The sequence below is a fragment of the Pseudomonas medicaginis genome, assembly GCF_965119365.1.
Lineage (GTDB): Bacteria > Pseudomonadota > Gammaproteobacteria > Pseudomonadales > Pseudomonadaceae > Aquipseudomonas.
The window spans coordinates 5,997,796-6,055,466 of the sequence record NZ_OZ221631.1 but is presented as its reverse complement, the minus strand read 5'-3'; the positions used below and the strand labels follow the sequence as shown (position 1 = coordinate 6,055,466).

Sequence of the window (57,671 nt, the reverse complement as noted above, 5' to 3'; positions counted from 1 at the left end):
TGAGCGTGGCGGGGTGGTGCATGTGCACTTTCCGCGGTTCGGGTTTCGGATCGAGGCTCGCTGAGCGACGAATGACCTGTGGGAGCGAGCTTGCTCGCGATGGCGGCGACACATCCAGCATTGATGCAAGCTGACCCACCGCTATCGCGAGCAAGCTCGCTCCCACAGGGGATTTGCGATGATGACTAGCTGGCAGACAACGCCTTGAGAATATTCTCCGGCTCATACCCGCGAATCAACGTGCCGTTCACATCGAGGATCGGAATCCCGCGACCGCCCAGCGCCTCGTAGGCCCTGCGCGCCTCGGTGTCCTTCTCGATATCGAACTCGCGAAACGGCACGCCTTTCTCATCCAGGAAACGCCGGGTGGCTTTGCAGTAGCCGCACCAGTCGGTGGCATACAACACGACCCGGGCGTTGGCCCGAACCTGTTCCGGCACCCGTTGCGACGGGTTGAATACCCACTCGATCTTGCCCCAGTGCTGGTACGCCACCACCACCAGCAAGACCAGCAGACATTTCTTCAGTACCCCGCCGAGCATCAGTTGCGCCGCTTGAGCTGATCCGTCAGTGACGTCGGCAACCCCTTGATGATCAGCGTGCCGGCTTCTTCGTCATATTCGATCTTGGAGCCCAGCAAGTGCGCTTCGAAGCTGATAGACAAGCCTTCGGCGCGGCCGGTGAAGCGGCGGAACTGGTTGAGGGTGCGTTTATCCGCCGGGATTTCCGGCGACAACCCATAGTCCTTGTTGCGAATGTGGTCGTAGAAGGCTTTCGGGCGCTCTTCGTCGATCAACTCGGAGAGTTCTTCCAGGCCCATGGGCTCGCCGAGCTTGGCCTGGCTGCTGGCGTAGTCCACCAGGGTCTTGGTCTTTTCCCGGGCGTCGTCTTCCGGCAGGTCTTCGCTTTCGACGAAGTCGCTGAAGGCCTTGAGCAGGGTGCGGGTCTCGCCGGGGCCGTCGACGCCTTCCTGGCAACCGATGAAGTCACGGAAGTACTCCGAGACCTTCTTGCCGTTCTTGCCCTTGATGAACGAGATGTACTGCTTCGATTGCTTGTTGTTCTGCCATTCCGACACGTTGATCCGGGCCGCCAGGTGCAATTGGCCCAGGTCCAGGTGGCGGGACGGGGTCACGTCCAGTTCATCGGTCACCGCCACGCCTTCGCTGTGGTGCAGCAGGGCGATGGCCAGGTAGTCGGTCATGCCCTGCTGGTAATGTGCGAACAACACGTGGCCGCCCACCGACAGGTTGGACTCTTCCATCAGCTTTTGCAGGTGTTCCACCGCCACGCGACTGAATGCGGTGAAATCCTTGCCGCCGTCCAGGTATTCCTTCAGCCAGCCGCTGAACGGATGCGCCCCGGACTCGGCATGGAAAAAACCCCAGGCCTTGCCTTGCTTGGCGTTATAGCTTTCGTTGAGGTCGGCGAGCATGTTCTCGATGGCGGTGGACTCTGCCAGTTCGGAGTCGCGGGCATGGAGCACAGCAGGGGTGCCGTCGGGTTTTTTGTCGATCAGGTGGACGATGCAATGACGGATCGGCATGGATTTCTCGGCTGATGAAAGAGAGGAGGGCGTGCTCCCCGAAAAGGGCTCAGTGTACCGCAATCACTGGTTTTGAAACCCTGCAAAGGCCCTTTCAGAGCCGTCCGACAGCCTATATGCATTTTTTTAACGTTTTAGCGCAAGAAAGCTGACCAAATGGGTAGCTAGAGGCGGATATTTCAGAGGCGTTGTGCTAGTTTTGCCCGGTCTTACGCGAAGTCACTGCGTTAAGCGTGCATTCAGCATCTGTCAGGTCGAACCAAACCCGGTTTTTGGCATCTATTACCCCGATCCGTCGTGGTGATTGCCGAGGGTGCCTGATCCAGAGAGATCCGGCTCGATGGCTGACACTGCACTCTGCAATCCATATGAATTTGATAGGGAAGGAACACTACATGGCTCTTACTAAAGACCAACTGATCTCTGATTTGGCTGAATCTGTAGACGCACCAAAAGCTACCGTGCGTGCTCTGCTGGACCAACTGGGCCAAGTCGTTGCCGATCAGCTGGAAAATGGCGGCGAAATCACCCTGCCAGGCGTTGGCAAGCTGAAAGTCACCGAGCGTCCTGCCCGTACCGGCCGTAACCCTTCGACTGGCGCTGCCATCGAAATCGCTGCCAAGAAAGTGATCAAGCTGGTTGTGGCCAAAGGCCTGACCGACGCGGTCAACAAGTAAGACCGCTGTAAAAAAAACCGTGCCTCGGAGCGATCCGGGCACGGTTTTTTATTGCCTTGGAAAAAGTATGTGGGAGCAAGGCTTGCTCCCAATCAGCCTTTGCGAACCCAGCGGGCTTGGCGCCAGGCTTGTTGCTGGGCCTCGGTCTGGAAGGTCCAGGCCACGAAACGACTCTGCTTCTGGCCCTGGGACATTTCCACCACCTGGCTGTGCAGCGCCCCGGCCTTTTTCAGCGCGGTTTGAATCGTCGGCAGGTTCGACGCCTTCGACACCAGGGTGCTGAACCACAGCACTTGCCCGGCCACTTGGGCACTCTCGCCGATCAGTTGCGTCACGAACCGGGCTTCTCCGCCCTCGCACCACAACTCCGCAGCCTGCCCGCCGAAATTCAGCACTGGCAGCTTACGCTTCGGATCGGCCTTGCCCAGTGCCCGCCACTTGCGCTGGCTGCCCTTGGTGGCTTCCTCCAGGGACGCATGGAACGGCGGGTTGCACATCGTCAGGTCGAACCGTTCACCATCCTCCAGCAGGCCCAGGAGGATCTGCTTGCGGTTGGCTTGCTGGCGCAACTGGATGGACTTGTTCAAACCATTGGATTGGACGATGGCCTTGGCCGAGGCGATGGCTGTCGGGTCGATCTCCGAACCGAGGAAGTGCCAGCGGTAGTCACTGTAGCCGATCAACGGATAGACGCAGTTGGCGCCGGTGCCGACGTCCAGCACCTTGACGGCCGCTCCGCGGGGGATTTCACCTTCGTTGTGGCTGGCGAGCAAATCGGCGAGAAAGTGCACATAGTCCGCACGCCCTGGCACCGGCGGGCACAGGTAGTCGGCCGGGATATCCCAGTGGGCGATGCCGTAGAAAGATTTGAGCAGCGCCCGGTTGAACACCCGCACGGCTTCGGGGCTGGCAAAGTCGATACTTTCCTTGCCGTAGGGATTGATGATCACGAACTTTGCCAGTTCGGGTGTGCTCTTGATCAACGCCGGGAAATCATAGCGGCCCTGATGGCGGTTGCGAGGATGCAGGCTGGCCTTCTCCCGTGGCGCCACGGCCTTGGCCTCGGTGGCGGGTTTTGGCTTCTGGCGGGCTGGTTTGGGTGTACGGGGGGCGGTCATGGGCGAGTCGATTCGGGGATGGCTCAAAAAGTGGCGGGCATTGTCCCATTATTCAAATGTGGGAGCGAGCTTGCTCGCGATGGCGGCGACACATCCAGTATCGATGCAAGCTGACCCACCGCTATCGCGAGCAAGCTCGCTCCCACAGGGGGCTCAGCATGAGTAAGAAAGTGCCAGGCATAAAAAAGGAGGTCCGATAGGACCTCCCTTTTCATTGCGAACCGCCGTTACAGGCTGGAGATCCGTCCATGTTGTTCGGCCAGCTTGCCCAAGGCCTGTTCGGCCTCGGCCAGTTTGGCCCGTTCCTTCTCGATGACTTCGGCCGGTGCCTTGTCAACGAAGCCGGCGTTGGACAGCTTGCCGCCGACCCGCTGCACTTCGCCCTTCAGGCGCAGGATTTCCTTGTCCAGGCGCGCCAGTTCGGCGGCCTTGTCGATCAGGCCGGCCATCGGCACCAGCACTTCCATCTCGCCGACCAGGGCGGTGGCCGACAGTGGCGCTTCTTCGCCGGCGGCCAGGACCGTCACCGATTCGAGCTTCGCCAGTTTCTTGAGCAGCGCCTCGTTTTCATTGAGGCGGCGCAGGTCTTCGGTGCTGGCGTTCTTCAGGAACAAGGCCAGTGGCTTGCCCGGGCCGATGTTCATTTCGGCGCGGATGTTACGCAGGCCCAGCATGAAGGTCTTGAGCCATTCGATGTCGTCTTCGGCCGCTGGATCGATGCGGGTCTCGTTGGCCACCGGCCACGGTTGCAGCATGATCGTCTTGCCTTGGATACCCGCCAGCGGTGCGATGCGCTGCCAGATTTCCTCGGTGATGAACGGCATGAACGGATGTGCCAGGCGCAGGGCCACTTCCAGTACGCGCACCAGGGTGCGGCGGGTGCCGCGCTGGCGTTCGGCTGGGGCGTTTTCATCCCACAGCACCGGCTTGGAGAGTTCCAGATACCAGTCGCAATACTGGTTCCAGATGAACTCGTACAAGGCCTGCGCGGCCAGGTCGAAGCGGAACTGGTCCAACTGGCGGGTCACTTCGGCTTCGGTGCGCTGCAACTGGGAAATGATCCAGCGATCGGCCAGGGTCAGCTCAAAGGCTTCGCCGTTCTGACCGCAGTCTTCCCCCTTATCCAGCACGTAGCGCGCGGCGTTCCAGATCTTGTTGCAGAAGTTGCGATAGCCTTCGACGCGGCCCATGTCGAACTTGATGTCGCGACCGGTGGACGCCAGCGAGCAAAAGGTGAAACGCAGGGCATCGGTGCCGTAGCTGGCGATGCCCTCGGCGAATTCTTCGCGGGTGGCTTTTTCGATCTTCTTCGCCAGTTTCGGCTGCATCAGACCGGAGGTGCGTTTCTGCACCAGGGTTTCCAGGTCGATGCCGTCGATGATGTCCAGCGGGTCCAGGACGTTGCCCTTGGACTTGGACATCTTCTGGCCCTGGCCGTCGCGTACCAAGCCGTGGACGTAGACCGTCTTGAACGGCACTTGCGGGGTGCCGTCCTCGTTCTTCACCAGGTGCATGGTCAGCATGATCATCCGGGCGACCCAGAAGAAAATGATGTCGAAGCCGGTGACCAGCACGTCGGTGGAGTGGAATTTCTTCAGGAACTCGGTCTGCTGCGGCCAGCCCAGGGTCGAGAACGTCCACAGGCCCGAGCTGAACCAGGTGTCGAGGACGTCGTTGTCCTGTTGCAGCGCCACGTCCGGGCCGAGGTTGTGCTTGGCGCGGACTTCGGCTTCATCGCGGCCGACATAGACCTTGCCCGACTCGTCGTACCAGGCCGGGATGCGATGGCCCCACCACAGCTGGCGGCTGATGCACCAATCCTGGATGTCACGCATCCAGGAGAAGTACATGTTTTCGTATTGCTTGGGCACGAACTGGATGCGGCCGTCTTCCACGGCGGCAATCGCAGGTTCAGCCAGCGGTTTGGTGGACACGTACCACTGGTCGGTCAGCCACGGCTCGATGATGGTACCGGAGCGGTCGCCTTTCGGGACTTTCAGGGCGTGATCGTCGACGCTGACCAGCAGGCCGGCGGCCTCGAATGCCGCGACGATCTGCTTGCGCGCTTCGAAGCGCTCCAGGCCGGCGTATTCGGCCGGGATCTGGCCGTCGACGCTTTCGTTCAGCGTGCCGTCGAGGTTGAACGCCTGGGCGGCCGGCAACACGTTGGCGTTCTTGTCGAAGATGTTCAGCAGCGGCAGGTTGTGGCGCTTGCCGACTTCATAGTCGTTGAAATCGTGGGCCGGGGTGATTTTCACGCAACCGGTGCCGAATTCAGGGTCGCAGTAATCGTCGCCGATGATCGGGATGCGCCGGCCAACCAGGGGCAACTCGACGAACTTGCCGATCAGTGCCTGATAGCGCTCGTCGTTCGGGTTCACCGCCACGGCCGAGTCGCCCAGCATGGTTTCCGGACGCGTGGTGGCGACGATCAGGTAATCCTTGCCTTCGGCAGTCTTGGCACCGTCGGCCAACGGGTACTTCAGGTTCCACAGGAAACCTTTCTCGTCGTGGTTCTCCACTTCGAGGTCGGAAATGGCCGTGTGCAACTTGGTGTCCCAGTTGACCAGGCGCTTGCCGCGATAGATCAGCCCGTCTTCGTGCAGGCGCACGAAGGCTTCCTTCACTGCTTCCGAGAGGCCGTCGTCCATGGTGAAGCGCTCGCGGCTCCAGTCCACGGACGAGCCGAGGCGCCGGATCTGGCGGCTGATGTTGCCACCGGACTCGTCTTTCCATTCCCAGACCTTCTCGAGGAACTTCTCGCGACCCAGGTCATGGCGATTCTGGCCCTGGGCTTCGAGGCGACGTTCAACCAGCATCTGCGTGGCGATACCGGCATGGTCGGTGCCCGGCTGCCACAAGGTGTTGCGGCCTTGCATGCGACGAAAACGGATCAGGGCGTCCATGATCGCGTTATTGAAGCCGTGGCCCATGTGCAGGCTGCCGGTGACGTTCGGCGGCGGGATCATGATGGTGTAGGAATCGCCCGCGCCTTGCGGAGCGAAATAATTCTCGGACTCCCAGGTGTTGTACCAGGAAGTTTCAATGGCGTGCGGCTGGTAGGTCTTATCCATGCGCGGCGGGACCCTATTGGCATTTATTCAGGAAAAGCCGGGAAGTATAGCGGGCGGGGCTGGTGCAAGCCACAAGCTGCGAGCGAGAAGCCGGATGGAGGAGCGCAGTTGAACCCTGTGGGAGCGAGCTTGCTCGCGATGGGGCCGGCACATTCAATACCTATGCAGGCTGAGCCACCGCTATCGCGAGCAAGCTCGCTCCCACAGGGAAGTGCAATCAGTCAGGCGTCGGAGGTTACTCGTACTGGCTCAGCAACCGTTCCATCCGCGCATCCAGCCGGCGCTTGATCTCTGTTTCGATGTGCGGGGCGAAGTCGTCGATGACGTCTTGCATGATCAACTGCGCGGCGGCGCGCAATTCGCGGTCCAGGTGCAGCAGGGCGTCGGGGCCCTTCACTTCGGCCTTGGCGACGGGCTTGGGTTCCGGCTGGCCGTTGATCGGATCGAACAGCAGCGGAATCTGCTCGTCATGCACCGGCTCGTGCACGACGGTGTCGGTCAGCAGCGGTGGTTGCAGGTTGTCGTCGCCGAGCAGTTGGCGGATCGACTCGAGGTCATCCAGCAGGTGCGCGGGCTTTTGTGGCGATTTTGGAGTGTCCATCGTAGGGCTCAGAGTCGCTGTAAACGGTGGTCTTGCAGAGGATAGCCCTGTTCGCGGTAGAAACGGAAACTCTCCCGCGCGGCTTGTCGGATGGTCGCGTCCTCCACTACCACTTCCGCCACGCGGGCGAAGCGTTGGGCAAAGGCCGGTACTTTCAGGTCGAGGTTGACCAGCAGGTCATGGTGCTGACCGCAGTCATTTCCCAGTCCCAGCACGATCAGCCCTTCGGGTTCGCTTTCGGCCGGGCCGTGGGGCACGAAACTCTCGCCCTTGAACGCCCACAGGCGAGTGTCCAGGTCATCGCGCTGGGCGGCATCGCTGCAATGCAGGTAGATGCGGTGCCCCATGCGCCAGGCCTTTTCAGTCAGTTTGCAGGCGAAATCCAGCCGCGCCGACGGGTCGGCGCTGGGCAGGATATAGAAATCGACTTTGGTCATTGCGGTTCCTGAGCCGCCGATGACGCCGCCCGAGGACGACGCCAACGACGGTCATTGGTGTCAGGCCTTGGCGCGGTCCAGCAGGTACTGGGTCAGCAGGGGCACCGGACGACCGGTGGCGCCCTTGTCCTTGCCGCCGCTGGTCCAGGCCGTGCCGGCGATGTCCAGGTGCGCCCAGTTCAGGTTCTTGGTGAAGCGCGACAGGAAACAGGCCGCGGTGATGGTCCCGGCTTTGGGACCGCCGATGTTGGCGATGTCGGCGAACGGGCTGTCCAGTTGTTCCTGGTACTCGTCGAACAGCGGCAACTGCCAGGCGCGGTCGTCGGCTTGTTGGCCGGCGCTGAGCAGTTGGCCGATCAGCTCGTCGTTGTTGCCCAGCAGGCCCGAGGTGTGGGAGCCCAGGGCGACGATGCAGGCGCCGGTCAGGGTTGCGATGTCGATCACCGCTTGCGGCTTGAAGCGCTCGGAGTAGGTGAGGGCGTCGCACAACACCAGGCGGCCTTCGGCGTCGGTGTTGAGGATTTCCACGGTCTGGCCGCTCATGGTGGTGACGATGTCACCCGGGCGCGAGGCCGTGCCGCTAGGCATGTTCTCGGCGCAGGCCAGGATGCACACCAGGTTGATCGGCAGTTGCAGTTCGAGCACGGCGCGCAGGGTGCCGAACACGCTGGCGGCGCCGCCCATGTCGTACTTCATTTCATCCATGCCGGCGCCCGGCTTGAGGCTGATGCCGCCGGTGTCGAAGGTGATGCCCTTGCCGACCAGTGCGTACGGCTTCTCGGACTTCTTGCCGCCGTTGTATTGCATGACGATCAGGCGTGGCGGCTGGGCGCTGCCCTGGCCGACCGAGTAGAACGAGCCCATGCCCAGGTCCTTGATCTTCTTCTCGTCGAAGACCTCGACTTTCAGGCCCTTGAATTCCTTGCCCAAGGCCTTGGCCTGCTCACCCATGAACGTCGGGTGGCAGATGTTCGGCGGCAGGTTGCCCAGATCGCGGGTGAAGGCCATGCCGTTGGCAATCGCGGTGGCGTGGGTCACGGCGCGCTGGACTTCAGCCTGGGCGGCCTTGATGGTCAGCAGGGTGATTTTCTTCAGGGCGCGGGGTTCGGCTTTCTGGCTCTTGAACTGGTCGAACTGGTATTCGCCGTCCACCAGGGTTTCGGCCAGCAGGCGGTTCTTGCCGTAGCTGTCGCGGCCCTTGACCACCAACTCGTCCAACGCCAAGGCGGCATCGGTGCCGCCCAGGCCTTTAAGAGTGGCCAACACGCCGGCGATGATTTTACGAAATGGACGGTCGCCCAGTTCGGCGTCCTTGCCCACGCCCACCAGCAGCACGCGATCGGCCTTGAGGTTGGGCAGGCTGTGCAGCAGCAGGCTCTGGCCGACCTTGCCGGCGAGGTCGCCGCGCTTGAGCACGGCGCTGATGGCACCGCCGCTCAGGCTGTCGAGTTGGGTAGCGGCGACGCCGAGCTTGCGGTTTTCACCGACGGCAACCACCAGCGTGGCGGTTTTCAACGTTTCTGGGCTGACGCTTTTTACAACCAGTTCCATGTCCGGATCCCTGAGTGAATGGTCAAGATGCCAGGTGTCGCACGATGGCGCGCCGGGCGAGCTGCTTCTATATAGGTGAAAGCGCCGGTGTGTGCCGGCGACAAAGGCCGCAGTTTGAACCCCGGCGGCCGAGCCTGACAACCCTCGGCGCGCCTAACTTTTCGGCTTTGAGCACCGGCTTAAAGCGTGCGAAGTGACAGGCGCCTCCAATCACAGGATAATGCGGCTCTTTTTTCGGCGGCTCGCGTTGGCGGGCCGGCTCGATATGTTTGCTTGTTTGGCCGCCTTAAGGGTTTGTATGAAAAGTCGCCGAGCGGCGATCAGGCAAGGCGAAAACAGGCGAGGAAGCGGAGTTGACTGGCTGTCAATGAACATTCCGAGCCTGTTTTCAACGCAGCATGATCGTCGCGCAGGCACTTTTCATACAAAACCCAGCCTGACAACCCTGGAGTGTCTGGTGTGATCGTCTTCCGTTATCTATCCCGCGAAGTCCTGCTGACCCTGAGCGCCGTCAGTGCCGTGCTGCTGGTCATCATCATGAGCGGGCGCTTCATTAAATACCTCGCCCAGGCGGCGTCCGGCGCCCTGGATCCGGGCTCCCTGTTCCTGATCATGGGGTTCCGCCTGCCCGGCTTCCTGCAGTTGATCCTGCCCCTGGGGTTGTTCCTCGGCATTTTGCTGGCCTACGGGCGCTTGTACCTGGACAGCGAAATGACGGTGCTGTCGGCCACCGGCATGAGCCAGCAACGCCTGTTTCGCATGACCCTGTTCCCGGCCACATTGGTGGCGCTGGTGGTGGCCTGGCTGAGCCTGAGCCTGTCGCCCCAGGGCGCCAACCAATTCCAACTGCTGATCAACCAGCAGGACGCCTTGACCGAATTCGACACCCTGGTGCCGGGGCGCTTCCAGGCGCTGCGCGACGGTACGCGGGTGACCTACACCGAACAGCTCTCGGATGACCGGATCAACCTGGGCGGCGTCTTCATTACGCAGAAGAACCTGTCGGCGGACACCAAGAAGGACCGCGGCATTTCCGTGCTGGTGGCCGAGAAGGGCCGCCAGGAACTCAGCCCCGACGGCAACCGCTACCTGATCCTGGAAAACGGCTATCGCTACGACGGCAAACCGGGGCAGGCCGATTACCGGGCCATCCGGTACGACACCTATGGCGTGCTGTTGCCCAAGCCCGAGGTCAGCGAGGAAGTCACCGACCGCGACGCGATGCCGACCGCCAGCCTGCTGGGCAACAAGGACATTCGTGCCCGCACCGAGCTGCAATGGCGCCTGTCGTTGCCGCTGCTGGTGTTCATCGTGACCCTCATGGCGGTGCCGCTGGCGCGGGTCAACCCGCGCCAGGGCCGTTTCCTCAAGTTGCTACCGGCGATTCTCCTGTATATGGCTTACCTGACCATCCTGATTTCCGCTCGCAGCGCCCTGGAAAAGGGCAAGATCCCGCCAACGCTGGGCTTGTGGTGGGTGCATGGCATCTTCCTGGCCATCGGCCTGGGGCTGCTCTATTGGGAGCCGCTGCGCCTGAAGCTGGCCAGTCGTCGCAGCACGCTGGAGGTGGCCCGTGGTTAAACTCGACCGCTACATCGGCAGCAGCGTGTTCATGGCGATCCTCGCGGTACTGGGGATTATCCTTGGCCTGGCGACCCTGTTTGCCTTCATCGATGAAATGAGCGATGTCAGCGATACCTATACGCTGATGGATGTGGCGAGCTACGTCCTGCTGACCGCGCCGCGGCGCCTGTATGACATGCTGCCGATGGCGGCGCTGATCGGCTGCCTGATCGGCCTGGGCAGCCTGGCCAGCAACAGCGAGCTGACCATCATGCGCGCCGCCGGCGTGTCCATTGGTCGGATCGTCTGGGCGGTGATGAAGCCGATGCTGGTGTTGATGCTGGTGGGCCTGCTGATCGGCGAATACGTCGCCCCGGCCACCGAAAATACCGCCCAGGCCAACCGCTCCCTGGCCCAGGGCGGCGGTGATGCGCAAAGTGCCAAGCACGGCCTGTGGCATCGCCAGGGCGACGAGTTCATCCATATCAACTCGGTCCAGCCCAATGGCATCCTCTACGGGGTGACCCGCTATCGTTTCGACGAGCAACGGCACATGCTGTCGTCGAGCTTCGCCAAGCGCGCGAATTTCGCCGAGGACCACTGGCAGTTGAGCGGTGTCAGTACCACCTTGTTCCATGACAAGCGCACCGAGGTGGTTGCCGCCCCGCAGGAGCGTTGGGACGTGTCGATCAGCCCGCAGCTGCTCAGCACCGTGGTGATGGCGCCTGAATCCCTGTCGATTACCGGCTTGTGGGGGTATATCCACTATCTGGCGGACCAGGGCTTGAATAACGGCCGCTATTGGCTGGCTTTTTGGGTCAAGGTGTTGCAACCGTTGGTCACCGCCGCCCTGGTGTTGATGGCGATTTCCTTCATTTTCGGTCCGCTGCGTTCGGTGACCCTTGGCCAGCGGGTGTTTACCGGTGTACTGGTGGGCTTCACTTTCCGCATTGCCCAGGATCTGCTGGGGCCGTCGAGCCTGGTGTTCGGTTTCTCGCCGCTGTTCGCGGTGCTGGTGCCGGCAGGCGTGTGTGCGCTGGCCGGGCTCTGGCTGCTGCGCCGGGCTGGTTGACCCCAATTCTTGTGGCGGGCAGGCTTCTGTGGCGAGGGGATTTATCCCCGTTGGACTGCGCAGCAGTCCCCAGCATCCTCTCTGGCGCATCGCCATGGCTGATAGGTCGAGGGCTGCTTCGCAGCCCAGCGGGGATAAATCCCCTCGCCACAATGGCGTCTGTATCAGGTACAATTCCCGGCTATTTTTCGGCGGGCCATGCCTGCAGCCTTTTTGAGTGTTGATCCGTGAGTGATTTGAGTCATATCCGCAATTTCTCCATCATCGCCCACATTGACCATGGCAAGTCGACGCTGGCTGATCGCTTCATCCAGATGTGCGGCGGCCTGGCCGAGCGTGAAATGGAGGCCCAGGTCCTGGACTCCATGGACCTCGAGCGTGAACGCGGGATCACCATCAAGGCCCACAGCGTTACCCTTTATTACAAGGCCCGCGACGGCGTCACCTATCAACTGAACTTCATCGATACCCCCGGCCACGTCGACTTCACCTATGAAGTCAGCCGGTCGCTGGCGGCCTGTGAAGGTGCGTTGCTGGTGGTCGATGCCGGCCAGGGCGTTGAAGCCCAGTCGGTTGCCAACTGCTACACGGCCATCGAGCAGGGCCTGGAAGTCATGCCGGTGCTGAACAAGATCGACCTGCCCCAGGCCGATCCGGACCGCGTGAAGGAAGAGATCGAGAAAATCATCGGCATCGACGCCACCGACGCGGTCACCTGCAGTGCCAAGACCGGCCTGGGCGTGGACGAAGTGCTCGAGCGCCTGGTGACGACCATCCCCGCGCCAACCGGCAACATCGAAGATCCGCTGCAAGCGTTGATCATCGACTCCTGGTTCGACAACTACCTGGGCGTGGTCTCGCTGGTTCGCGTGCGCCATGGCCGCGTGAAGAAGGGCGACAAGATCCTGGTCAAGTCCACCGGCAAGATCCACCTGGTGGACAGCGTCGGTGTCTTCAACCCGAAACACACCGCCACCGTCGACCTGAAGGCCGGGGAAGTGGGCTTCATCATCGCCGGCATCAAGGACATCCACGGGGCGCCGGTCGGCGACACCCTGACCTTGAGCTCCACGCCCGACGTCGATGTACTGCCCGGTTTCAAACGTATCCAGCCGCAGGTCTATGCCGGTCTGTTCCCGGTCAGCTCCGACGACTTCGAGGATTTCCGCGAAGCCCTGCAAAAGCTGACCCTGAACGACTCGTCCCTGCAATACACCCCGGAAAGCTCCGACGCCCTGGGCTTCGGCTTCCGCTGCGGGTTCCTGGGCATGTTGCACATGGAAATCATCCAGGAGCGCCTGGAGCGCGAGTACGACCTGGACCTGATCACCACTGCGCCGACGGTTATCTTCGAGCTGCTGCTCAAGAACGGCGAAACCCTCTACGTCGACAACCCGTCCAAGCTGCCGGACCTGTCGGCCATCGAGGACATGCGCGAACCGATCGTGCGGGCCAACATCCTGGTACCCCAGGAGCACCTGGGTAACGTCATCACCCTGTGCATCGAGAAGCGCGGCGTGCAGCACGACATGCTGTTCCTCGGCTCGCAGGTCCAGGTGACCTACGACCTGCCGATGAACGAAGTGGTGCTGGATTTCTTCGACCGCCTCAAATCCACCAGTCGCGGCTATGCTTCGCTGGACTATCATTTCGATCGTTACCAATCGGCTAATCTGGTGAAGCTGGATGTGCTGATCAACGGTGAGAAGGTCGATGCCCTGGCATTGATCGTGCACCGTGACAACGCGCACTACAAAGGTCGTGCATTGACCGAGAAGATGAAGGAACTGATTCCGCGGCAGATGTTCGATGTGGCAATCCAGGCCGCCATTGGCGGGCAGATTGTGGCGCGTACAACCGTCAAGGCGCTCAGAAAGAACGTATTGGCCAAATGCTACGGCGGCGACGTCAGCCGTAAGCGCAAGCTGTTGGAAAAGCAGAAGGCCGGTAAAAAACGCATGAAGCAGGTCGGTAACGTGGAAATTCCACAAGAAGCCTTCCTTGCGGTGCTCAGGTTGGATAGTTAGGTCCTATGTCGCTAAATTTCCCGCTGTTGCTGGTTATCGCCGTGTTTGTCTGCGGCCTGTTGGCGTTGCTTGATCTGTTGTTCCTGGCGCCTCGGCGCCGGGCGGCCATCGCCTCTTATCAGGGCAGCGTCAGCCAGCCTGATGGTGTGGTGATCGAAAAGCTCAACAAGGAACCGCTGCTGGTCGAATACGGCAAGTCGTTCTTCCCGGTGCTGTTCATCGTGCTGGTGCTGCGTTCGTTCCTGGTGGAACCGTTCCAGATCCCGTCGGGTTCGATGAAACCGACCCTGGACGTGGGCGATTTCATCCTGGTGAACAAGTTTTCCTACGGGATCCGCCTGCCGGTGATCGACAGGAAAGTCATCGAGGTGGGTGACCCGCAACGCGGCGATGTCATGGTGTTCCGCTTCCCGAGCGACCCGAGCGTCAACTACATCAAGCGTGTGGTCGGCCTGCCGGGTGACACGATCCGCTACACCGCCGACAAGCGTCTGCTTGTCAATGGCGAATCAGTGGCCGAACAGTTGCTCGGCTCCGAGCCGGGGACGCTGGGCAGTGCCGAGCTCTACCGGGAAAAACTCGGCGAGGCCGAACACCTGATCCGCAAGGAAATGAGCCGCTACCGCGCAACGCCGGACCGTTCCTGGACCGTGCCGGCGGGGCACTACTTCATGATGGGCGACAACCGCGACAACTCCAACGACAGCCGTTACTGGGACGATCCGAACATTCCCAAGAACCTGTTGGGCATGGTCCCGGACCGGAACATCGTCGGCAAGGCCTTTGCGGTCTGGATGAGCTGGCCGGAACCCAAACTCAGTCACCTGCCGAACTTTTCGCGGGTTGGCCTGATCAAGTAATCACACACGGCGCTGTTGAACACAGCGCCGAATGCTTTTCTGGAGCCTGCACAAGGTTGCCCGGAGGCATGAAGCCAACGATAGTCAGGACGTCATTTTTGAACACAGCGTTAATTGTCCCAAGCCAACGGTGCCTTGCCGCCGTGGCGGTGGAATCCAGCCACGAACTCAGCGTGGGTAAACCGTGAGCGTTTCTCTAAGCCGTCTCGAGCGTCAGCTCGGCTACACCTTCAAGGACCCGGACCTGATGCTCCTGGCCCTCACTCACCGCAGTTTTGCCGGGCGCAACAACGAACGCCTGGAATTCCTCGGTGACGCCATCCTCAACTTCGTCGCTGGCGAGGCGCTGTTCGAGCGTTTCCCGCTGGCCCGCGAAGGCCAGTTGTCGCGTTTGCGCGCACGGTTGGTAAAAGGTGAGACCCTGGCCGTACTGGCCCGTGGTTTCGACCTGGGCGACTACCTGCGCCTGGGCTCCGGTGAATTGAAAAGCGGCGGTTTCCGTCGCGAGTCGATTCTTGCCGATGCCCTGGAAGCGTTGATTGGCGCGATCTATCTGGACTCAGGCATGGAAATGGCGCGTGAACGTGTGCTGGCCTGGCTGACGTCCGAGATCGACAGCCTGACGCTGGTGGACACCAACAAGGACCCGAAGACTCGTTTGCAGGAATTCCTGCAATCGCGCAGTTGCGAGCTACCGCGCTACGAAGTCGTGGATATCCAGGGTGAGCCGCATTGCCGTACCTTCTTCGTCGAATGCGAAGTGGTCCTATTGAATGAAAAAAGCCGGGGTCAGGGTGTGAGTCGTCGTATTGCCGAACAGGTAGCGGCTGCCGCAGCATTGATTGCCCTGGGCGTGGAGAATGGCAATGACTGATACAACCGTCACCCGCTGCGGCTATGTCGCCATTGTCGGTCGGCCGAACGTGGGCAAGTCCACGCTGCTGAACCACATCCTGGGCCAGAAGCTGGCAATCACCTCGCGCAAGCCCCAGACCACCCGCCACAACATGCTGGGCATCAAGACCGAAGGCGCCGTGCAGGCGATCTACGTCGACACCCCGGGCATGCACAAGGGTGGCGAGAAGGCCCTGAACCGCTACATGAACAAGACCGCCTCGGCGGCGCTGAAAGACGTCGATGTGGTGATCTTCGTGGTCGATCGCACCAAGTGGACCGAAGAAGACCAGATGGTCCTCGAGCGCGTCCAGTACGTGACAGGCCCCTTGATCGTGGCGCTGAACAAGACCGATCGTATCGAAGACAAGGCTGAACTGATGCCGCACCTGACCTGGTTGCAGGAACAGTTGCCCAACGCCCAGATCATCCCCATCTCTGCCCAGCACGGTCATAACCTCGACGCGCTGGAGCGGGTGATTGCCGAGCACCTGCCGGAAAACGATCACTTCTTTCCCGAAGACCAGATCACCGACCGCAGCAGCCGTTTCCTCGCCGCCGAACTGGTGCGCGAGAAAATCATGCGCCAGATGGGCGCCGAGCTGCCGTACCAGATCACGGTCGAGATCGAAGAGTTCAAGCAACAGGGCAAGACCCTGCACATCCATGCCTTGATCCTCGTCGAACGTGACGGCCAGAAAAAAATCATCATTGGCGACAAGGGCGAGCGCATCAAGCGCATCGGCACCGAGGCGCGCAAGGACATGGAGCTGCTGTTCGACTCCAAGATCATGCTCAACCTGTGGGTCAAGGTGAAGGGCGGCTGGTCCGACGACGAGCGGGCGTTGCGTTCGTTGGGTTACGGCGACCTCTGATCAGCTGACTGGATATACCGAGAACCATTGTGGGAGCGAGCTTGCTCGCGATGAGGGCCTGATGTTCAACATGGATGTTGACTGACAGACCGTTATCGCGAGCAAGCTCGCTCCCACATTGGTTTGGGGCTGTTTAAAAACTCTGCTCGTCCATTGAGAACTCTGATTCCCATGCCCCCAACTCAACCCACCGGCCAATCCGCCTACGTCCTCCACAGCCGCGCCTACCGCGAAAGCAGCGCCCTGGTGGACTTCCTCACGCCCCAAGGTCGGCTGCGGGCGGTGTTGCGGGGGGCGCGTGGCAAGGCCGGGACGTTGGCGCGGCCGTTCGTGCCGCTGGACGTCGAGTTCCGTGGCCGGGGCGAGTTGAAGAGCGTCGGGCGCATGGAGAGCAATGGCGTCGCCGCCTGGCTCAACGGCGAAGCGTTGTTCAGCGGCTTGTACCTCAATGAACTGCTGATCCGCCTGCTGCCCGCCGAAGATCCCCATCCGGCTGTCTTCGACCACTACGCCGCGACGTTGCTGGCCCTGGCCGAAGGCCGTCCACTGGAGCCGCTGCTGCGTTCCTTCGAATGGCGTCTGCTGGATGACCTGGGCTATGGCTTCGCCCTGAGCACCGACCTGCACGGCGAGCCTATCGCTGCCGATGGCCTCTACCGCTTGCAAGTGGATGCCGGCCTGGAGCAGGTCTACCTGCTGCAACCGGGGCTGTTCAACGGCGCCGAGCTGCTGGCCATGGCCGAGGCCGACTGGAGTGCGCCGGGCGCCTTGTCGGCGGCCAAGCGGCTGATGCGCCAGGCCTTGGCCGTGCATCTGGGCGGTCGGCCACTGGTCAGTCGCGAGCTGTTTCGCAAGCCCTGATCAACCCGTATGCTGTGGGCCGACTTATTTGTCCATTCAGGAGCCTTTTCGTGAGCACCAGCAATCGCATTCTTCTCGGCGTGAACATCGACCATGTCGCCACCCTGCGCCAGGCCCGCGGTACGCGTTATCCGGATCCGGTCAAGGCCGCACTGGACGCGGAAGAAGCGGGGGCCGACGGCATCACCGTGCACCTGCGTGAAGACCGTCGCCACATCCAGGAGCGCGACGTGCTGCTGCTCAAGGACGTGCTGCAAACCCGCATGAACTTCGAAATGGGCGTGACCGAAGAAATGATGGCGTTCGCCGAGCGCATCCGCCCGGCGCACATCTGCCTGGTGCCGGAGACGCGTCAGGAGCTGACCACCGAAGGCGGCCTCGATGTCGCGGGGCAGGAGTCTCGGATCAGCCAGGCGGTGGAACGTCTGTCGAAGATCGGTGCCGAGGTATCGCTGTTCATTGATGCCGACGAACGGCAGATCGAGGCTTCCAAGCGTGTTGGCGCGCCGGCCATCGAGCTGCACACGGGCCGTTACGCCGATGCCGAGACGCCCACGGATGTGGCCGATGAGCTGCAGCGGGTCGCCGACGGCGTCGCCTTTGGCCTGGCCCAAGGCCTGATCGTCAACGCCGGCCATGGCCTGCACTACCACAACGTCGAAGCCGTTGCGGCCATCAAGGGCATCAACGAGCTGAACATCGGCCACGCGCTGGTGGCCCATGCGTTGTTCGTCGGGTTCAAGTCGGCGGTGGCGGAAATGAAGGCGTTGATCCTGGCGGCCGCGAAACCCTGATGCCACCACATAACTCAATATGCCTGCTCATCTAAGGCCTGCTTGATTCATTGTGGCGAGGGGATTTATCTGTGGCGAGGGGATTTATCCCCGTAGGGCTGCGAAGCAGCCCTAAAATCTGGCGCCTCGGTGTGTCAGGCAGATTGAGTTGATAGCTTTGGGGCTGCTGCGCAGCCCAGCGGGGATAAATCCCCTCGCCACAGATTCATCGCAGCATCGGGATGGTGTACAGCTGTCAGAGCTGCGGGGATTCCTGGTTCGGCTTGCTCTTGTCCACGCCCGGCACATGCAGGTTGCCCTCGGCCACCTGGTCGCCTTCGAGCTGTGGCTGCGTCACCCAGGTCAGGATGTCGTAGTAGCGACGTATGTTCGCCACGAAATGCACCGGTTCGCCGCCCCGGGCGTAGCCGTAGCGTGTCTTGCTGTACCACTGTTTCTGGGACAGGCGCGGCAGGATCTTTTTCACATCCAGCCACTTGTTCGGGTTCAGCCCTTCCTTGGCCGCCAGTTTGCGGGCGTCATCCAGGTGACCGCTGCCGACGTTATAGGCGGCGAGGGCGAACCAGGTGCGGTCGGGCTCCTCGATGCTGTCGTCCAACTGCTCCTTCATGGAGGCCAGGTACTTGGCACCGCCCATGATGCTTTGCTTCGGGTCCAGTCGGTTGGACACGCCCATGGCCTGGGCGGTGTTCTGGGTCAGCATCATTAGGCCGCGCACGCCGGTCTTGGACGTGACCGTCGGTTGCCACAGCGATTCCTGATAGCCGATCGCGGCCAGCAGGCGCCAGTCGACCTTCTCTTTCTTGGCGTAGGCCTTGAAATGTTGTTCGTATTTGGGCAATCGTTGCTGCAAGTGTTGGGCGAACGTGGTGGCGCCCATGTAGCCGAGGACGTCAACGTGCCCGTAATAACGGTCCTTAAGGCGCTGCAGGGTGCCGTTCTTCTGCACCTTGTCCAGGTAGCTGTTGATCTCGTTGAGCAGGCTGTTGTCCTCGCCTGAGGCCACTGCCCAGCTCTGGCTGCGGGCATCGCCCAGGTCGAAAGCCACGCGCACGTTGGGGAAGTACACCTGGTTCATCGCCACTTCGTTGGAATCCACCAGCGTCAGGTCGATCTGGCCCTCATCCACCATGCGCAGCAGGTCGACAACCTCGACTGCGTCGGATTCTTCGTATTCGATGCCAGGATACTGCTGTTTCAACTGTGCCAGCTGTTCGGCGTGGGTGCTGCCCTTGAGCACCATGATCTTCTTGCCCGCCAGGGCGGCCGCGTCGGTGGGGCGTGACTGGCCGTTGCGGTAGATGACCTGCGGGGTGACTTCCAGATAGGAGCGGGAGAACCGCACCTGCTTCTTTCGCTCTTCGCTGCTGACCAGGCCTGCGGCCGCCAGTACCGGTCCGTTGGGTTTGCCGACCTGGCTGAACAGGGCGTCGAGGTTGTCGGCGGTCTCGATCTTCAGCTCCACCCCCAAATCGTCGGCGAAGCGCTTCACCAGCTCGTATTCGAAGCCGGTTTCACCATTGCGATCCTGGAAGTAGGTGGCGGGGCTGTTTCGGGTAACCACCCGCAGCACGCCATCCTCCTTTACGCGCTCCAGTGTGTTGGGTTTCTCAACACAACCACTGAGCACCAGGAAGAGTCCGGTTGCGAACAGCCATTTGGCGTATCGCGGACGCAAAGCCGTTGGGGAAAACATCTGCGCAGTATACGCAAACGGCCCCTACCGCCATATCTCGACAGCAAAAGGCCAGTCTGCTAGCGGTTGCAAAACATGTCCGCAACACCGGCCGGCCGGCGTGCGGCGGGCTTTGCGTCGTTGAAAAATATCTCTGCGCGAACCCCGGCTCATGTGTCCAATACCGCCGCGCACGCAAAGACCGACATCCGGCCAGCACCGCGCGTGCCGTTTCGGGTGCCGTTGTCGGCGGTTTAGGCTAGAATGCACGGCCTCAAAGCACACCCCCTTCCCGAGGCTGTCCCGAAGATGTTGATCCTGCGCGGCGCTCCTGCCCTTTCTGCCTTTCGCCACAGCAAACTCCTTGAGCAACTGAGCCAGAAGGTTCCGGCTGTCAGTGGCTTGTATGCTGAATTCGCTCACTTCGCCGAAGTCACCGGCGGTTTGACCGGCGACGAACAGCAGGTGCTTGCGCGCCTTCTGAAGTACGGTCCCAGCGTTCCTGTCCAGGAGCCGGCCGGTCGCCTGTTCCTGGTGCTGCCGCGTTTCGGCACCATTTCGCCGTGGTCGAGCAAGGCCAGCGACATTGCCCGCAACTGCGGCCTGGCGAAAATCCAGCGCCTGGAGCGCGGCATTGCCTTTTATGTCGCCGGTGAGTTCAGCGAGGCCGAGGCCCAGTTGATCGCCGAAGGCCTGCATGACCGCATGACCCAGGTCGTGCTGGGCAACCTGGAACAGGCCGCGGGTCTGTTCAGCCACGCCGAACCCAAGCCGCTGACCGCCATCGACGTACTGGGCGGCGGCCGTGCCGCGCTGGAAAAAGCCAACGCCGAACTGGGCCTGGCCCTGGCCGAGGACGAGATCGATTACCTGGTCAACGCCTTCCAGGGCTTGAAGCGCAACCCCCACGACATCGAACTGATGATGTTCGCCCAGGCCAACTCCGAGCACTGCCGCCACAAGATCTTCAACGCCAGTTGGGACATTGACGGCCAGAGCCAGGAAAAAAGCCTGTTCGGCATGATCAAGAACACCTACCAGATGCACAACGAAGGTGTGCTGTCGGCCTACAAGGACAACGCGGCGGTGATCGTCGGCAACGTTGCCGGGCGTTTCTACCCGAACCCTGAGACCCGCCAGTACGGTGCGGTCCAGGAGCCGGTGCACATCCTGATGAAGGTCGAGACCCACAACCACCCGACCGCCATTGCGCCGTTCCCGGGCGCGTCCACCGGTTCCGGCGGCGAGATCCGCGACGAAGGCGCCACCGGGCGTGGTGCCAAGCCCAAGGCCGGCCTGACGGGGTTCACCGTGTCGAACCTGCAGATCCCGGGCTTCGAACAGCCGTGGGAAAAGCCCTACGGTAAGCCGGAGCGCATCGTCAACGCCCTCGACATCATGATCGAAGGCCCCCTGGGAGGCGCGGCGTTCAACAACGAATTCGGCCGTCCGGCCCTGACCGGCTACTTCCGTACCTTCGAACAATCCATCACCACGCCCCGTGGCGAAGAAGTGCGCGGCTACCACAAGCCGATCATGCTGGCGGGCGGCATGGGCAATATCCGCGCCGACCACGTGCAGAAAGGCGAGATCCTGGTCGGTTCCAAGCTGATCGTCCTCGGCGGCCCGGCCATGTTGATCGGCCTGGGTGGCGGCGCCGCTTCGTCCATGGCCACCGGCACCAGCTCGGCCGACCTGGACTTCGCCTCGGTCCAGCGGGAAAACCCGGAAATGGAGCGCCGTTGCCAGGAAGTCATCGACCGTTGCTGGCAGTTGGGTGAACACAACCCCATCAGCTTCATCCACGACGTCGGTGCGGGTGGCCTGTCCAACGCCTTCCCGGAACTGGTCAACGACGGTGGCCGCGGTGGCCGCTTCGAACTGCGCAACATTCCGAACGACGAGCCGGGCATGGCCCCGCACGAAATCTGGAGCAACGAATCCCAGGAGCGTTATGTCCTGGCGGTCGGCCCGGCCGACTTCGAACGCTTCCAGGCCATTTGCGAGCGCGAGCGCTGCCCGTTCGCCGTGGTGGGTGAAGCCACCGCCGAGCCGCAACTGACCGTGACCGACAGCCACTTTGGCAACAACCCGGTGGACATGCCCCTGGAAGTGTTGCTGGGCAAGGCCCCGCGCATGCACCGTTCGGCCGTTCGGGAAACCGAGCTGGGCGACGACTTCGATCCGTCCACCCTCGATCTCGCCGAGTCCATCGAGCGCGTCCTGCATCACCCGGCCGTGGCAAGCAAGAGCTTCCTGATCACCATCGGCGACCGTACCATCACCGGCCTCGTGGCCCGTGACCAGATGGTCGGCCCGTGGCAGGTGCCGGTGGCCGACGTGGCCGTGACCGCCACCAGCTTCGACGTCTACACCGGCGAAGCCATGGCGATGGGCGAGCGCACGCCACTGGCGCTGCTGGACGCCCCGGCCTCGGGCCGCATGGCGATCGGCGAAACCCTGACCAACATCGCGGCGTCGCGCATCGGCAAGATTTCCGACATCAAGCTGTCGGCCAACTGGATGTCCGCCGCCGGCCATCCGGGTGAAGACGCCCGCCTGTACGACACCGTCAAGGCTGTCGGCATGGAGCTGTGCCCCGAGCTGGGCATCACCATCCCGGTGGGCAAGGACTCCATGTCCATGGCCACGCGCTGGAACGACGAAGGCGTGGACAAGAGCGTGACCTCGCCGCTGTCGCTGATCGTGACCGGTTTCGCCCCGGTCACCGACATCCGCCAGACGTTGACCCCGCAACTGCGCATGGACAAGGGCACCACCGACCTGATCCTGATCGACCTGGGCCGTGGCCAGAACCGCATGGGTGCCTCGATCCTGGCCCAGGTCCATGGCAAGCTCGGCTCGCAAGCGCCGGACGTCGATGATGCCGAAGACCTGAAGGCGTTCTTCGCCGTGATCCAGGGCCTCAACGCCGACGGTCACCTGCTGGCCTACCATGACCGGTCCGACGGCGGCCTGCTGACCACCGTGGTGGAAATGGCCTTCGCCGGTCACTGCGGCCTGAGCCTGACCCTCGACAGCGTTGCCGAGTCCAAGGCCGAAATCCCGGCCATCCTGTTCAACGAAGAACTGGGTGCCGTGATCCAGGTTCGCCAGGACGCCACGCCGGACATCCTCGCCCAGTTCAGCGCCGCCGGCCTGGCCGATTGCGTCTCGGTGATCGGCCAGCCGATCAACAACGCCCACATCAACATCACGTTCAACGGTGACACCGTCTTCGAAGGCCAGCGCCGCCTGTTGCAGCGCCAGTGGGCTGAAACCAGCTACCAGATCCAGCGCCTGCGCGACAACGCCGAGTGTGCCGAGCAGGAATTCGACGCGCTGCTGGAAGAAGACAACCCGGGCCTGAGCGCCAAGCTCAGCTACGACGTCAACCACGACGTGGCCGCGCCCTACATCAAGAAAGGCATCCGCCCACAAGTGGCGGTCCTGCGCGAGCAGGGCGTCAACGGCCAGGTGGAGATGGCGGCCGCGTTCGACCGCGCCGGTTTCAACGCGATCGACGTGCACATGAGCGATATCCTCGCCGGTCGTGTCGACCTGAACGACTTCAAGGGCATGGTCGCCTGCGGCGGCTTCTCCTACGGCGACGTGCTGGGTGCCGGTGAAGGCTGGGCCAAGTCGGCGCTGTTCAACAGCCGCGCCCGCGATGCGTTCCAGGGGTTCTTCGAACGTACCGACAGCTTTACCCTCGGCGTGTGCAACGGTTGCCAGATGATGTCCAACCTGCACGAGCTGATCCCGGGTAGCGAGTTCTGGCCGCACTTCGTGCGTAACCGCTCCGAGCAGTTCGAAGCGCGCGTGGCAATGGTCCAGGTGCAGGAGTCGAACTCGATCTTCCTGCAGGGCATGGCCGGTTCGCGCATGCCGATCGCCATCGCCCACGGCGAAGGCCATGCGGAATTCGAAAGCGAAGAAGCCTTGCTCGAAGCCGATCTGTCCGGTTGCGTGTCGCTGCGTTTCGTCGACAACCACGGCAAGGTCACCGAAACCTACCCGGCCAACCCGAACGGTTCGCCGCGCGGGATCACCGGCCTGACCAGCCGCGACGGCCGTGTGACCATCATGATGCCGCACCCGGAGCGTGTCTTCCGCGCGGTGCAGAACTCGTGGCGTTCGGACGACTGGAACGAGGACGCGCCATGGATGCGCATGTTCCGCAACGCGCGCGTCTGGGTGAACTAAGGCGGTGTACAAGCTCTGCTTCTTCGTCCCGGCCAGCCATGTGGATGAGGTCAAAAACGCCGTATTCGCCGGCGGCGGCGGGCGAATCGGCGACTATGACCACTGCGCCTGGCAAGTGCTGGGCCTGGGCCAGTTTCGCCCTTTGGACGGCAGCCAGCCGTTCATTGGCGAAGCGGGGCAGGTCGAGCAGGTCGAGGAGTGGAAGGTCGAGCTGGTGGTTGCTGATGAGCTGATTGGCGCAGTGGTGCAAGCCTTGAAGCAAAGCCATCCCTACGAGACGCCGGCTTATGAAGTGTGGCGGTTGGAGGATTTCTGATCCTTCGCCGATTGAAATGAAAAACCCGCTGATGGATTCAGCGGGTTTTTTATTGGACGGGCTATCAGTCGTGGTCAGCACTGCCGCCTTCGCGATCAGGCTCGCTCCCACAGAGCAGGGGGTGGCGGCCTTCTTTTGTATAGGCACTCAATCCCCTTGTGGGAGCGAGCCTGCTCGCGAAAGCATCCCTAGGCCAGCACCTGGCCCACTAGCCTCTACTGATGCCGATGCTCCATGCGACAAACCTCTCTCTCGATGCCGATGCATTCGACCGGTTCACTGACGCCCTTCTCGAAACGGCGCGCGTTCATCAACAGCCCGCTTTTGATACCACCGATGAATGCGAAGGCGCCTGGACGGTTGCCGGTGTACTTCCCTGACAGATCCACCGCTACGCTGTTGGGCCTGACCTCATACACCCAGCCGCCGCTTGCTGCTTCCGTGACCGCCCAGATCTTGGCATCGCTATAGTCACGAAACGCCACCACGACCGATTGAATGCCCGGGGCCTCCGGGCTGCTCGCCCAACGCAAGACCGGCGCCTGCGAGCTCCTTGCCCGTAACCCACGTGCGAGTGCGTCCTCCCCCTGCACAGGGTTAATCCTCGACGAGCCCACCGCCCAGAGGGATTCCTTGTTCGTTATCCAAGGCAGGCCTTCTGATGGCGTGAGCTTGCTCCAATCGATGGGCGTCGCCGCGACTTCCTGCATCGTCTCGTGGCCGGAGGGCTCGCGGTAGTTCGGGTTGGTGACGCAGTCGGCCAGATCGGTTTTCTTGCAGGCCTGTTTGATAAAGACACCCTTTACTCCGCCTGGGTAGCTGATCTCTTGCTCACCTATGATAGGTCCGCCCGATTGCTCCTGATCGATGCCATGGGGTGCCCTGAACTCGAACACCCATTCGTTGGCGAAGCTCTGGGCGATACGTTGATTGCGGGTAGTGCTGCTATACACCGACCGTTGGGCGCCAGCGCCATGGCTGAACCAGTCATACATCCATTCGTCTTCGGGGAACGCGACGGATTTGGGCAATAGCCCGTCCTGGAAAGCCTCCAACCCCTGATTGGTGGTGTCGCCCCGATAGAGCGTGTCCATGTCGGTCCGCCAGCGTAACGAGGGGGCGGTCTTGCGGATATCCACGCTCGAATCCGCCGTGACCTGAAGCCAGGCTTGATACCAGGGTTCCTCTTGCTGCGCTGGGTCCTGGGATGCTGCCCACGCATCTGTGCCCGCTTGCCAGGCGCCTGCCAATACCACGGCGACAGTCGCCGCCCGTACAAAACCGTTGCTTCTACTCATGATTTGGACACCTCACCTGAAACGAGGACGCCAATCGAATCACATACTTCATTACGACCTATTCTTCGAATTGACAGTTTAGCTGCTGATTGCGCAGTGCGAAGACACCGCTGGGATGCGCCTCGGTTCACTGCGTGAGACTGAGAATAGATGAATGCAGAGGGTTTATGGCTTGATCTTGTAACAAGCTAATAGTCGAGGAATGGCAGGGCTAGGTCGGTGGATATCACTGATCGGAAATATCCGTTACCTGTTATTTCTGACAGTAGATACGCGTTGTTCGATGATTTTTAATCGAGGGTTTTTTCAAGCAATGGTGAAACACCGGATTGCATTGCGCCTGCGGGGTTGGGGGGCAGGGAAAGGTTGGCCGGCTGGCAGGACGCTTTCGCGGGCAAGCCCGCTCCCACAGGGGAAATGCGTTCGGGCATGTCGAGCCTAGGCGAGGCACCGAGTGGTGGGGCAAAGCGCTTTTGGTTACTTTTGGCTGGTCCGGCTCCCGGCTCTTCCAAAAGTGACCCGCTGTAAGAGCGGAACCATCAGCAGCCATCACCGAAGAAACGGATATACACACAATCCCATACCTCAAAAAAACGTGCGAAACATCTGCGACCCAGCAAGCGGCCTGTCAGACGCCCCGAAGTTTCCGACAAGTTTTTAAGGTTGCCCGTCAGAAGCAAGCCCCCTAGGCTCTGGATGTCGCTGCCCATTCAGGGACCGGATTTGACCGTCCGAGAATCTATACGCGCCAGCGTTCCAAGACCTAGCCCAGGCGTTTTTCTGTCGTCTGAGGTATCGTGTCGCGGCGGCTGTGCGTGGGACGTCTTCGGACGTGCCGGTTTTCTTGATTCCCGGTCGGTCAACCCGCGTACAGCTGCCACCTTTTGTTTGACCGCGAAGAGTGGTGGTTCCATTGAATCAGGAGCTCTAAATGATCAAAGAAACCCCCAACCCTCCAAAAACCGCATCTTCCTTCCCTTACGGCGACTACGCCCCCGAAAAACTGAAAGAAGCCGCCGACCGAGCGATGGACCATTACCTCAAGCTTGAAGACGGCGAGCCAGCCCCCCAACCCTCGACGCAGCTCTTCACCGTGACCGACGGTGTCGATCCCGAAGTGATGTTGGCCAACCTCAGCGAAACCCTGGCCTCTGCCAATGCGATGCTCAGCGACCTGGCGTTCGACCTGGAAGGTTCACGACGCCATGTGGCACTGGGCGTGGCGCAAATGATCGAGCTGGGCACGCTGCTGGCGAACAAATGCCTGGACCGGGCAGAGCTTCGGGTTTGATGCAATAAGGGCTGGCCTCATCACTGGAGCGCCGGCTGGAGCAAGCTCCCTCGCCACGGAGGTGGCGAGGGAGGCGTACAAGCCTCAAGGCCTCAGGCACTCTGAAACTATTGGTGGACGTTCTCAAGTCGGCACGCTTCTTTTTCGATGCCAATGCACTCGACCGGTTGGCTCACGCCTTTCTCGAAACGGCGTGCATTCATCAACAGGCCTCCCTTGATACCGCCGATGAGCGCGAAGGCGCCTTCACGAGAACCCGCGCTAGGTACCGACAAGTCCACCGCCACGACGCTGGGTCTGACTTCATACACCCATCCACCGTTTTCTGCTTCCTGGGTTGCCCAGAGTTTTGCCTCGCTATAATCGCCAAATGCTACAACGATCGATCCGACCAGGGGAGACTCCGGCCTGCGCACCGATCTCAAACTGGGTGGCGAAGAGTCCCTGGCCCGTAACCCTTGGGCAAGCGCCTCCGCGCCCTGCACGGGGTTGATCGTCGTGGAACCGACTGCCCAGAGGGATTGCTTGGTCGTTACCCACGCCAGCCCCTCTGGAGGATTCAGCCGGTTCCAGTTGATAGAAGTCGCGGCGACGTCCTGCATCGACTCACGGCCGGTGGGTTCTCGGTAGTTTGGGTTCGGCCTGCATTTGGAAAGATCGTCTTTGTGGCAGGCCTGCTTGATGAAGCGCGCCTTGACCCCGCCCGGGAAGCTGATTTCCTGCTCTTTTGGAAAGGGCCCTCCCGATTGCACCTGATCGATTCCGTGGGGAGCGGTGAACTCGTACACCCACTCGAGGCGTAATGTTGAGCCCAGATCAGGCTGCGCGTTGTGCTGCTGAACACCGTCCCCGAGCTTCCGCTCGCGTGGATGATCCAGTCGTACGCCCATTGCTCCTCGGGAGTGCCCACGGCTTTGGGCAACAGTCCCTTCTCGAAGGCAGCGAGGCCCTGACCCGTCGTATCTCCCCGATAGAGCGTGTCCATGTCGGTACGCCAGCGCAACAATGGCGTGGTTTTGTGGATGTCCACACTCGGATCTGCCGTGACCTGAAGCCAGGCTGTGTACCACGGCTCCTCTTTTCCATCCGTAGGCGCCCCGGCCCCCCACGCTTCGTTACCTGACTGCCACGCACTCGCCAACGCCACCACAGCAACTGCGGTGGTCCGTGTAAAACTGTTATGAGTTGTCATGATTGATGTCTCATCTTGAGCAGGTGAAGCCCTGTCGAATCACATACGTCATGACTGCCTATGCTTCGACGTGACACGTCTCACTGTGAATTCTGCGGGTGGCCTGCTGGGCAGGGCCTTGAGTCACCGCATCAGTTCTGAGGGTAGATCAAGATAGGGGAGGGGATGCGTTGTGGTTCTTGGATTTGTAACAAGAGGCTGATCGATACCGATCCCTGTGGCGAGGGGATTTATCCCCGCAGGGCTGCGAAGCAGCCCCAAAGCAGGCGACTCAATCTGCCTGACACACCGAGTGGCGTGACTTTAGGGCCGCTTCGCAGCCCAGCGGGGATAAATCCCCTCGCCACAAAAGCTCTCATGTCACAGCAAGGCGCTCATGCTTCAACAAGCGTTTGCCACATAAGAGACGGATGCTACGGCCGGATCTCGATCATCGTCCCATCCGGCACCAGGTTCCAGACTTCGCGCATGTCGACGTTGCGCATGGCGATGCAGCCGTCGGTCCAGTCCAGCGTATGGAACAACTGCTCGGGGTTCTCTTCCGAATCCGGCGTGCCGTGGATCATGATCATGCCCCCCGGCTCCACGCCTTCGCGCCGGGCGCGGGCGGCGTCGCTGATGTTGGGGTAGGAAATGTGCATCGACAGGTAGAAGCGGTCGCTGGTCTTGCGCCAGTCCAGCCAATAGAAGCCCTCGGGGGTGCGCTTGTCGCCTTCGATCAGCTTGGGGCCTTTCTTGGCGCCCTTGCCCAGGGAGATGCGATAGGTCTTGAGTGGCTTGTTGTCGTTGATCAATTGCAATTGATGGGCGGACTTGAGCACCAGCACTTTTTCGATGACCTTGCCGTTGTAGGTTCCCACCGCCGAGGCTTGGGACACAGCGGTGAACGACAGGCAGAACAGGACAAGCAACCAACGCATTGAAACGATATCCCTAGAAGTGTCGCGGCTAAATGGTTTTCAGGTGTTGGCGGGCTGGGCCAACGGTGGGATCGATTCGGATCGCACCGGGTAAGCCTCCGCTCGCCGGTCGGCGAAGAAATACTCCAGGGTCCGGCCCACCGTGCGGAATGCCAGTTCGTCCCAGGGTATGTCGGCTTCTTCGAACAGTTTCACCTCAAGGCTTTCTGCCCCTGCGGCAAATTCTTTATCCACCAGTTCGGCGCGGAAGAATACATGCACCTGGCTGATGTGCGGTACATCGATCAGCGTATAGATGTGCAGATTGCGAACCCGGGCGCAGGCTTCCTCGGCGGTTTCGCGCTCGGCGGCCTGTTCCACGGTTTCACCGTTCTCCATGAAGCCCGCCGGCAGCGTCCAATAACCGCGTCGCGGTTCGATGGCGCGTCGGCACAACAGCACCTGGCTGCCCCAGGTCGGTATGCAACCGGCGACGATGTTGGGGTTCTGGTAATGAATGGTGTGGCAGGTGTCGCAGACGAAGCGCAGGCGCGAGTCGCCCTCGGGTATGCGCTGGGTCACGGGGTTACCGCACTGGCTGCAGAATTTCATGCTTGGATTCCTGGAGGCTGCGCCTATCTTGGCGTGCGCGGGCCGGTGTCGGCAAGTTGTCGTTTCGCGACACGAGGCGGTGCGGGGGTTGGGCCGCTTGAACGATTGGTGCATGATGCAAGGTAGCGAATAAATCGAGAAGTCTCATGCTGGACGAGCTACTGCATCGAGTAAGCAACCATACCCCGCACGATCTGCAGGCCGACCGACGTTTCCCTGAAGCCGCGGTGCTGGTGCCGATAACCCGCAACGAAGAACCTGAGCTGGTACTGACCCTGCGCGCCAGTGGGCTCTCGACCCATGGCGGCGAAGTGGCGTTCCCCGGCGGGCGTCGCGACCCGGAAGACCCGGACCTGATCTTCACCGCCCTGCGCGAAGCCGAGGAAGAAATCGGCCTGCCGCCCGGCCTGGTGGAAGTGATCGGCCCCCTCAGCCCGCTGATTTCCCTGCATGGCATCAAGGTCACGCCGTATGTCGGGGTGATTCCGGACTACGTCGAATACCAGGCCAACGATGCCGAGATCGCGGCGGTTTTCAGCGTGCCGCTGGAGTTTTTCCGCAAGGATCCGCGCGAACACACGCACCGGATCGATTACCAGGGGCGCAGTTGGTACGTGCCCAGCTATCGTTTCGAGGGGTACAAGATCTGGGGGCTGACGGCGATCATGATCGTCGAGTTGGTCAACCTGCTGTACGACGCCGATATCGACCTGCACACCCCGCCAAAAAGTTTCATCAATACCTGATGCCCCGAGGATTCCCATGAAATACCGCCTGGGCGATGCCCGTGTCGAAACCCACCCACAGAGCTGGGTCGCGCCCAACGCCACGCTGGTGGGCAAGGTCCGCCTCGAAGAGGGCGCCAATGTCTGGTTCAACGCCGTGCTGCGCGGTGACAACGAGCTGATCCTGATTGGCAAGGACAGCAATGTGCAGGACGGTACGGTGATGCACACCGACATGGGGTATCCACTGACCATCGGCACCGGCGTGACCATCGGCCACAACGCCATGCTCCACGGCTGTACGGTGGGCGACTACAGCCTCATCGGCATCAACGCGGTGATCCTCAACGGCGCGAAGATCGGCAAGCACTGCATCATCGGCGCGAACGCGCTGATCGGCGAGAACAAGGAGATTCCCGACGGTTCGCTGGTGATGGGCTCGCCCGGCAAGGTGGTACGGGAATTGACCGAAGGCCAGAAGAACATGCTCGTGGCCAGTGCCGCGCACTATGTGCACAACGCCCAGCGCTACGCCCGCGACCTGGCCGAGCAGGAATCATGAGCGCGGCTGAACGCCCGGTGCCTTCGCCCTGCGTGAACATCTGCGCGCTGGACGATGATGACATCTGCACCGGCTGCCAGCGCACCGTGGCGGAAATCACCCGGTGGAGCCGGATGGACAACGACGAGCGGCGTAGTGTCCTGGCGTTGTGTCATGAGCGGGCGAAGGCCAGTGGGTTGGTGTGGATGTTGCCGGCCAGGTCTTGAATTCCCCATTTGTGACACAGCCCCTGTGGCGAGGGGATTTATCCCCGTTGGGCTGCGAAGCGGCCCCAGAACCAGACAACTCGGTGTGTCAGACAGATTTGAGTCCACAGCGGTGGGGTTGCTTCGCAACCCAGCGGGGATAAATCCCCTCGCCACAAAAGTGATCGGCGACAAATCCCTAGCGAGCCCGCCACCGATCCAACCCCACCACCCCCAGCGCAATCGCGACAAACCCCAGCAAGATCCCCCCGGCATTGATGAACACCTGTGGATAACCCAGGTCCGCCACGTCGATGAATGGGTAAGGGTAGGCCGCCAGCAGATTGCCCCGCAGCAGGATGTAGGCGAAGTAAACCAGGGGATAGAGGATCCACAGCCCGAGGTGACCCAGGCGCAAGGAACCCTTGGGCACCCATCGCCACCAATAGACGAGGTAGAGCAGCGGCACCACGTCGTGCAACAACTCGTCCGCCACGAATTGCCAGCCTTCGGGTTGCCAGAGGTGGCGTAGCAGCAGGTTGTAGGCCAGGCTGACCAGGGCAATGCTCACGGCGACGCCGCTGCATACGCTGGGCAGCAGGAACCAGCGTCGGGCCGCAGAGGGGCGAGGGGTCAGTTCCCAGGTCAGGACCACCGCTACCCACAGGTTGGTCAGCACCGTAAAAAAACTGAAGAAACTCACCAGTCCGCCCAGCAGGCTCGCGCCCAGTTCCCAGCGACCCAGCAGGATCAGATACAGCTGGATGCTCAACCCCGCCCAGCCCAGCAGCGCCGTCACCGACACGAAGCGCTGTCGCAACGTGAGGTGGGGCCCCTTATCAATCCCCACGGTGTTCAGACCGGCCGTTTAGTGCGCATCAACTTGATGTACAGGCGTTCGACCTTCTCCCGCGCCCACGGTGTCTTGCGCAGGAAGGTCAGGCTCGACTTGATGCTCGGGTCGCTCTTGAAGCAGCGGATATCGATGCGTTCAGCCAGGCCCGACCATTCGTAGTGCTGCACGAGGGCGTTGAGGATTTGTTCCAGCGTCACGCCGTGCAGCGGGTTGTTGTTGGGTTCGGTCATGGGAGGCCTTCGTGGGAAAAGGTGTAAAGCCGCGCACCTTAGCCGAGGTGCCCTTGTGGTGGAAGCATAGCGTTCATCGTGAGGCTCCAGGGTCAGGCGCACTGTTACCAAATACGAGATGATCCATGTCAACAAAAGCCCTTTCTCTATTGAGAACAGGACATTATCCTTGCGCCGCCTGCTGAAACGCTTCCTTTGTTGTGCCGAGGCCTCAGCGTCCAGCTCATTCCTGCTGAAAGATCTGATGAATGCTCGATGTCCTGCCCCTGAAAGACAGCGCTGTCTCGGCGAGCTCCTGTGGGAGCGAGCTTGCTCGCGATAACAATTGCACATTCAACATTGAAGCCGACTGACACGCCGCCATCGCGAGCAAGCTCGCTCCCACAGGGATCGCGGCAGCCAATTTGCCTTTTTCAACTGAACCATGCCCCCTCAAGATCGTCATCTACAGTGACTACTTGCGCGGGACTCCTTAAAACATCACGGAGAATCACACTATGAGCACTGAGGGTGCTTTGGGTCGAAGCCGTCTGCTACCGAGCCTGCTCGGCATTCTGCTTCTACTGATGGGCCTGGCCCTGCTAGCCGGGGGAGTCAAGCTAAGCACGCTTGGCGGCTCGCTGTATTACCTGCTGGCCGGTATCGGCCTGGCGCTGACCGGCGTGCTGCTGATCATGGCCCGTCGCGCGGCCTTGGGCCTGTACGCACTGGTGCTGTTCGCCAGCACGGTGTGGGCACTGTGGGAAGTGGGCCTGGACTGGTGGCAACTGGTGCCGCGCCTGGCAATGCTGTTTGCCCTGGGCATCGTCATGTTGCTGCCGTGGTTCCGCCGCCCGCTGCTGACCACCGATGCTTCGACCCTGGGTACCCGCGCATTGGGCGCCGCCGTGGTCATCGCCGGTGTTGCCGCCCTTGCCAGCCAGTTTACCAACCCGGGTGAAATCAAGGGCCAACTGGACCGGGACGCCGTACCGGGCATGACCAACACTGCACCGGCCATGCCGGACGGCGACTGGAACTCCTACGGGCGCAGCGCCCATGGCGACCGTTATTCGCCATTGGCGCAGATCACTCCCGAGAACGTCGGCAAGCTGAAGCAAGCCTGGACCTATCGCACGGGCGACCTGCCAGGGCCGAACGACCCAGGTGAAACCACCGCCGAAAACACCCCGCTGAAGGTCAACGGCATGCTTTACGTGTGCACGCCCCACAGCCAGGTGATTGCCCTGGAGCCTGAGACCGGCAAGGAAATCTGGCGTTTCGATCCCAAGCTTTCCACGCAAAAAGCGGAAAACTTCAAGGGATGGGCCCACATGACCTGCCGTGGCGTGACCTACCACGATGACGCCGTGTACGCTTCCGCCGAACAGAGCCCGACCGGCACCGCCAGCACTACGCCGGCCAGTACCGTGTGCCCACGACGGATTTTCCTGCCCACCGCCGACACTCGCCTGATCGCCCTCAACGCCGACACTGGCAAGATGTGCGAAGACTTCGGCGACAAGGGCCAGGTCGACCTGACCGCCAACATCGGCGGTTTCACCGCGGGGGGTTACTACTCCACGTCGCCTCCGGCGGTCACCCAGAACCTGGTGGTGATCGGCGGCCACGTCACCGACAACGTCTCCACCGACGAACCAAGCGGTGTCATCCGCGCCTACGACGTGCACACCGGCAAGCTGGTGTGGAACTGGGACAGTGGCAACCCCGACGACACCACGCCGATTGCCGAGGGCAAGACGTACACCCGCAACTCGCCGAACATGTGGTCCATGTTCAGCGTCGATGAAAAACTCGGCATGCTCTACCTGCCGATGGGCAACCAGACCCCTGACCAGTTCGGTGGCTTCCGGACCCCGGAATCGGAAAAATACGCTGCCGGCCTGACCGCCCTGGACATCGCCACCGGCAAGGTGCGCTGGTACTTCCAGTTCACCCACCACGATCTGTGGGACATGGACGTCGGCGGTCAACCGACCCTGATGGACCTGAAGACCGCCGATGGCGTGAAACCCGCTGTCCTGGCGTCGACCAAGCAGGGCAGCATCTACGTGCTGGACCGCAGCAATGGTCAGCCGATCGTGCCGATCAAGGAAATCCCGGTGCCGCAGGGCGCGGTGGAGGGCGACTTCACTTCGCCGACCCAACCGATGTCCGACCTGAACTTCGTGCCGCCGGTCCTCAAGGAAAGCGACATGTGGGGCGTGACCCCGTTCGATCAGATGCTGTGCCGGATCGACTTCAAGTCGCTGCGTTATGACGGCATGTTCACCCCGCCGTCGCTGCAAGGCTCGATCGTCTACCCGGGCAACTTCGGCGTGTTCGATTGGGGCGGCATTTCGGTGGACCCGGTGCGCCAGATCGCTTTCGTCAACCCGAGCTACATGGCGTTCAAGTCGAAGCTGGTGCCAGCGGCTGAAGTGGCCGGTGGTCCGGGTCGCAAGAGCGAAACCGAAGGCGTGCAGCCGAACAAAGGTGCACCGTATGGCGTGATCCTCGAAGCGCTGCTTTCGCCCATGGGCCTGCCTTGCCAGGCGCCTGCGTGGGGTTATGTCGCGGCGGTGGACCTGACCAACAACAAGACCCTGTGGAAGCACAAGAACGGTACCGTGCGCGACAGCTCTCCGGTACCGATCCCGCTGAGCATGGGCGTCCCGAGCCTGGGCGGCACCTTCACCACCGCCAGTGGCCTGGCGTTCCTGAGCGGCACCCTCGACCAGTACCTGCGTGCCTACGACGTGAAGAACGGCAAGCAACTGTGGGAAGGTCGCTTGCCTGCCGGAGCCCAGACCACGCCGATGACCTATACCGGCAAGGACGGCAAGCAATACGTGCTGGTCGTTGCGGGTGGTCATGGTTCCCTGGGCACCCAGCAGGGTGACTATGTGATCGCCTACAAGCTGCCGGATTAAGCAAAACCGGCGCCCATGAAAAAGGCGACACCCTTGCGGGTGTCGCCTTTTTTTGTGCCGATTTTACTCAGGTTGAGGCTGCCCCCGGCTTTTGTGGCGAGGGGATTTATCCCCGCTGGGCTGCGAAGCAGCCCCCAAAGCAGTCACCTCAATCTTTCTGATCCACCGAGTTGTCAGGCTTTAGGGCTGCTTCGCAGCCCAGCGGGGATAAATCCCCTCGCCACAGATAAATCTCCTCGCCACAGATAAATTCCCTCACCACAGGGGACTGTATTCCTCCCCCAGGCTTTACAACTCGATCTTGACGGCCTGGGAAGCCCGGGTCGCCTTGGCGCGGGCGGCTTCGATGGACTCATCGCGGGCCAGGGCCACGCCCAGGCGGCGTTGGCCGTTGACTTCCGGTTTGCCGAACAGGCGCAGGGCGGTGTCCGGTTCGCTCAGGGCAGCGCCCAGGTTGGCGAAAGCGGTCTGGGTCGACTGGCCTTCCACCAGGATCACCGACGACGCCGACGGGCCGAACTGGCGGATCAGTGGGATCGGCAGGCCGAGAATGGCGCGGGCGTGCAACGCGAACTGCGACAGGTCCTGGGAAATCAGGGTCACCAGGCCGGTGTCATGCGGGCGTGGCGAGACTTCGCTGAACCATACCTGGTCCCCCTTGATGAACAGCTCGACGCCAAACAGGCCGCGACCACCCAGGGCCTCGGTCACCGCCTTGGCGACGCGCTCGGACTCGGCCAGGGCCGCCGGGCTCATGGCCTGGGGTTGCCAGGATTCCTGGTAGTCGCCTTTTTCCTGACGGTGGCCGACCGGTGCGCAGAAGGTGGTGCCGCCCACATGACGCACGGTGAGCAAGGTGATTTCGTAGTCGAAATCGATGAACCCTTCGATGATCACCCGGCCCTTGCCGGCGCGGCCGCCTTCTTGGGCGTAATCCCAGGCTTGTTGCACATCGTCGGCGCTGCGCAGCAGGCTCTGGCCCTTGCCCGAGGAACTCATCACCGGCTTGACCACGCACGGGAACCCCAGGGTCTGGACGGCCTTGCGGTAGTCTTCCACGGTGTCAGCGAAGAAGTATGGCGAGGTCGGCAGACCCAATTCTTCGGCAGCCAGGCGACGAATGCCTTCGCGGTTCATGGTCAACTGCGCGGCACGGGCGGTGGGGATCACGGTGAAGCCTTCGTTTTCCAGTTCCACCAGGGTGGCGGTGGCGATGGCTTCGATTTCCGGCACGATGAAATGCGGCTTCTCGGCCTCGATCACTGCACGCAGGGCGGCGCCGTCTAGCATGTTGATCACATGACTGCGGTGGGCCACTTGCATGGCCGGCGCGTTGGCGTAGCGGTCCACGGCAATCACTTCGACGCCCAGGCGCTGCAGTTCGATTACCACTTCCTTGCCCAGCTCACCGCTGCCACACAACAAAACGCGGGTCGCGGTGGGCGACAATGGGGTTCCGATACGGGTCATCTGAAGGTCCTCAAACAGGAGCGGATCATCGGGGGCGCGCGCCGGGCGAGCTTCCCATGGGGAGAAAGCGCGGCATTTTACATGAACCGCGTCAGCCGGCGACGGCCTGTTTGCGCAGGCGCCAGGCCATGATCAGCCAGACGGCGGTCACGCCGGCGAATTTCGAGAGCAGGGCAGTGGTCACCACCGCGGGCGTCAGGGCGTCGATCAAACCGAAGAAAATGAAGGTGTCCAGGGGAATGCTCAGGGCCGAACTGATCCACAATCGGTCATGGAGCGGGCGCTTGGTGATCGTGAACACCAGCCAGTCGATGCACTCGGACACCGCGAACGCCGTGGCGCTGGCCAGTGCGATGGTCGGGTCCGAGGTGATATAGGACAACACCAGCGCCACCAGCATCGCGGCGATGGCGCCATGACCGAAGCGGGTCTGCACCATGTCGCGCAGGATAAACACCAGCCCACCCCAGGCCGACCAGATGATGTCCAAGTGCGGTGCGGCGGAAAACGCGAAGTTGATCAGCACGACGCTGCAGATGTAGGCAAGCAGGAAAAGCATGGGTGTACCCGGTTCAGCAACTATTCGAAGGCGAATGATAGACCTGTGGCGAAGAGATTTATCTGTGGCCAGAGGATTTATCTGTGGTGAGGGATTTATCTGTGGCGAGGGGATTTATCCCCGTTGGCCGCGAAGCGGCCCATCAACTGGACCCAATCCGCCTGATACACCGGGTTGGCTGGCTTTAGGGCCGCTTCGCAGCCCAGCGGGGATAAATCCCCTCGCCACAGAGACCGGAGCGCTCTGCGGGGTTACTCCTCGTCGCTATCATCCGCCTTCCAGTAACCGACGGTTTTCACATAATCCGGGTCCAGGCCTTTCTCCTCCAGCAACACCTTGCGAATCCGCCGCGACACTTTGCTTTCGGTGGCGACCCAGGCGTACAGCTTGCCAGCGGGGACTTCCAGTTGCTTCACCGTGGTCACCAGGTTGTCCTGGCGGCCTTCGCGCAGGACCCAGATCGTGTGCACTTGCGCCGGGCTTTGCAGCACTTGCTGCTCGGCGCCGTTTTCCACTTCAACCACCACCAGGGCCCGCCGGTTGGGGGCCAGGCCTTCGAGACGGCGGGCGATGGCGGGCAGGGCGGTTTCATCGCCGACCAGCAGGTAGCTGTCGAAGATGTCCGGCACGATCATCGAGCCCCGGGGCCCGGCAATGTTGAGGTATTGCCCTGTCGCCGCCTGGGCCGCCCAAGTCGCGGCAGGGCCGTCGCCGTGGAGCACGAAATCGATGTCCAGCTCCAGGGTGTCCAAGTCGTAGCGGCGCGGGGTGTAGTCACGCATCTCGGGCATCGGGCCCTGGGCCTTGCCCGCGCTGGGGCTGAAGTTTTCCAGGGCGGCCTGTTCCTCGGCGTTCTGCGGGAACAGCAGTTTCACATGGTCATCCGTGCCCAGGCTGGCGAACCCCGCCAGCTCCGGTCCGCCGACCGTGATGCGGCGCATGCGCGGGGTCAGGTCCACCACCCGCAGCACTTGCAGGCGACGACGCTTGATCTCGTGGTTGACGCGATGAATGGTGGTTGGATCGACTTCAGTCATGGCTTGACTCCGAAACAGGTGGACGGTCGGGGCCGTCGATGATGGCTTTGGCGGTCTCGTTGAGCAGGTCGCGTATCCGCAGGATTTCTTCCGGGTTCCAGCGCGGCTGGTGCATCTGTAGCGCGCGACGCAGGTTGACCACCGCTTCGTGGATTTCAGCCGGCCGCCCTTGCTCGCGCAGGACGCGCTTGCTGGCTTCGATGCGCCCCCGCACACCGTCCAGCGCCTCGGCCTGGTCTCGAAGGAATAGACGTCCGACGTCGGTGGCGCTGTAACACTTTTTTCCACCTTCGGCGTCGCGCACGACCATCTTACCCATTTCGAGCTGGATCAGGGTCGGGTAGATCACGCCGGGGCTCGGCGTGTAGGCCCCGTCGAACATCGACTCGATCTGGCGAATCAGCTCGTAGCCGTGGCAAGGCTTTTCGGCGATCAGGGCCAGCAACAGCAATTTCAGCTCGCCGGCGGCGAACACCCGTGGGCCGCGCCTGCGTTCACGGCCGGGTGGGCGCCGTTCGAAGCCATCGTGATGACCTTGTTCACGAGTGGAAGGAAAGTAGGGGACTGTCATCTGTCTGCTCTCTGTTCTGCATAAATAGAACCGAGATATATCGTTGACCTTAGATATATCTTTGCCTATAGATATATCTTGTCTCGGCGATATATCTTAGTTGTGTCCTGCACCAAGTAAGATAAGACATTACCTGAATCCCCCTATGTTTGCGGGATGAATCAAAAGTATCTGTGGGGCTTTTTCCCAGTGCCTCTTGGGAGTGTGGGAAGTCTCTTACATTAAAAGTTACGTTTTATCGAAAATCGCGTCTTTTTCGCTCTTTCGCGTGCGCGATTTACTACATGTCTCTGCGAACTTTCCTGCTTATTTTTAATTAAAGAACGACGATCATGCAGCGGCGTTGAGGGGGCACGCCAACCTGTATCGGGCCTGCCACTTCAACCTTTCTCTCTTTATTGCTATGAACAGGTGTTAACCCATGCTCATGAAAATCGTAACCGCCGCTTCCTTGACTGCAGCGGCCCTGACTTCTTCTCTGGCGTTTGCAGCCGACGATGCACGTTCGGCCATCCACATCACGGCGAACATCCCGACCGAGCAGTTCCATGTGCAACCACGCGACGGGAACTGGGGTAAGGACGAAACCATGACCTACAACACGGTCAGCGGCACCCTGACATCGCTGCGCCAGACCTATGACGTGAAGAACACCCAGGGTTCGGTCAATGCCTACATCGAAGGCGGCCCGGCTTCGCTGTACAACGGCAGCGATGCCATCGCCCTGACCACCTCCTTCAATGGCGTCACCCTGACCGCCCTGTCCCAGGAAGTGGTCGACGACGCCACCTCCACTCCAGGCACCCAGGCTGAGATGACCATCACTGCCGCCAAGCCGCTCTCCACCCAGAACGGCCTGTACACCGCCGACATGACCGTCATCTTCGACGCCGTGCCGCGCCCGTAAGGCCCTCGCTGCCCGGTGACGCCTACCTCGTCCCAGGGCAGCAGCAGGCCGACCGGTTCTCCCCAGCCGGTCGGCCCCCCCTGAAACGCCCCGAAAGCTCGCTGATTATGAGAATCCGTTGATGTTTCCGATGACACCCATCGCGGGTGCGCTCGCGCTGTTGTTGTGCGCCAGTGCATTGGCCGCGCCGACTGCCCCCGGTACGACACCGACCAGCCTGCTGTCCCAGGCCAAGGGCCTGCCGGCGGAATTTGAAGCCCATTTCTTCGATGTGCCATTGGCGGTTCGTATCGAGCTCAATCAACAATATCTGGGTGAAGCCATGGTGGTCTTGACGCGGGATGATCGCATTACCCTGCTGGAGTTCACCGACACCCACGACAGCACGATCAAGGCCGTGGAGCGGGACCAATGGGAGCAGACACTCAAGCAAGGGCAATTGCTGGGCGCCTGTGAAAAGAACTGCACCGCCGGGCTGCTGGCCGTGCACTACAGCCTTGAAAACTCGCTGGTGTCGATCCTCACGCGCGACGTCGAACGCGGCACCGAAACCCAGCGTTATCACGATCAGCCCCAGGGTGGCAGCTTCGGCCTGATCTTCAACAATCAACTCAATCTCAACGGTGGCCAGGAACAGGACACCGGTGGCCGTTATGGCCTCAACGCCAGTTCCAGCGTCGGCAACTGGAGCCAGTCCCTGGACCTGCAGCTCTCGCGCCTGGGCGGGCCGGACGACAAGCTCTACCACGCCGTCCATGAACTGTTCACCCAACGTGAACTGGAAGGGCATTTTTTTCGCCTGGGCTATTTCACCCCCAGCTCCGATGGCCTGAACCGTCAGATCCGCTCGTTCGGTGCCAACCCGGACACCGCGTTGGGCGTGATGTACGGCAGTTCCGACAGCCTGGTGATCGAAAACCCCAAGCCCAGCGTCTACCCCATTTACGTCACCGCCAGCCGCCAGGCGTCGGTGGAGATTTATCGCAACGGCCTGCTGATCAACAGCCAGGCCGTCAGCGCCGGCTTGCAGAGCCTGGACACCCGCCCATTGCCCGGCGGCATCTATGAAGTGGAAGTACGGCTGATCGAGGACGGGCAAACCACCGCCACCAGCCAGGAACTGGTCTACAAGCCGAACAATTGGAGCAGTACCGAGGAGCGCTGGCGCTACAACCTGTTCGCCGGCCGCGAAACCCGGCTCTGGAGCAACTGGGAAGACCAGCCCTCGGGGTTCAGGACCGCGGGGGTTGGCGTCAACTACCTGCTACACCCACGGGTGATCGTCGGCGGCTCCACGCGCCAGGTGCAGGATAAGCTGCAGGTCGGCACGTCGGTGGACTGGACACTGGCCACCCATACCAACCTGTACGCCAACGTCTACCACACCGAACAATACGGCAACGGGATGGACGTGCAGGCGCTGTACAGCTACGGCCAGGGCAGCGTCGTCGCCAGCCACAACCGCAGTTGGCTGGATACTCGCAACACTTACGAAACGCTGCCGGACGGCACCCGCATTCGCCAGCGCAACGTGTTCGTCGGCCAGACCAGCAACTCGTCGCTGTCGGTCAGCCATCGCCTGAGCAACAAGACGTCCCTCAACGGCCGGTTGGCCTACAGCGAAGGCAACGTTCAGGGCACCGGCCTGGACCTGGGCTGGACCCAGCGCGGCAAGCTGCGCGGCAGCGATGCCAACTGGCGCGTGTCGGTGTTCGACCGTCCTGGCACGTCGAGCACCAACGACCAGCGCAATCGCGGCGTGGACCTGAGCGTCAGCGTCGCCTTGGGCGGGCCGGGTGAATACTGGTCGGGCAGCGTCGGCACCCGCACCTCCCGCGAAGGCGATCGGGACAACAACGCGTCGCTGACCTATCGCCGGGACCTTGAGGATCACGTGCTGCAAAACGTCTCCGCCACGGCGCTGGCCGACACCTATGGCGTGGGCCTGTCCGGCATCGCCAGTTTCAGCACCGAATCGCTCTACGGCGACGGTTTCCTGCAGCGCTCTTCTTATAACGACAACCTCACCGGCGGCCTGAACCTGAGCAGCACGGTGGCCATCGGCGGCCAGAAAGCCACCTTCACCGGCGTACCCCAGGGCCGTGGCGCGGGGATGATCGTCGATGTGGAAACCGACCTGGACGACATCATCCTGCGCGCCGACGACCTGACCGGCGGCTCCACCACTTTGCACCCGGGCCGCAACTTCGTGCCGATAACCGCCTACCGCAACAGCATGGTGGCCTTCGACTTCGAGGGCGTGCACCCACCGGCGGCGAGCATCGAGCCGGCCCGCACCCGCTACCACCTGAACAAGGGCGGTGTGGACTATCGCAAGATCAGCGTGATGAAAACCGTGACGGTACTCGGCCGACTGCTGGACGAACAGGGCGAACCGCTCAGGGGGCATCACGTGATCAACCACGCCAGCCGCGGCGTCAGCGAGGCGGACGGATTCTTCTCCATGGAAATGAATGCCGCCTCGCCGACCCTGGAGGTGCGCTATGGCAACGAGCTGTTCTGCCGCTTCCGCCTCGATCCGGACAATGCCAGCAACGAAGGCGATGTGCTGATGATCGGCGACCTGCGCTGCACGCCGGACAGCCTGGCTGACAGTTCGCTGGCCGCGGCTGACCCGGCGAAGCAGCGCTCATGAGGCTGTGGGAGCAAAGCTTGCTCGCGACGAACGATAAGGCCATTCACCTGAAGAGTGGGGGCGCCTGCATCGCGGGCAAGCCTTGCTCCCACGGTGTAGTTTTCCCCCAACTTGCAGGGATTCGCTTTGATGTATGAGGTTGTATAGATGAAACGTTTACCGGTGGCAGTGCGCTGCCTGATTTCGGTGATGATGCTTGCCTGCGCGCCGGTGGCGACTGCCATGAGCCGGGACATTACTGCGATATTCAGGCCCGATGCCTCGAAGCCAAACCTGAATCAGTTCACCAACACCACTCCGGTCACTGGTTACTGCACATTTTATCCGGCGGATTGCGCAGCCTCTAAAATATTCAGCATTCAGTTGCCTATCCGCTTCGATTCGGCCGGTCCTATCCAGGCGAATCATACCGACTACCGGCAAGGGGCGACGTTCAAGGTGCCCGCTGATTGGCGTACCGCACAAGTAACTCATGCAGGTACGGGTGAAATCGAAACTATTGAAGTGCGCTTTTCAGGAATCGGCTCGAGATACCGACTTCCAATGAATGTGCTTGATCTGATAGGTAACCCGAACATTGATCTTACACTGGCACATAACCGGTTATGGGGTGGGTATGGGAATAGTTGGGTGAACCCTCCCTCACCTTGCGGATATACCGGTCATGGGGGGTTGAACGCGACTACTTACCGGTTTTTCTGGAAAACCCGGGTCGAAGCTGCGTGCTCCAAAAAGGCCAGTTTTTTGATCCCCAGCTTTACCTACGACTATCTGGACTTTGCCTACGAATTGCGCACCCCGAATCCCCTGAAAATGTCGAGTGGCCTGTACACGGGCTCTTTGACCTACAGCATCGGGCCGGGCCAGGATCTGGACATGGGCGATATCATGATCCCCTCCGATCCGATACTTACCTTCGATTTCAAGCTGACTGTCGAGCACACCCTCAAGGTCGAAGTCCCCCCCGGCGGTAATCGCGTGGAACTGGTGCCCCAGGAAGGCTGGCAGTCCTGGCTCAACAGTGGACGCAAGCCAACGCGCCTGTTCCGTGACCAGCGCTTTCATATCTCCGCCTCTTCGCGTTTCAAGATGGCAATCGAGTGCCAGTACATCAGCGGCAACACCTGTGGGATGTCCGAAACCGACACCGGGCACACCGTACCGGTGGACGTCAGCGTGACCCTGCCCGATGGCTTGACGGACGGTGCCGGACTGCCGGCCAACCGCCGCCGGTTGCTGCGCGACGGCAGCGGCACCGAGTTGTTCCAGCCCAGCTTATACGTCGACCGCAGGCCTGCGATGCTGCATTTCGAAGTAGGCCGCAGCAGCGTCGAAGCGATGCTCGACACGGGCGCCACGCGCTACACCGGCGATGTCACGGTGATCTGGGATTCGGAAGTTTAAAGGGCACGGATTGGCCTGCCTGAGGCGAAAGGACGGTGAGTGATGAAAGGTCTACCAATAGCAGTGCGTAGCATGGTTTCGGTGATGGTGTTGGCCGGCGCATCGGAAGCCCATGGTGTGAGCAAGGAGATCACCGCCGTCTTCAGGCCCGATCCCTCGAAACCCAACGAGAATACCTTTCGCAATACCACGCCGGTCTCGGGTTATTGCGCCTTTTACCCGGCCGACTGTGAAAGGGAAAACACGTCCAGCCTGCAGTGGAACATCAACTCGTATTCCAACGCGCCCATCCAGGCCAATCATGCGGATCTGCGGCAAGGGGCGATATTCAATGTGCCTGCCAGTTGGCGTCTGGCCCAGGTCACCCATACCGGCACGGGCGAGACTGAAATCGTCCAGGTGCGCATCGCCGGCATTGGCTCGATGTACTTCCTGCCGGTCAGCGTGATTGATCTGGTCGGAGGGGGCGTGGACATGGGGACCGCTCATGCGATGTTGTGGGGGACCACCTGGAAGTACGCCCCCGCACCTTGTCTATCCAGCAGTCAATCGAGTTTGAACGACCGCTCCTACTCCTTCTTCTGGAAAACACCGGTCGAAGGCAACTGTGCCAAAAGGGCCCGTTACCTGATTCCGGGCATGGAATACACCTCCATGAACTTCGCCTACGAACTGCGCACCCCCAACCCACTGAAGATGTCGTCCGGCCAATACACCGGCTCCCTGGTCTACAGCGTCGGCCCGGGGCAGGACTTCGACTTCGGTGACGTGATGATCCCCAACGAATCGGTGATCACCCTCAATTTCAAGCTCGACGTCGAGCACAACCTCAAGGTGGAGGTGCCTCCCGGCGGCAACCGGGTGGAACTGGTGCCCCAGGAAGGCTGGCAAGCCTGGCTGAACAGCGGACGCAAACCGACGCGGCTGTTTCGCGACCAGCGCTTCCACATCTCGACTTCCTCGCGTTTCAAGATGGGACTCGAATGCCAATACATCAGCGGCAATACCTGCGCGATCACTGAATCCGGCACCGGTCATGCCGTGCCGGTGGATGTGCGCGTGAGCCTGCCCGAAGGTTTGGCAGACGCTGGCGGCCAACCGGTCGAGCGGCGTCCGTTGTTGCGCGATGGCAGCGGGACCGAGCTGTTCCAGCCAAGTGTTTACGTTGATCGTCGGTCCGGGATGCTGCACTTCGAGGTCGCCCAGGGCAGCGTTGAAGAGATGTTGGATACCGGCGCCAAGGCTTACTCCGGCAGTGTCACGGTGATCTGGGATTCGGAAGTCTGAGTGGCCTGCCGGCCAAATTTTTTGTGAGTTGCGTTTAATGCATGAGGTCAAGCAAGTGATGAAACAGCTATGGGCATGGGTTGGGTTTTTCCTGTTTTGCGGCGTGGCCCAGGCCGGGCCGCAGATCGGTGTCGGGGTGGTCTACGACTACCTGGACGGCAACAAGACCACCTACATGAAACGGGTGTTCAACGGCGGGACGTCAACGGCCTTCGTTAAGGTGAACATCCTGGAAATCATCTACAACGAGGACGGCACCTACAGTGAGGTGCCCCTGCAGAACCAGACCAGTGCCCAGGCCAGGGATGGTCTGATGGCCAGCCCGGCGCGTCTGATCGTGCCAGCCAACGGTGTGCAGGGTACGCGGTTGCTGTTCATGGGCAACCGCGACAAGGAGCGTTACTTCCGCGTGCGTTTCGTGCCGGTGGTGCCGGAAGCGGAAGATGAATTCGCCGTCAGCGCCGAGGAGCGCGAAGCCTACAAGAAAGAGCGCGTGGCGGCCGGGGTCAAGGTATTGGCCGGGTACGGCACGGTGTTCTTCGTGCGGCCCAAGGACACCCGCTTCGACACCGTGATCGATGACAGCGCCACCCGCTACCAGTTGCGCAACAACGGCAACAGCGTGGTGGTCATCGACGAGTTCAAGGACTGCGAGGCGAAGAAAGAGAACGAATGTCGCCCGACCACCAAGCATCACGTCATGAAGGGCCGCACGTTCGCGTTCGACAAGGAGGCGGGACGTGAATACCGCTTCACCCTGATCGAAGGCAGCAAGACCCAGAACGTCGAGATCAAGGGCTGACGGCGACCGTCGCCGAATCGTCGTTGACGCAAGAGGTAAATCAAAATGATCAAGACACGGCTACGCCCCCTCGCATTGACCGCCCTGGTCATGCCCTGGTCGTCGACCTGGGGGGCTGTCGAGCGGGAGACGTTCGAACTCTACGTGACCATCCCGACGGCCGACTTCTATGTGTTGCCCCTCGACCCGCAACTGGTCCAGCGAGAACAGCGGCTGCCGTTCAGCACCATCACCTCGGACCTGCGCCCGTTGCGGGCCACGTACGAGGTGAAGAACAGCAACGGTTCCATTGGCGCGCGCCTCGGGGAGGAGGCCTATCTGTCCAATGGCCGCGACCGCATCGACTTGCGCGTGCGCTTCAACGGCGTCGAACTGACCCTGGATTCCGCCCAGGTGGTCTCGGCCACCGAAGCCCGTCCGGGCCGGCAGGTGCCCCTGGAAATCGCCGCCGTCAAGCCCGATGACGACTACAAGCCAGGCGACTACTACGGCACGGTGCACATGGTGTTCGACGCCACGGCGCCGTAGGAAGGGCCGGTATAGAGGCCCCCCAACTTCTGTGGCGAGCGAGCTTGCACCCGCCGGGTGGCGAAGCCGCCCCTGTTTTTTCTGGTCTTGCCAGGAGGGCGGCTGCTGCGCAGTCGAGCGGGAGCACGTTCCCTCGCCACGGGTTAGCAGTGAAGGCATGGACGCTTCTTTAAACATAACGATGAAAAAAGGTAGCAAGCATGTTGAAGACATTTGTAGCCGTCATGACCTTGGGTGTCGTGACGATGAGTCCGTCGCTGGCGTTCGGAGCCGATGATGCGCGCTCAGCCATTCATATCAAGACGAACATCCCCACCCAGCAGTTCCATGTCCAGCCACGGGATCCGGAGTTCGGCAAGCACGAGGTCATGCATTACGACCCCTTGAACGACGACCTGGGCATCTTGCGCCAGATCTTCGATGTGAAGAACACCGAAGGGTCGATCAACGCCTACATTGAGAGCGGTGCGGCGTTCCTGTCCAACGGCAATACCAGAATCCCGTTGAGGGTCCGGTTCAACAAAGTCCGTCTGGATGGCTTGCCTCGGGAGGTCGTGGACGATGCGTCCTCCACGCCTGGTACCCAGGTCGAGATGACGATCCGTGCCGATGCCATGCCGGTCCAGCGCCGCCCGGGCTTCTATACCGGCGACTTCACCGTGATCTATGACGCGGTACCGCGGATCTCTTCCTGACCCCTCCCTGTTCTCCAACCGCTAAAAAGGTATTTGGCATGTTCAATAAGAAGGTAGTTGCAATGGTTCTGGGCGCCCTTGCCCTGAGTGTCTCACCGGCATACGCGGCGGATGATGCTCGCTCGTCGATTCACATCACGGCGAATATTCCGACCCAACAGTTCCATGTGCAGCCCCGCGATCCCGAATTCGGCAAGAACGAGGTCATGCACTACGACCCTGTGACGAGTCAATTCAGTACGGTACGCCAGACCTTCGATGTGAAAAACACCGACGGTTCGGTGCATGCATATCTCCCGGCTGGCCAGCCTGCGCTGACCAACGGCAGCAGCGCCATTCCGTTGCTGATCCGGTTCAACAACGTCACCCTGACCGCCTCGCCCCAAGAGGTGGTGGATGACCCAACGTCTACGCCGGGTACCCAGGCAGACATGGTCATCAGGGCTTCGGCCCTGCCTCTGCCCGGCCAGACAGGTTTATTCAACGCCGACTTCACCGTGATTTTCGACGCGGTGCCTCGGGTCAATCCCTGATCTCCCTGATCTGGGGCAACCCCTGACTTTGTGGCGAGGGGATTTATCCCCGCTGGGCTGCGCAACAGCCCTGAAAGCCGACACCACGGTGGCTCAGGTTGATGGCGTGCTTTTTGAGGGCTGCTGCGCAGCCCAACGGGGATAAATCCCCTCGCCACAGGGGCCTTGCACCCCATTACCGTGACTCATTGGCGTGCCACCAACGGCTTGCACTGGGTATGACTGCCCGGCTGCAAGTACGGCGAAAGGAACGGTGCCATGCCCTTGAGCACCTGCACCGGCAAGGCCGAGGTGAACTTGAAGTTCTGTGCCGACGCCCCCGGGACGTAGGCGGTGAGGGTGCCGAAATGGCTGTCGCCGATGTAGAACACGAAGGTGGCGGTACGGTTGATCGATTTGGAACTGATCACCCGTCCACCGGAACCCACCGCTTCGATGCGGTTGTCGCCGGTGCCGGTCTTGCCACCCATCGCCAATGGCGTCCCGTCGGCCAGCTTGAAACTGCCGGCCACGCGTTTCGCGGTGCCGGCATCCACCACCTGGGATAGCGCACCGCGCAGGGCCTGGGCGACTTCCACCGGCATCACGCGCTTGCCGCTCTCCGGGTCGTTGACCAGTCGCGTTTCGTAGGGCGTATTGACGGCAAAGTCCAGACTGTCGACGCGCAATGCCGGTTGCCGGATGCCATCGTTGAGAATGGCACCCACCAGGACCGCCAGCGCGGCGGGGCGGTCGCCGGAGCTGCCGATGGCGGTGGCCAGCGACGGCACCAGGTGGTCGAACGGATAGCCGACCTGCTGCCAGCGCTGGTGGATATCCAGGAACGCTTCGATCTCCAGCATGGTGCGGATGCGACTGTCACGGGCGCTCTTGTGCCGGCTCTTGAACAGCCAGCTGTAGACTTCCTGGCGCTCGAACTCGCTGGCCTTGACGATCTGGCTGAACTTGGCGTCGGGGTTGTTCAACAGGTAGCCCATCAACCACAAGTCCAATGGGTGGACCTTGGCGATGAAGCCCTGGTCCGGCAGGTCATAGGCGCCGGGACCATAGCTTTGGTAGAGCCGTTCGAGACGTTCGTCAGTGAGTTTTTCGGCGCTCTTGACCGACTTCAAATGCGCGCGCACGAAGCGGTTGAAGTTCTCCTGGCTGTCGTTGGGAAAGAAATAGCGGTGCACGGCGGCCAAGCGGATCGCGGTGGGGCGCATGCCGTCGAGGAACGTTTCGAGGCGCTGGCCGGTGTCCTTTTTCTGGTATTTCTTCCAGAACCTGAGCAGGAACGAAGTGCCTTCGCGGTCGGCGAACTGGGCCAGGTATTCCTGGCGGCGCGGGTCCTTGTCGTCCTTGAGCAGTTCGGAGCTGTTGTTGGAGCCGGCATAGGTGGCGTAGCGCACCAGGTCGCGCATCAGGCGGATGAACGGCAGGTTGATGGATTCTCGCAACGCATCGCGCAACGTGGGCAGGCGACCGTCGTCCTCCCTGCGGAAGTTGTGGAAGGTGTGCAGCCCGCCACCGGTAAAGAACGCCTCGCCGGGACTGGCTGAGTACTTTCGGTCCAGCGCGGCTTCGAGCATCTTCGGCAGGCTGCGGTCGGTGTTTTCAATCAAGTAGTCCAGCGCCCAGCGGGACAGGCGATCCTGCTCGGCGATCTCGGTTTTCTTCAACGCTGCCGGGGTCTGCTGGGCATAACGCTCGTGCAGTTCGGCGATGATCTGGAGGTAGGTGGTGAGCACGCGCAACTTGGCGGTGGAGCCCAGTTCCAGCTTGCTGCCTTCGTTGATGTCGAAGGGTTGGTCGGTGCTGTCGGTCTGCACCCGCACACGCGAGCCATCGGGGGTCAGCTCCATCAGGGTAAAGCTGTAGCGCACCTGGGTGGTGCTGGTGGGGGTCAGCAGGCGTTCGCCCATCAGGCCGATTTCGGTCGCGAAGGCCGGGTCGGCCAAACGCTTGAGATAGTCGGTGGCCTGGGCCTGCAAGTCGCTTTGCAAGGTGCTGGTGGCGGAGAGATCGAGACGATCGAGGTCGTACAGCGGGCGGTTGAGCAGGGCGGCGAGGCGGCTACGGGCGGCGCTGATGCCCTTGTTGGTTTCGATGGGCTGGACGGTCGGGTCCTGGACCCAATCGCGATAACTGACCTTGCTCGCCAGGGCGGCTTCGGCCAACGCCGCGTCGATCACGCCGTTTTGCCTCAACAACCGGATGTGGCTGTCGGTCAGGTTTGCCAGTTCATCGCGACCCTTGGTCAAGTAATGGGAAGGGCGGCGCTGGGCGATCATCAACGACAATATTTCTCGCAGGGCCAGGCCTTTTTCCGCCAGGCTCCGGGGATCGGTCGCCGTGCTGGCCAAGCGTTCATTGGCCCGCGTGAAGTCGGCGCCATACCAGACCCGCAAGCCTTCGGCCATGCCGTGGACTTCACCATGCCCCGGCACGGCGGAGAGCGGTACGCTGTTGAGGTAGTCGCGAATGATCCGCTGCCGCGCCTCGAGGGTTTGCGGGCCGGCCTGGTAAGCGCGCACGCTGGCGGAAATCATCTGGCGGATTTTCTCCGCGCCGGACACGGTCAGGCCCTCAGGCGAGTGACGGTACTTCTCCAGTTGTGTCGCCAATGTGCTGCCCCCGGCGGACTGGCCCGGCAGGCTCAACAGCTTGGCGACTTGCGACCAGGCCGCCATGCCGAAGCGCGGCCAGTCCACCGCCGGGTTGGCCAAGGGTTGTTTGGGGTCGAGCAGGAAACGGTTCTCGATGAACAACAGACTCTGCACCACCACGGGTGGGATCGCTTCGAAGTTCGCATAGAGCTGCTGGGGGTACTTGAACTGATAGACCGGCGCGGCGCGGCAATCGGTGATGGTCAACCCGGCCTGGATCTTTTCCGCATAGGGTACGAACAGGCCCTTTTCGACGTAGTCCATCAAGGCTGGCGAAAAGCGCGTCTGGGCCTGGATCACATAGTCGCGCTTGAGCAGGCGCGGCAGGAATTCTCCCAGCGCGCTGTAGCCCAGGCGCCGGTCGAACGGGCCGGCGCCGGGGTAGACGATGGCATCGCTGGGCCCAGGTTGTACCGAATAAGAAAGGGACGCGGCGTACTTGCTGATTTCCCGGGCCTGAAACCGCGACGTGCGTATTTCCTTGGCCACCGCCAGGCCGACCACCACCACGATGATCAGCAACAACAACCAGAACGCCCGCCAGCCATGCCGTATACGGGGCTTTTTTTGGGATGAAGGCGCTTCTTCCATACGTTCAGTCGGGACCACAGGTTTGTTCGAATCGGTTTGCCATAAAGCGCCCATAGTCGACTGATCCAATTAAGCAGATTGATCGGACTTGCTTGAAGCTTAGACGGTGGTTGGCGTGGGGGGAGGGGAAATTGTGGGCGTGCTGGCGCCATGAAGCCCGGGATGAACTCTGTGGCGGGGGGACTCATCCCCGTTGGGCTGCGAAGCGGCCCCATTGCAATTGACTCAATCTGTCTGACAGACCGAATTGGCTGGTTTCAGGGCTGCTGCGCAGCCCAACGGGGATGAATCCCCTCGCCACAGGAATGTGGAGGGCTTCATGGCCATGTGGCATCCGCATTGGCTGGTTTCAGGGCTGCTGCGCAGCCCAACGGGGATGAATCCCCTCGCCACAGGAATGTGGAGGGTTTCATAGCCATGTGGCATCCCAAAGCGGGTAGTCGCCGATGCGATCTGCCAGCCTGGCACGAAGGGGGTTGGCAATGATGTAGCGGGCAAAAGGCAGGAGGTCTTCGTTATCGCGAATGGCTCGATCGTGGAAGCCACTTTGCCAGAGAGGGCCAGACGCTCCCGTCCTATGGTTGACGCTCCGGGTGCATCGGGCTTTGGCAGCGCCGACTCAGAGAGGCATCTTTGACTTGCAGCAGCCAGTGGAAATGATCCGGCATCACCACCCAAGCCAAGGAATTCACCTGGCTCGAGTCATGGGCGTGCTTGAATTCGGCGACCAGCAATCGTCCAACTGTCCAGTCAGCAAAAATCGGACGTCGTCGATGGACGACGGCTGTCACCAGATAGGCTCTTCCCGGCTCCGAATAGCGGCCTCGACGCAGGCGATGAGAATTGGGGTGTGAGTGCATACCTTGATTCCAATGAAGGGCGTCACGGCAGCGTAGTCAGGCGGCAGTTGCCTTGGTGCTGAAACGGTCGAGCGAAATTTCCGAGGCTTTCGTAGTCCTGTGGCGAGGGGATTTATCCCCGTTGGGCTGCGAAGCGGCCCCATTGCAATTAACTCAATCTGTCTGACAGACCGAATTGGCTGGTTTCAGGGCTGCTGCGCAGCCCAACGGGGATGAATCCCCTCGCCACAAGAAGGGTGTTGCTTGTAACGCCGGTGTTAGAGCCATCGGTCGTCGGACACTCACCTCGCTTTTTCGCTTGACGCTTTGCTCGCCAGCATTGCGTTTGTCCACTGAGTTTCCTGTAATCTCAGTCAAAGCCTCTCCAAAAGAACAGCTTTTGTTGAGGCTTTCCCCTGAATTAGTCAGGTTTTACAGTGAAACTCTCTATCCCAGGCTTTTTATACTGCACGACCCGCTGATCCTGAGGTTGTCGTTCCACAGGACGGTCTGCCCACAAGACAGACCCGGTTTCGGCAAGGCGACAGGCTGACCGGCCTGTGGCTTTGGACACTCGGTGGCCAATCCAATAACAAAACGAGGTTGTATCCCTATGCCTGTCGGCAATCATCTGCCCCATGGCGAGGCCGCCCAGGGTGGTCCGCTCAAACGTGAACTCGGCGAGCGACATATCCGCCTGATGGCGCTTGGCGCCTGCATCGGTGTCGGGCTGTTCCTCGGTTCGGCCAAGGCCATCGAAATGGCCGGTCCGGCGATCATGCTGTCCTACATTATTGGCGGCCTGGCGATTCTGGTGATCATGCGCGCCCTCGGTGAGATGGCCGTGCATAACCCGGTAGCGGGTTCGTTCAGCCGCTACGCCCAGGATTACCTCGGCCCACTGGCAGGTTTCCTGACCGGTTGGAACTACTGGTTCCTGTGGCTGGTGACCTGTGTGGCGGAAATCACCGCCGTCGCGGTGTACATGGGCATCTGGTTCCCCGATGTGCCCCGCTGGATCTGGGCCCTGACCGCGTTGGTCAGCATGGGCTCGATCAACTTGATCGCGGTCAAGGCCTTCGGCGAATTCGAATTCTGGTTCGCCCTGATCAAGATCGTCACCATCATCGCCATGGTCATCGGCGGTGTCGGCATCATCGCCTTTGGCTTCGGCAACGATGGCGTGGCCTTGGGTCTTTCCAACCTCTGGGCCCACGGCGGCTTCATGCCCAATGGCGTGTCCGGCGTGTTGATGTCCCTGCAAATGGTCATGTTCGCCTACCTGGGCGTGGAGATGATCGGCCTGACCGCTGGCGAGGCGAGGAACCCGCAGAAAACCATCCCCAATGCCATCGGCTCGGTGTTCTGGCGGATCCTGTTGTTCTATGTCGGCGCCTTGTTCGTGATCCTGTCGATCTACCCATGGAACGAGATCGGCACCCAGGGCAGCCCGTTCGTGATGACCTTCGAGCGCCTGGGCATCAAGACCGCCGCCGGCATCATCAACTTCGTGGTCATCACCGCCGCGTTGTCATCCTGCAATGGCGGGATCTTCAGCACCGGGCGGATGCTCTACAGCCTGGCGCAGAACGGCCAGGCTCCGGCCGGTTTCGCCAAGACGTCCAATAATGGCGTACCGCGCCGCGCACTGCTGCTGTCCATCGCCGCGCTGTTGCTGGGCGTGCTGCTCAACTATCTGGTGCCGGAAAAAGTCTTCGTCTGGGTGACCTCCATCGCCACCTTCGGTGCGATCTGGACCTGGGTGATGATCCTGCTGGCGCAGCTCAAGTTCCGCAAAAGCTTGAGTGCGTCCGAGCGTGCGGCCCTGAAGTACCGCATGTGGCTGTACCCGGTCAGCTCGTATCTGGCCCTGGCGTTCCTGGTGTTGGTGGTCGGCCTGATGGCTTATTTCCCGGACACCCGCGTGGCCCTTTACGTGGGCCCGGCGTTTCTGGTGTTGCTGACGGTGTTGTTCTATACCTTCAAGTTGCAACCGACCGGGCATGCCCAGGGTTCGATGGATGCCGCGTCGTAAGTTGCCAGCCATGCAGTAGAAAAGCCCCCGGTCGGATGATCGGGTTTTTTTGGGGTTCCATGTCGATCACGTTCCTTTGAATGCTGTCCAAGGGGCAGGTCCCGAGGGCGTTGCATATGAATGTATCGCTGGTTTTCGATCGCGAGCTCGACCGCCGCCAAGTGGTGTGTTTTTTCCTCTTGGCGACCCTGCTGTATGCCCTGCCACTGATCCTCGCTGATTTTCGCTATATCGACGACAGCTGGCGAACGCTGGAGGCGGGCAATGCCTGGGCCAGCCAGGGGCGCTGGTTCACTGACCTGCTGTATCAGGTGTTGTCTTTTTCCGGCGCCGCACCGGATATTTTTCCGCTGCCTCTGTTGCTCGCGACCTTGGCAATGTCCCTGGCGCTGGCTCGGCTGACCTTCCATTATTTTCCTGAGCCGACACTCGCCTGTTGTCTGGTGCCGTTGCCCCTCTGGTACAACCCTTTCCTGTTGCAGAACCTGTCGTATCAATACGACGGCCCGAGCATGGCCCTGAGCCTGGTCGCGGTTATCTATGCCTTCACCTTTCGGGGGGCATCGCGCCTGCGATGGCTGTGGGAGCCGGTGGCCTGGTTGGTGCTGGCATTCGGGCTCTACCAGATCAGCCTCAACGTATTCCTGGGGTTGGTCTGCCTGGATCTGTGCAGGGCTGTCTGCAACCGGTGGCCATGGCGGCAGTGCTGGGAAATGCTGGGAAGCAGGCTCGCCCAGCTGGGCCTGGCCCTCCTGGTTTACTTCGTCATGGCCGTCTGGCTGATGGGAACGGAGCGGACCGCGTTGCTGAACTGGAACGCTGATCCATTGATGCAGTTGGGCATCAATTTCGCCAGGGTGCTACAGAAGGTTGCCCTGTTGTTCCACGGTGGATACGCCTGGGTATTGGCCGTGCTGGTGCTGATTGCGCTGGTCGGTGCCTTGCGGGTGGGACGCCGGCTTGATGGACGTGAGGAGCCTGGGTGGAAAACGTGGGGCTTGAGCCTGCTCTGCCTGCTGATATCTTTGATGCTGGCGCTGTTGATACCAGGCATCACGCTGTTCTTTCGTGACTTTAATGAGGGCGCCCGCACACTGATGGGCTTCGGTGTGTGGTTGATGCTGCTGTTCTATCTGGCTTACCTCGCGCTAGCGCCACTTCATCGTCGATTGCCATGGTTGCTGATCATTCCATTGCTGGCGACCCTTTCGCTGTCCTTTGCCTATGGTCGGGTACTGACCCTGCAAAAGGCCTTTGCCAGCGGCGCGCTTTATAGCCTGGGGCATGACATCACTTCCCGTCGCGAGTTGTATGAGGCCAAGCGGATCTATATGTCGGTCACTTATTCCGCCCATTGGCTGACAAGTGCCTGCGGTTCGTTCAAACGGCTGCCGGTCCTGCATTACCTGCTCAATATTGATTACTTGCTTCTTCCGGAAAGCCCGCCGTTCCTGGGGTATCACTAACGTGGTGATCGAACGGGAACGGCGCAATGCGACCCGAGTCGGTTATCGGGGCTATACGCCCCTCGTGGATAACCTGTATTACCGGATTTATCTACTGGGCGATTACGGCTTCATTGTCATGAAGGAGCCGTCGCAGACCAGTGCGCCGTGGTGCTAGCCAGCGGCGGCCTGCAGTGGGAGTGTTCATGCCGCCACTGTGTCCATCGGCTCAAAACTGTCCGCCCGCGCCATCTGCCACATCCGCGAATAAAACGCCCCATTGACTTCACCGGTCAGCAACTCCCCAGGCTTCAGGAACACATGCAACTGTGAAAACAACTTGACCTCGGTGGCCGACATCCGCCGCACCAGGTGCTTGGGCTGCAATTGCGACGGATGTTCAAGCCCGGCGGCGGCGAGCATTTCGGCCAGGGCCTTGAGGGTGTTGCGGTGGAAGTTGTAGACACGCTGGGCCTTGTCCGGAACCACCAGGGCGCGCTGGCGCAGGGTGTCCTGGGTGGCGACGCCGGTGGGGCACTTGTTGGTGTGACAGCTTTGCGACTGGATGCAGCCGATGGCGAACATGAAGCCGCGTGCGGCGTTGGCCCAGTCGGCACCGATGGCCAGGACACTGGCGATGTCGAACGCGCTGACGATCTTGCCACTGGCGCCGAGCTTGATCTTGTCCCGCAGGTTCAGGCCCACCAGGGTGTTGTGCACGAACAGCAGGCCTTCACGCAGCGGCACGCCGATGTGGTCGGTGAACTCCACTGGCGCCGCGCCCGTGCCGCCTTCCTTGCCGTCCACCACGATGAAGTCCGGCAGGATCCCGGTTTCCAGCATGGCCTTGGCGATGCCCATGAATTCCCAGGGATGGCCCAGGCAGAACTTGAAGCCCACCGGTTTGCCGCCGGACAGTTCACGCAGTTGCTGAACGAACTGCATCAGTTCGATCGGCGTGGAAAACGCGCTGTGACGTGACGGCGAAACGCAATCCTCGCCCATGAGGATGCCACGGGTCTCGGCGATTTCCCGGGTGACCTTGTGCTTGGGCAGGATCCCGCCATGACCGGGTTTGGCGCCTTGGCTCATCTTGATTTCAATCATCCGCACCTGCGGGTTTTGCGCCTGGGCGGCGAAGCGCTCCGGGTCGAAGCGCCCGTCGCTGGTGCGGCAGCCGAAATAACCGCTGCCCAGTTCCCAGGTCAGGTCGCCACCGTGTTCGCGATGGTAGGGGCTGATGCTGCCTTCACCGGTGTCGTGGGCAAAGTTGCCCAGCTTCGCGCCTTGATTCAACGCACGGATGGCATTGGCGCTCAGGGAGCCGAAGCTCATGGCCGAGATGTTGAATACCGATGCAGAGTACGGCTGGGTGCACTGCGGGCCGCCGACTGTCACACGAAAACCGCTGGGGTCACTCAGTGGGGCGGGGCGCATGGAATGGCCGATGAATTCGAAGCCGGCCTGGTACACGTCGATCAAGGTGCCAAACGGTTTGTCGGCGCTTTCGTTCTTGGCCCGGGAGTACACCAGCGAGCGTTGGGCCCGGGAGAAGGGCAGGGCATCGCTGTCGGACTCGAGCAAATACTGGCGGATCTCCGGGCGGATGCCTTCGACCAGATAGCGGATATTACCCAGGATCGGATAATTGCGCCGTACGGCATGGCGGCTTTGCAACAAGTCGAACAGCCCCAGCAGGCTCAGCAGCCCGGTCACCAGCGCGATGGGCCAGAGCCAGTCGTGTTGCAGGAAGGGCAGGCTGGCGAGGGTGAAGATGACACAGCCAGCGAAGAAGGCGTAACGGCTCAGCAGCGACAGGCTCATACGGATTCCTTGGGAAGGGATGACGAAGGCATTCTGCGTTGGCCGTGAAAGGCTGGGCAACCTGCGATGAGAGGATTTCATGTACTGAGACTTTATCTGTGGCGGGGGGATTTATCCCCGCTGGGCTGCGCAGCGGCCCCAAGACAGTCGACTCAATCGGCCTGATGCATCGAGTCGTCGGGTTCCAGGGCCGCTGCGCGCCCCAGCGGGGATAAATCCCCTCGCCACGGCTTTTCCTTTCATACGTAAACGACTGACCCTGTGTCAGCCCGCCTGTTTCATCTGGCGCATCGGCAACTCCACCCGGAACGTCGTACCCACCCCCACTTCGCTGCGTACGGTGATCTCGCCATTGTGTTTTTTCACGATGCCGTAGGACAACGACAGCCCGAGCCCCGTCCCCTGGCCGATGGGTTTGGTGGTGAAGAACGGGTCGAAGATCTTCTGCAGGGTGTCAGGGGGGATGCCCGAGCCGTTGTCGGCAACTTCGATCCAGACGGTTTCATCACCAACGCCGTTGCGCAGGGTAATGGTGCCGCGTTCGGGGCCGATGGCCTGGGCGGCGTTGACGATCAGGTTCATGATCACTTGGTTGATCTGCGACGGCAGGCATTCCACCTCCGGCAAGGGTGTGTATTCCTTGACCACATCGGCCTTGTACTTGATCTCGTTGGCGACGATGTTCAAGGTCGAATCCATGCCATGCTGCAAATTGGCCATCTGCCATTCCTGGCTGGAATCGACACGGGAGAAGTCCTTCAGGTCCTTGACGATCTGCCCGACCCGGCCGATGCCATCCTTGGATTCCTTGATCAGCAGGGGGATGTCCTCGACCAGGAAGTCCAGTTCCACCTGTTCGCGCAGCTTTCTCAAGTTGACCACCAGCTCCGGCGAGGCGATGGCCTCCTCGGCGCCGCCGTAGGCGCTGAGC

The 57,671-nt window shown here is 61.3% G+C and carries 47 protein-coding genes and 2 pseudogenes (1 of these 49 running past the window's edge); 27 read left to right on the top strand and 22 right to left on the bottom strand.

The genetic code is table 11. The features are described from left to right. A protein-coding gene (locus ACMTA2_RS26620) for a glutathione S-transferase family protein (RefSeq protein WP_413792471.1) crosses the window boundary here: on the top strand, nt 1-64 show its 3' portion. It extends 872 nt beyond the left edge of the window; 64 of the gene's 936 nt are visible here — the last part of the coding sequence; its start codon lies beyond the left edge, outside the window; the stop codon is at nt 62-64. Between the two features lie 121 nt (nt 65-185). On the opposite strand, the gene ACMTA2_RS26615 is transcribed toward ACMTA2_RS26620, so the two are convergent. Then, nucleotides 186-542: a glutaredoxin family protein gene (locus ACMTA2_RS26615; RefSeq protein ID WP_413792470.1), complete on the bottom strand. Its 357-nt coding sequence runs from the start codon at nt 540-542 to the stop codon at nt 186-188. Beyond that, on the bottom strand, nt 542-1,546 hold the full coding sequence (gene yejK, locus ACMTA2_RS26610) for a nucleoid-associated protein YejK (RefSeq protein WP_030139623.1): 1,005 nt from the start codon (nt 1,544-1,546) through the stop codon (nt 542-544). The genes ACMTA2_RS26615 and yejK overlap by 1 nt, the downstream gene beginning before the upstream one ends. A gap of 395 nt (nt 1,547-1,941) precedes the next feature. Between yejK and ACMTA2_RS26605 the strand changes: the two genes are divergently transcribed. Next, nucleotides 1,942-2,223 carry an HU family DNA-binding protein gene (locus ACMTA2_RS26605; RefSeq protein WP_413792469.1) on the top strand — a complete coding sequence of 94 codons (282 nt, stop codon included), beginning with the start codon at nt 1,942-1,944 and terminating at the stop codon, nt 2,221-2,223. A gap of 92 nt (nt 2,224-2,315) precedes the next feature. Here the strand turns inward: ACMTA2_RS26605 and rlmF are convergent, their stop codons facing one another. From rlmF to ACMTA2_RS26580, 5 genes are all read right to left on the bottom strand, one after another. Beyond that, nucleotides 2,316-3,341, bottom strand: a complete 1,026-nt coding sequence (rlmF, locus tag ACMTA2_RS26600) for a 23S rRNA (adenine(1618)-N(6))-methyltransferase RlmF (protein WP_413792468.1) — start codon at nt 3,339-3,341, stop codon at nt 2,316-2,318. A gap of 227 nt (nt 3,342-3,568) precedes the next feature. Further along, a complete protein-coding gene (locus tag ACMTA2_RS26595) occupies nt 3,569-6,415 on the bottom strand; it encodes a valine--tRNA ligase (protein WP_413792467.1) in 2,847 nt (948 codons plus the stop codon). Between the two features lie 235 nt (nt 6,416-6,650). Continuing rightward, a complete protein-coding gene (locus ACMTA2_RS26590) occupies nt 6,651-7,016 on the bottom strand; it encodes a DNA polymerase III subunit chi (protein WP_413792466.1) in 366 nt (121 codons plus the stop codon). 8 nt (nt 7,017-7,024) lie between these two features. Beyond that, complete coding sequence (locus ACMTA2_RS26585) at nt 7,025-7,453, bottom strand: DNA polymerase III subunit chi (protein WP_413792465.1); 429 nt, start codon at nt 7,451-7,453, stop codon at nt 7,025-7,027. Nucleotides 7,454-7,513: 60 nt separating this feature from the next. Then, the gene (locus ACMTA2_RS26580; RefSeq protein ID WP_413792464.1) at nt 7,514-9,004 is read right to left on the bottom strand and encodes a leucyl aminopeptidase; all 1,491 of its coding nucleotides are present in this window, start codon (nt 9,002-9,004) and stop codon (nt 7,514-7,516) included. A gap of 459 nt (nt 9,005-9,463) precedes the next feature. Between ACMTA2_RS26580 and lptF the strand changes: the two genes are divergently transcribed. The 8 genes from lptF (at nt 9,464) to pdxJ (ending at nt 17,950) form a co-directional block, all read left to right on the top strand. Beyond that, the gene (lptF, locus tag ACMTA2_RS26575; protein WP_413792463.1) at nt 9,464-10,585 is read left to right on the top strand and encodes an LPS export ABC transporter permease LptF; all 1,122 of its coding nucleotides are present in this window, start codon (nt 9,464-9,466) and stop codon (nt 10,583-10,585) included. Continuing rightward, nucleotides 10,578-11,639, top strand: coding sequence for an LPS export ABC transporter permease LptG (gene lptG, locus ACMTA2_RS26570; RefSeq protein ID WP_413792462.1), 1,062 nt, complete (start codon nt 10,578-10,580; stop codon nt 11,637-11,639). Before lptF ends, lptG begins: the two co-directional genes overlap by 8 nt. 227 nt (nt 11,640-11,866) lie before the next feature. Further along, on the top strand, nt 11,867-13,666 hold the full coding sequence (gene lepA, locus ACMTA2_RS26565) for a translation elongation factor 4 (RefSeq protein WP_413792461.1): 1,800 nt from the start codon (nt 11,867-11,869) through the stop codon (nt 13,664-13,666). 5 nt (nt 13,667-13,671) lie between these two features. Further along, the gene (gene lepB / locus ACMTA2_RS26560; RefSeq protein ID WP_413792460.1) at nt 13,672-14,526 is read left to right on the top strand and encodes a signal peptidase I; all 855 of its coding nucleotides are present in this window, start codon (nt 13,672-13,674) and stop codon (nt 14,524-14,526) included. 184 nt (nt 14,527-14,710) lie between these two features. Then, complete coding sequence (gene rnc / locus ACMTA2_RS26555; protein WP_186705175.1) at nt 14,711-15,400, top strand: ribonuclease III; 690 nt, start codon at nt 14,711-14,713, stop codon at nt 15,398-15,400. Further along, nucleotides 15,393-16,295: a GTPase Era gene (gene era / locus ACMTA2_RS26550; protein WP_003205264.1), complete on the top strand. Its 903-nt coding sequence runs from the start codon at nt 15,393-15,395 to the stop codon at nt 16,293-16,295. The genes rnc and era overlap by 8 nt, the downstream gene beginning before the upstream one ends. 171 nt (nt 16,296-16,466) lie before the next feature. Continuing rightward, nucleotides 16,467-17,156, top strand: a complete 690-nt coding sequence (gene recO, locus ACMTA2_RS26545) for a DNA repair protein RecO (protein ID WP_413792459.1) — start codon at nt 16,467-16,469, stop codon at nt 17,154-17,156. Nucleotides 17,157-17,206: 50 nt separating this feature from the next. Continuing rightward, nucleotides 17,207-17,950 (top strand): pyridoxine 5'-phosphate synthase, encoded by a 744-nt coding sequence (gene pdxJ, locus ACMTA2_RS26540; protein WP_413792458.1) that lies wholly within the window; start codon nt 17,207-17,209, stop codon nt 17,948-17,950. A gap of 235 nt (nt 17,951-18,185) precedes the next feature. Here pdxJ and mltF read toward each other — a convergent pair whose 3' ends face one another. Then, a complete protein-coding gene (gene mltF, locus ACMTA2_RS26535; RefSeq protein ID WP_413792457.1) occupies nt 18,186-19,646 on the bottom strand; it encodes a membrane-bound lytic murein transglycosylase MltF in 1,461 nt (486 codons plus the stop codon). A 288-nt stretch (nt 19,647-19,934) separates the two neighbouring features. On the opposite strand from mltF, the gene purL reads away from it, so the two are divergent. Both purL and ACMTA2_RS26525 read left to right on the top strand, forming a co-directional pair. Further along, nucleotides 19,935-23,831, top strand: a complete 3,897-nt coding sequence (gene purL / locus ACMTA2_RS26530; RefSeq protein ID WP_413792456.1) for a phosphoribosylformylglycinamidine synthase — start codon at nt 19,935-19,937, stop codon at nt 23,829-23,831. Nucleotides 23,832-23,835: 4 nt separating this feature from the next. Continuing rightward, complete coding sequence (locus tag ACMTA2_RS26525) at nt 23,836-24,147, top strand: YqfO family protein (RefSeq protein ID WP_413792455.1); 312 nt, start codon at nt 23,836-23,838, stop codon at nt 24,145-24,147. Nucleotides 24,148-24,362: 215 nt separating this feature from the next. On the opposite strand, the gene ACMTA2_RS26520 is transcribed toward ACMTA2_RS26525, so the two are convergent. Continuing rightward, nucleotides 24,363-25,445 (bottom strand): scabin-related ADP-ribosyltransferase, encoded by a 1,083-nt coding sequence (locus ACMTA2_RS26520; protein WP_413792454.1) that lies wholly within the window; start codon nt 25,443-25,445, stop codon nt 24,363-24,365. A gap of 931 nt (nt 25,446-26,376) precedes the next feature. Here ACMTA2_RS26520 and ACMTA2_RS26515 point away from each other — a divergent pair. Beyond that, entirely contained in the window at nt 26,377-26,736 is a 360-nt protein-coding gene (locus ACMTA2_RS26515; RefSeq protein ID WP_413792453.1) for a DUF6124 family protein, read from the top strand. A gap of 107 nt (nt 26,737-26,843) precedes the next feature. Here the strand turns inward: ACMTA2_RS26515 and ACMTA2_RS26510 are convergent, their stop codons facing one another. From ACMTA2_RS26510 to ACMTA2_RS26500, 3 genes are all read right to left on the bottom strand, one after another. Further along, on the bottom strand, nt 26,844-27,626 hold the full coding sequence (locus ACMTA2_RS26510) for a scabin-related ADP-ribosyltransferase (RefSeq protein WP_413792452.1): 783 nt from the start codon (nt 27,624-27,626) through the stop codon (nt 26,844-26,846). Nucleotides 27,627-28,341: 715 nt separating this feature from the next. Next, nucleotides 28,342-28,848, bottom strand: a complete 507-nt coding sequence (locus ACMTA2_RS26505) for a L,D-transpeptidase family protein (RefSeq protein ID WP_413792451.1) — start codon at nt 28,846-28,848, stop codon at nt 28,342-28,344. 39 nt (nt 28,849-28,887) lie between these two features. After that, nucleotides 28,888-29,439 carry an NUDIX hydrolase gene (locus tag ACMTA2_RS26500; RefSeq protein WP_413792450.1) on the bottom strand — a complete coding sequence of 184 codons (552 nt, stop codon included), beginning with the start codon at nt 29,437-29,439 and terminating at the stop codon, nt 28,888-28,890. Nucleotides 29,440-29,585: 146 nt separating this feature from the next. Here ACMTA2_RS26500 and ACMTA2_RS26495 point away from each other — a divergent pair, with 146 nt between their 5' ends. The 3 genes from ACMTA2_RS26495 to ACMTA2_RS26485 are packed head-to-tail and all read left to right on the top strand — an operon-like array spanning nt 29,586 to nt 30,932. Further along, nucleotides 29,586-30,185 (top strand): CoA pyrophosphatase, encoded by a 600-nt coding sequence (locus tag ACMTA2_RS26495; RefSeq protein ID WP_413792449.1) that lies wholly within the window; start codon nt 29,586-29,588, stop codon nt 30,183-30,185. 16 nt (nt 30,186-30,201) lie between these two features. Beyond that, nucleotides 30,202-30,726, top strand: coding sequence for a gamma carbonic anhydrase family protein (locus ACMTA2_RS26490; RefSeq protein ID WP_413792448.1), 525 nt, complete (start codon nt 30,202-30,204; stop codon nt 30,724-30,726). Beyond that, a complete protein-coding gene (locus ACMTA2_RS26485) occupies nt 30,723-30,932 on the top strand; it encodes a DUF1289 domain-containing protein (protein ID WP_413792447.1) in 210 nt (69 codons plus the stop codon). Before ACMTA2_RS26490 ends, ACMTA2_RS26485 begins: the two co-directional genes overlap by 4 nt. 178 nt (nt 30,933-31,110) lie before the next feature. Here the strand turns inward: ACMTA2_RS26485 and ACMTA2_RS26480 are convergent, their stop codons facing one another. Both ACMTA2_RS26480 and ACMTA2_RS26475 read right to left on the bottom strand, forming a co-directional pair. Further along, nucleotides 31,111-31,761, bottom strand: a complete 651-nt coding sequence (locus ACMTA2_RS26480; RefSeq protein WP_413792446.1) for a Pr6Pr family membrane protein — start codon at nt 31,759-31,761, stop codon at nt 31,111-31,113. A gap of 5 nt (nt 31,762-31,766) precedes the next feature. Next, nucleotides 31,767-31,997, bottom strand: a complete 231-nt coding sequence (locus ACMTA2_RS26475; protein ID WP_003205228.1) for a VF530 family protein — start codon at nt 31,995-31,997, stop codon at nt 31,767-31,769. 497 nt (nt 31,998-32,494) lie between these two features. Here ACMTA2_RS26475 and ACMTA2_RS26470 point away from each other — a divergent pair, with 497 nt between their 5' ends. Then, nucleotides 32,495-34,909 carry a glucose/quinate/shikimate family membrane-bound PQQ-dependent dehydrogenase gene (locus ACMTA2_RS26470; protein ID WP_413792445.1) on the top strand — a complete coding sequence of 805 codons (2,415 nt, stop codon included), beginning with the start codon at nt 32,495-32,497 and terminating at the stop codon, nt 34,907-34,909. A gap of 288 nt (nt 34,910-35,197) precedes the next feature. Here the strand turns inward: ACMTA2_RS26470 and purT are convergent, their stop codons facing one another. The 4 genes from purT to ACMTA2_RS26450 all read right to left on the bottom strand — a co-directional run bounded on the left by purT (nt 35,198) and on the right by ACMTA2_RS26450 (nt 38,546). Further along, entirely contained in the window at nt 35,198-36,379 is a 1,182-nt protein-coding gene (purT, locus tag ACMTA2_RS26465) for a formate-dependent phosphoribosylglycinamide formyltransferase (protein WP_413792444.1), read from the bottom strand. A 91-nt stretch (nt 36,380-36,470) separates the two neighbouring features. Further along, on the bottom strand, nt 36,471-36,938 hold the full coding sequence (locus ACMTA2_RS26460) for a preQ0 transporter (protein WP_413792443.1): 468 nt from the start codon (nt 36,936-36,938) through the stop codon (nt 36,471-36,473). A 251-nt stretch (nt 36,939-37,189) separates the two neighbouring features. Beyond that, nucleotides 37,190-37,975 carry a siderophore-interacting protein gene (locus tag ACMTA2_RS26455; protein ID WP_413792442.1) on the bottom strand — a complete coding sequence of 262 codons (786 nt, stop codon included), beginning with the start codon at nt 37,973-37,975 and terminating at the stop codon, nt 37,190-37,192. Continuing rightward, entirely contained in the window at nt 37,968-38,546 is a 579-nt protein-coding gene (locus ACMTA2_RS26450) for a PadR family transcriptional regulator (protein WP_413792441.1), read from the bottom strand. The genes ACMTA2_RS26455 and ACMTA2_RS26450 overlap by 8 nt, the downstream gene beginning before the upstream one ends. 421 nt (nt 38,547-38,967) lie before the next feature. Between ACMTA2_RS26450 and ACMTA2_RS26445 the strand changes: the two genes are divergently transcribed. The 8 genes from ACMTA2_RS26445 to ACMTA2_RS26410 all read left to right on the top strand — a co-directional run bounded on the left by ACMTA2_RS26445 (nt 38,968) and on the right by ACMTA2_RS26410 (nt 47,358). Then, a complete protein-coding gene (locus tag ACMTA2_RS26445; RefSeq protein WP_413792440.1) occupies nt 38,968-39,453 on the top strand; it encodes a CS1 type fimbrial major subunit in 486 nt (161 codons plus the stop codon). 121 nt (nt 39,454-39,574) lie between these two features. Further along, nucleotides 39,575-42,109: a CS1-pili formation C-terminal domain-containing protein gene (locus ACMTA2_RS26440; RefSeq protein WP_413792439.1), complete on the top strand. Its 2,535-nt coding sequence runs from the start codon at nt 39,575-39,577 to the stop codon at nt 42,107-42,109. 147 nt (nt 42,110-42,256) lie between these two features. Further along, nucleotides 42,257-43,513: a hypothetical protein gene (locus ACMTA2_RS26435; RefSeq protein WP_413792438.1), complete on the top strand. Its 1,257-nt coding sequence runs from the start codon at nt 42,257-42,259 to the stop codon at nt 43,511-43,513. Between the two features lie 42 nt (nt 43,514-43,555). Then, nucleotides 43,556-44,800: a hypothetical protein gene (locus tag ACMTA2_RS26430; RefSeq protein ID WP_413792437.1), complete on the top strand. Its 1,245-nt coding sequence runs from the start codon at nt 43,556-43,558 to the stop codon at nt 44,798-44,800. A gap of 58 nt (nt 44,801-44,858) precedes the next feature. Beyond that, the gene (locus ACMTA2_RS26425) at nt 44,859-45,602 is read left to right on the top strand and encodes a molecular chaperone (RefSeq protein ID WP_413795726.1); all 744 of its coding nucleotides are present in this window, start codon (nt 44,859-44,861) and stop codon (nt 45,600-45,602) included. Nucleotides 45,603-45,647: 45 nt separating this feature from the next. Further along, a complete protein-coding gene (locus ACMTA2_RS26420) occupies nt 45,648-46,130 on the top strand; it encodes a CS1 type fimbrial major subunit (protein WP_413792436.1) in 483 nt (160 codons plus the stop codon). 200 nt (nt 46,131-46,330) lie between these two features. Further along, nucleotides 46,331-46,825: a CS1 type fimbrial major subunit gene (locus ACMTA2_RS26415; RefSeq protein WP_413792435.1), complete on the top strand. Its 495-nt coding sequence runs from the start codon at nt 46,331-46,333 to the stop codon at nt 46,823-46,825. A gap of 38 nt (nt 46,826-46,863) precedes the next feature. Next, nucleotides 46,864-47,358 carry a CS1 type fimbrial major subunit gene (locus ACMTA2_RS26410; protein WP_413792434.1) on the top strand — a complete coding sequence of 165 codons (495 nt, stop codon included), beginning with the start codon at nt 46,864-46,866 and terminating at the stop codon, nt 47,356-47,358. A 185-nt stretch (nt 47,359-47,543) separates the two neighbouring features. On the opposite strand, the gene ACMTA2_RS26405 is transcribed toward ACMTA2_RS26410, so the two are convergent. Both ACMTA2_RS26405 and ACMTA2_RS26400 read right to left on the bottom strand, forming a co-directional pair. Continuing rightward, nucleotides 47,544-50,651 carry a transglycosylase domain-containing protein gene (locus tag ACMTA2_RS26405; RefSeq protein ID WP_413792433.1) on the bottom strand — a complete coding sequence of 1,036 codons (3,108 nt, stop codon included), beginning with the start codon at nt 50,649-50,651 and terminating at the stop codon, nt 47,544-47,546. 355 nt (nt 50,652-51,006) lie between these two features. Further along, nucleotides 51,007-51,457 (bottom strand): annotated as a pseudogene (locus tag ACMTA2_RS26400) (REP-associated tyrosine transposase). A gap of 592 nt (nt 51,458-52,049) precedes the next feature. Between ACMTA2_RS26400 and ACMTA2_RS26395 the strand changes: the two are divergent. After that, nucleotides 52,050-53,471 (top strand): amino acid permease, encoded by a 1,422-nt coding sequence (locus ACMTA2_RS26395; protein ID WP_413792432.1) that lies wholly within the window; start codon nt 52,050-52,052, stop codon nt 53,469-53,471. A gap of 116 nt (nt 53,472-53,587) precedes the next feature. Next, nucleotides 53,588-55,094 (top strand): annotated as a pseudogene (locus ACMTA2_RS26390) (glucosyltransferase domain-containing protein). Between the two features lie 26 nt (nt 55,095-55,120). Here the strand turns inward: ACMTA2_RS26390 and ACMTA2_RS26385 are convergent. Together ACMTA2_RS26385 and ACMTA2_RS26380 are read right to left on the bottom strand one after the other, a co-directional pair. Next, nucleotides 55,121-56,740 carry an FMN-binding glutamate synthase family protein gene (locus tag ACMTA2_RS26385; protein WP_413792431.1) on the bottom strand — a complete coding sequence of 540 codons (1,620 nt, stop codon included), beginning with the start codon at nt 56,738-56,740 and terminating at the stop codon, nt 55,121-55,123. A gap of 264 nt (nt 56,741-57,004) precedes the next feature. Then, a complete protein-coding gene (locus ACMTA2_RS26380) occupies nt 57,005-57,439 on the bottom strand; it encodes a sensor histidine kinase (RefSeq protein ID WP_413795725.1) in 435 nt (144 codons plus the stop codon). Nucleotides 57,440-57,671 lie beyond the last annotated feature (232 nt).

What these genes read in the sequence shown, in the direction of transcription:
- ACMTA2_RS26615 (WP_413792470.1), bottom strand. Translation starts at nt 542, where the DNA reads ATGCTCGGCGGGGTACTGAAGAAATGTCTGCTGGTCTTGCTGGTGGTG.
- yejK (WP_030139623.1), bottom strand. Translation starts at nt 1,546, where the DNA reads ATGCCGATCCGTCATTGCATCGTCCACCTGATCGACAAAAAACCCGAC.
- ACMTA2_RS26605 (WP_413792469.1), top strand. Translation starts at nt 1,942, where the DNA reads ATGGCTCTTACTAAAGACCAACTGATCTCTGATTTGGCTGAATCTGTA.
- rlmF (WP_413792468.1), bottom strand. Translation starts at nt 3,341, where the DNA reads ATGACCGCCCCCCGTACACCCAAACCAGCCCGCCAGAAGCCAAAACCC.
- ACMTA2_RS26595 (WP_413792467.1), bottom strand. Translation starts at nt 6,415, where the DNA reads ATGGATAAGACCTACCAGCCGCACGCCATTGAAACTTCCTGGTACAAC.
- ACMTA2_RS26590 (WP_413792466.1), bottom strand. Translation starts at nt 7,016, where the DNA reads ATGGACACTCCAAAATCGCCACAAAAGCCCGCGCACCTGCTGGATGAC.
- ACMTA2_RS26585 (WP_413792465.1), bottom strand. Translation starts at nt 7,453, where the DNA reads ATGACCAAAGTCGATTTCTATATCCTGCCCAGCGCCGACCCGTCGGCG.
- ACMTA2_RS26580 (WP_413792464.1), bottom strand. Translation starts at nt 9,004, where the DNA reads ATGGAACTGGTTGTAAAAAGCGTCAGCCCAGAAACGTTGAAAACCGCC.
- lepB (WP_413792460.1), top strand. Translation starts at nt 13,672, where the DNA reads ATGTCGCTAAATTTCCCGCTGTTGCTGGTTATCGCCGTGTTTGTCTGC.
- era (WP_003205264.1), top strand. Translation starts at nt 15,393, where the DNA reads ATGACTGATACAACCGTCACCCGCTGCGGCTATGTCGCCATTGTCGGT.
- recO (WP_413792459.1), top strand. Translation starts at nt 16,467, where the DNA reads ATGCCCCCAACTCAACCCACCGGCCAATCCGCCTACGTCCTCCACAGC.
- mltF (WP_413792457.1), bottom strand. Translation starts at nt 19,646, where the DNA reads ATGTTTTCCCCAACGGCTTTGCGTCCGCGATACGCCAAATGGCTGTTC.
- purL (WP_413792456.1), top strand. Translation starts at nt 19,935, where the DNA reads ATGTTGATCCTGCGCGGCGCTCCTGCCCTTTCTGCCTTTCGCCACAGC.
- ACMTA2_RS26520 (WP_413792454.1), bottom strand. Translation starts at nt 25,445, where the DNA reads ATGAGTAGAAGCAACGGTTTTGTACGGGCGGCGACTGTCGCCGTGGTA.
- ACMTA2_RS26515 (WP_413792453.1), top strand. Translation starts at nt 26,377, where the DNA reads ATGATCAAAGAAACCCCCAACCCTCCAAAAACCGCATCTTCCTTCCCT.
- ACMTA2_RS26510 (WP_413792452.1), bottom strand. Translation starts at nt 27,626, where the DNA reads ATGGGCGTACGACTGGATCATCCACGCGAGCGGAAGCTCGGGGACGGT.
- ACMTA2_RS26505 (WP_413792451.1), bottom strand. Translation starts at nt 28,848, where the DNA reads ATGCGTTGGTTGCTTGTCCTGTTCTGCCTGTCGTTCACCGCTGTGTCC.
- ACMTA2_RS26500 (WP_413792450.1), bottom strand. Translation starts at nt 29,439, where the DNA reads ATGAAATTCTGCAGCCAGTGCGGTAACCCCGTGACCCAGCGCATACCC.
- ACMTA2_RS26495 (WP_413792449.1), top strand. Translation starts at nt 29,586, where the DNA reads ATGCTGGACGAGCTACTGCATCGAGTAAGCAACCATACCCCGCACGAT.
- ACMTA2_RS26490 (WP_413792448.1), top strand. Translation starts at nt 30,202, where the DNA reads ATGAAATACCGCCTGGGCGATGCCCGTGTCGAAACCCACCCACAGAGC.
- ACMTA2_RS26485 (WP_413792447.1), top strand. Translation starts at nt 30,723, where the DNA reads ATGAGCGCGGCTGAACGCCCGGTGCCTTCGCCCTGCGTGAACATCTGC.
- ACMTA2_RS26475 (WP_003205228.1), bottom strand. Translation starts at nt 31,997, where the DNA reads ATGACCGAACCCAACAACAACCCGCTGCACGGCGTGACGCTGGAACAA.
- ACMTA2_RS26470 (WP_413792445.1), top strand. Translation starts at nt 32,495, where the DNA reads ATGAGCACTGAGGGTGCTTTGGGTCGAAGCCGTCTGCTACCGAGCCTG.
- purT (WP_413792444.1), bottom strand. Translation starts at nt 36,379, where the DNA reads ATGACCCGTATCGGAACCCCATTGTCGCCCACCGCGACCCGCGTTTTG.
- ACMTA2_RS26460 (WP_413792443.1), bottom strand. Translation starts at nt 36,938, where the DNA reads ATGCTTTTCCTGCTTGCCTACATCTGCAGCGTCGTGCTGATCAACTTC.
- ACMTA2_RS26455 (WP_413792442.1), bottom strand. Translation starts at nt 37,975, where the DNA reads ATGACTGAAGTCGATCCAACCACCATTCATCGCGTCAACCACGAGATC.
- ACMTA2_RS26450 (WP_413792441.1), bottom strand. Translation starts at nt 38,546, where the DNA reads ATGACAGTCCCCTACTTTCCTTCCACTCGTGAACAAGGTCATCACGAT.
- ACMTA2_RS26445 (WP_413792440.1), top strand. Translation starts at nt 38,968, where the DNA reads ATGCTCATGAAAATCGTAACCGCCGCTTCCTTGACTGCAGCGGCCCTG.
- ACMTA2_RS26440 (WP_413792439.1), top strand. Translation starts at nt 39,575, where the DNA reads ATGTTTCCGATGACACCCATCGCGGGTGCGCTCGCGCTGTTGTTGTGC.
- ACMTA2_RS26435 (WP_413792438.1), top strand. Translation starts at nt 42,257, where the DNA reads ATGAAACGTTTACCGGTGGCAGTGCGCTGCCTGATTTCGGTGATGATG.
- ACMTA2_RS26430 (WP_413792437.1), top strand. Translation starts at nt 43,556, where the DNA reads ATGAAAGGTCTACCAATAGCAGTGCGTAGCATGGTTTCGGTGATGGTG.
- ACMTA2_RS26425 (WP_413795726.1), top strand. Translation starts at nt 44,859, where the DNA reads ATGAAACAGCTATGGGCATGGGTTGGGTTTTTCCTGTTTTGCGGCGTG.
- ACMTA2_RS26420 (WP_413792436.1), top strand. Translation starts at nt 45,648, where the DNA reads ATGATCAAGACACGGCTACGCCCCCTCGCATTGACCGCCCTGGTCATG.
- ACMTA2_RS26415 (WP_413792435.1), top strand. Translation starts at nt 46,331, where the DNA reads ATGTTGAAGACATTTGTAGCCGTCATGACCTTGGGTGTCGTGACGATG.
- ACMTA2_RS26410 (WP_413792434.1), top strand. Translation starts at nt 46,864, where the DNA reads ATGTTCAATAAGAAGGTAGTTGCAATGGTTCTGGGCGCCCTTGCCCTG.
- ACMTA2_RS26405 (WP_413792433.1), bottom strand. Translation starts at nt 50,651, where the DNA reads ATGGGCGCTTTATGGCAAACCGATTCGAACAAACCTGTGGTCCCGACT.
- ACMTA2_RS26395 (WP_413792432.1), top strand. Translation starts at nt 52,050, where the DNA reads ATGCCTGTCGGCAATCATCTGCCCCATGGCGAGGCCGCCCAGGGTGGT.
- ACMTA2_RS26385 (WP_413792431.1), bottom strand. Translation starts at nt 56,740, where the DNA reads ATGAGCCTGTCGCTGCTGAGCCGTTACGCCTTCTTCGCTGGCTGTGTC.
- ACMTA2_RS26380 (WP_413795725.1), bottom strand. Translation starts at nt 57,439, where the DNA reads ATGGATTCGACCTTGAACATCGTCGCCAACGAGATCAAGTACAAGGCC.